The 57,671-nt window shown below is 41.7% G+C and carries 55 protein-coding genes and 1 rRNA gene (1 of these 56 running past the window's edge); 28 read left to right on the forward strand and 28 right to left on the reverse strand.

The features are described 5' to 3' along the window. The first annotated feature begins 12 nt into the window (after positions 1–12). Positions 13–127, forward strand: a 5S ribosomal RNA gene (gene rrf, locus HUS61_RS11805). Between the two features lie 462 nt (positions 128–589). Here the strand turns inward: rrf and HUS61_RS11810 are convergent. Genes HUS61_RS11810 through gpmM form a run of 4 tightly spaced genes read right to left on the reverse strand, consistent with a single transcriptional unit; the run spans position 590 to position 5,375 of the window. Then, entirely contained in the window at positions 590–1,348 is a 759-nt protein-coding gene (locus HUS61_RS11810) for a divergent polysaccharide deacetylase family protein (RefSeq protein ID WP_175082534.1), read from the reverse strand. A gap of 35 nt (positions 1,349–1,383) precedes the next feature. Then, entirely contained in the window at positions 1,384–2,652 is a 1,269-nt protein-coding gene (locus HUS61_RS11815; protein ID WP_175082535.1) for a S41 family peptidase, read from the reverse strand. Between the two features lie 35 nt (positions 2,653–2,687). Then, the gene (locus tag HUS61_RS11820) at positions 2,688–3,827 is read right to left on the reverse strand and encodes a murein hydrolase activator EnvC (RefSeq protein WP_175082536.1); all 1,140 of its coding nucleotides are present in this window, start codon (positions 3,825–3,827) and stop codon (positions 2,688–2,690) included. A gap of 3 nt (positions 3,828–3,830) precedes the next feature. After that, a complete protein-coding gene (gene gpmM / locus HUS61_RS11825) occupies positions 3,831–5,375 on the reverse strand; it encodes a 2,3-bisphosphoglycerate-independent phosphoglycerate mutase (RefSeq protein ID WP_054562803.1) in 1,545 nt (514 codons plus the stop codon). A 192-nt stretch (positions 5,376–5,567) separates the two neighbouring features. On the opposite strand from gpmM, the gene HUS61_RS11830 reads away from it, so the two are divergent. From HUS61_RS11830 to gpsA, 4 genes are read left to right on the forward strand one after another with little or no spacing between them, the layout of a single operon-like run. Continuing rightward, positions 5,568–5,999 carry a rhodanese-like domain-containing protein gene (locus HUS61_RS11830; RefSeq protein WP_054562817.1) on the forward strand — a complete coding sequence of 144 codons (432 nt, stop codon included), beginning with the start codon at positions 5,568–5,570 and terminating at the stop codon, positions 5,997–5,999. 30 nt (positions 6,000–6,029) lie between these two features. Continuing rightward, entirely contained in the window at positions 6,030–6,287 is a 258-nt protein-coding gene (gene grxC / locus HUS61_RS11835) for a glutaredoxin 3 (protein WP_054550973.1), read from the forward strand. Between the two features lie 41 nt (positions 6,288–6,328). Beyond that, positions 6,329–6,817, forward strand: coding sequence for a protein-export chaperone SecB (gene secB, locus HUS61_RS11840; RefSeq protein WP_058586639.1), 489 nt, complete (start codon positions 6,329–6,331; stop codon positions 6,815–6,817). A gap of 3 nt (positions 6,818–6,820) precedes the next feature. Next, on the forward strand, positions 6,821–7,828 hold the full coding sequence (gene gpsA, locus HUS61_RS11845; RefSeq protein WP_055022087.1) for an NAD(P)H-dependent glycerol-3-phosphate dehydrogenase: 1,008 nt from the start codon (positions 6,821–6,823) through the stop codon (positions 7,826–7,828). Positions 7,829–7,902: 74 nt separating this feature from the next. Here gpsA and HUS61_RS11850 read toward each other — a convergent pair whose 3' ends face one another. Further along, a complete protein-coding gene (locus HUS61_RS11850) occupies positions 7,903–9,786 on the reverse strand; it encodes a bifunctional diguanylate cyclase/phosphodiesterase (RefSeq protein WP_175082537.1) in 1,884 nt (627 codons plus the stop codon). A gap of 103 nt (positions 9,787–9,889) precedes the next feature. Further along, on the reverse strand, positions 9,890–10,354 hold the full coding sequence (gene trmL, locus HUS61_RS11855) for a tRNA (uridine(34)/cytosine(34)/5-carboxymethylaminomethyluridine(34)-2'-O)-methyltransferase TrmL (protein WP_058586636.1): 465 nt from the start codon (positions 10,352–10,354) through the stop codon (positions 9,890–9,892). 101 nt (positions 10,355–10,455) lie between these two features. On the opposite strand from trmL, the gene HUS61_RS11860 reads away from it, so the two are divergent. After that, positions 10,456–11,364, forward strand: a complete 909-nt coding sequence (locus tag HUS61_RS11860; RefSeq protein ID WP_082401648.1) for a cation diffusion facilitator family transporter — start codon at positions 10,456–10,458, stop codon at positions 11,362–11,364. Here HUS61_RS11860 and HUS61_RS11865 read toward each other — a convergent pair. Genes HUS61_RS11865 through HUS61_RS11875 form a run of 3 tightly spaced genes read right to left on the reverse strand, consistent with a single transcriptional unit; the run spans position 11,343 to position 14,361 of the window. Further along, the gene (locus HUS61_RS11865) at positions 11,343–12,284 is read right to left on the reverse strand and encodes an alpha/beta fold hydrolase (RefSeq protein WP_175082538.1); all 942 of its coding nucleotides are present in this window, start codon (positions 12,282–12,284) and stop codon (positions 11,343–11,345) included. The genes HUS61_RS11860 and HUS61_RS11865 overlap by 22 nt on opposite strands. Then, the gene (locus HUS61_RS11870; RefSeq protein ID WP_175082539.1) at positions 12,285–13,670 is read right to left on the reverse strand and encodes an ATP-binding protein; all 1,386 of its coding nucleotides are present in this window, start codon (positions 13,668–13,670) and stop codon (positions 12,285–12,287) included. It lies immediately after the preceding gene. Position 13,671: 1 nt separating this feature from the next. Continuing rightward, positions 13,672–14,361, reverse strand: coding sequence for a response regulator (locus HUS61_RS11875; RefSeq protein WP_175078501.1), 690 nt, complete (start codon positions 14,359–14,361; stop codon positions 13,672–13,674). 171 nt (positions 14,362–14,532) lie between these two features. Between HUS61_RS11875 and HUS61_RS11880 the strand changes: the two genes are divergently transcribed. Next, positions 14,533–15,060 (forward strand): Spy/CpxP family protein refolding chaperone, encoded by a 528-nt coding sequence (locus tag HUS61_RS11880; RefSeq protein WP_175082540.1) that lies wholly within the window; start codon positions 14,533–14,535, stop codon positions 15,058–15,060. Positions 15,061–15,117: 57 nt separating this feature from the next. Here the strand turns inward: HUS61_RS11880 and yacG are convergent, their stop codons facing one another. The 7 genes from yacG to nadC all read right to left on the reverse strand — a co-directional run bounded on the left by yacG (position 15,118) and on the right by nadC (position 21,973). Further along, positions 15,118–15,351 (reverse strand): DNA gyrase inhibitor YacG, encoded by a 234-nt coding sequence (yacG, locus tag HUS61_RS11885; RefSeq protein WP_175082541.1) that lies wholly within the window; start codon positions 15,349–15,351, stop codon positions 15,118–15,120. A 73-nt stretch (positions 15,352–15,424) separates the two neighbouring features. Continuing rightward, the gene (gene pilB / locus HUS61_RS11890) at positions 15,425–17,101 is read right to left on the reverse strand and encodes a type IV-A pilus assembly ATPase PilB (RefSeq protein WP_175082542.1); all 1,677 of its coding nucleotides are present in this window, start codon (positions 17,099–17,101) and stop codon (positions 15,425–15,427) included. 193 nt (positions 17,102–17,294) lie between these two features. Then, positions 17,295–17,894, reverse strand: a complete 600-nt coding sequence (coaE, locus tag HUS61_RS11895) for a dephospho-CoA kinase (RefSeq protein ID WP_175082543.1) — start codon at positions 17,892–17,894, stop codon at positions 17,295–17,297. A gap of 2 nt (positions 17,895–17,896) precedes the next feature. Then, positions 17,897–18,793: an A24 family peptidase gene (locus HUS61_RS11900; RefSeq protein WP_175082544.1), complete on the reverse strand. Its 897-nt coding sequence runs from the start codon at positions 18,791–18,793 to the stop codon at positions 17,897–17,899. A 134-nt stretch (positions 18,794–18,927) separates the two neighbouring features. Then, positions 18,928–20,154, reverse strand: a complete 1,227-nt coding sequence (locus HUS61_RS11905; RefSeq protein ID WP_175082545.1) for a type II secretion system F family protein — start codon at positions 20,152–20,154, stop codon at positions 18,928–18,930. Positions 20,155–20,220: 66 nt separating this feature from the next. Further along, complete coding sequence (locus tag HUS61_RS11910; protein WP_175082546.1) at positions 20,221–20,631, reverse strand: prepilin-type N-terminal cleavage/methylation domain-containing protein; 411 nt, start codon at positions 20,629–20,631, stop codon at positions 20,221–20,223. Between the two features lie 493 nt (positions 20,632–21,124). Beyond that, a complete protein-coding gene (gene nadC, locus HUS61_RS11915; RefSeq protein WP_175082547.1) occupies positions 21,125–21,973 on the reverse strand; it encodes a carboxylating nicotinate-nucleotide diphosphorylase in 849 nt (282 codons plus the stop codon). Positions 21,974–22,160: 187 nt separating this feature from the next. Between nadC and ampD the strand changes: the two genes are divergently transcribed. The 11 genes from ampD to HUS61_RS11970 all read left to right on the forward strand — a co-directional run bounded on the left by ampD (position 22,161) and on the right by HUS61_RS11970 (position 37,737). Beyond that, positions 22,161–22,703 carry a 1,6-anhydro-N-acetylmuramyl-L-alanine amidase AmpD gene (ampD, locus tag HUS61_RS11920; RefSeq protein ID WP_175082548.1) on the forward strand — a complete coding sequence of 181 codons (543 nt, stop codon included), beginning with the start codon at positions 22,161–22,163 and terminating at the stop codon, positions 22,701–22,703. 21 nt (positions 22,704–22,724) lie between these two features. Continuing rightward, positions 22,725–23,576, forward strand: a complete 852-nt coding sequence (gene ampE, locus HUS61_RS11925; protein WP_175082549.1) for a beta-lactamase regulator AmpE — start codon at positions 22,725–22,727, stop codon at positions 23,574–23,576. Positions 23,577–24,247: 671 nt separating this feature from the next. After that, positions 24,248–24,997, forward strand: coding sequence for a pyruvate dehydrogenase complex transcriptional repressor PdhR (gene pdhR, locus HUS61_RS11930; RefSeq protein ID WP_036965924.1), 750 nt, complete (start codon positions 24,248–24,250; stop codon positions 24,995–24,997). Positions 24,998–25,082: 85 nt separating this feature from the next. Next, entirely contained in the window at positions 25,083–27,749 is a 2,667-nt protein-coding gene (gene aceE / locus HUS61_RS11935; protein WP_062566172.1) for a pyruvate dehydrogenase (acetyl-transferring), homodimeric type, read from the forward strand. Between the two features lie 9 nt (positions 27,750–27,758). After that, positions 27,759–29,663 (forward strand): pyruvate dehydrogenase complex dihydrolipoyllysine-residue acetyltransferase, encoded by a 1,905-nt coding sequence (gene aceF / locus HUS61_RS11940; RefSeq protein WP_175082550.1) that lies wholly within the window; start codon positions 27,759–27,761, stop codon positions 29,661–29,663. Between the two features lie 188 nt (positions 29,664–29,851). Further along, entirely contained in the window at positions 29,852–31,276 is a 1,425-nt protein-coding gene (lpdA, locus tag HUS61_RS11945) for a dihydrolipoyl dehydrogenase (protein ID WP_054562783.1), read from the forward strand. Positions 31,277–31,574: 298 nt separating this feature from the next. Continuing rightward, positions 31,575–32,234, forward strand: a complete 660-nt coding sequence (locus HUS61_RS11950; protein ID WP_175082591.1) for a tRNA-uridine aminocarboxypropyltransferase — start codon at positions 31,575–31,577, stop codon at positions 32,232–32,234. A gap of 785 nt (positions 32,235–33,019) precedes the next feature. Then, entirely contained in the window at positions 33,020–34,024 is a 1,005-nt protein-coding gene (locus tag HUS61_RS11955) for a Fe(3+) ABC transporter substrate-binding protein (protein ID WP_055197654.1), read from the forward strand. Positions 34,025–34,101: 77 nt separating this feature from the next. Beyond that, positions 34,102–35,736 (forward strand): iron ABC transporter permease, encoded by a 1,635-nt coding sequence (locus tag HUS61_RS11960; protein ID WP_175082551.1) that lies wholly within the window; start codon positions 34,102–34,104, stop codon positions 35,734–35,736. After that, positions 35,733–36,776, forward strand: a complete 1,044-nt coding sequence (locus tag HUS61_RS11965) for an ABC transporter ATP-binding protein (RefSeq protein ID WP_175082552.1) — start codon at positions 35,733–35,735, stop codon at positions 36,774–36,776. The genes HUS61_RS11960 and HUS61_RS11965 overlap by 4 nt, the downstream gene beginning before the upstream one ends. 61 nt (positions 36,777–36,837) lie before the next feature. Next, positions 36,838–37,737, forward strand: a complete 900-nt coding sequence (locus HUS61_RS11970; RefSeq protein ID WP_054562779.1) for a Dyp-type peroxidase — start codon at positions 36,838–36,840, stop codon at positions 37,735–37,737. Here the strand turns inward: HUS61_RS11970 and argR are convergent. Next, positions 37,734–38,201, reverse strand: a complete 468-nt coding sequence (argR, locus tag HUS61_RS11975; RefSeq protein ID WP_054551012.1) for a transcriptional regulator ArgR — start codon at positions 38,199–38,201, stop codon at positions 37,734–37,736. The genes HUS61_RS11970 and argR overlap by 4 nt on opposite strands. A gap of 225 nt (positions 38,202–38,426) precedes the next feature. Between argR and mdh the strand changes: the two genes are divergently transcribed. Then, positions 38,427–39,362, forward strand: a complete 936-nt coding sequence (gene mdh, locus HUS61_RS11980; RefSeq protein WP_054562778.1) for a malate dehydrogenase — start codon at positions 38,427–38,429, stop codon at positions 39,360–39,362. An 89-nt stretch (positions 39,363–39,451) separates the two neighbouring features. Here mdh and ispB read toward each other — a convergent pair whose 3' ends face one another. Then, positions 39,452–40,423 carry an octaprenyl diphosphate synthase gene (gene ispB, locus HUS61_RS11985; RefSeq protein ID WP_054562777.1) on the reverse strand — a complete coding sequence of 324 codons (972 nt, stop codon included), beginning with the start codon at positions 40,421–40,423 and terminating at the stop codon, positions 39,452–39,454. A 410-nt stretch (positions 40,424–40,833) separates the two neighbouring features. Here ispB and rplU point away from each other — a divergent pair, with 410 nt between their 5' ends. The 5 genes from rplU (at position 40,834) to HUS61_RS12010 (ending at position 43,752) form a co-directional block, all read left to right on the forward strand. Then, on the forward strand, positions 40,834–41,145 hold the full coding sequence (gene rplU / locus HUS61_RS11990; protein WP_036965957.1) for a 50S ribosomal protein L21: 312 nt from the start codon (positions 40,834–40,836) through the stop codon (positions 41,143–41,145). A gap of 16 nt (positions 41,146–41,161) precedes the next feature. Beyond that, entirely contained in the window at positions 41,162–41,419 is a 258-nt protein-coding gene (gene rpmA, locus HUS61_RS11995) for a 50S ribosomal protein L27 (RefSeq protein ID WP_054551015.1), read from the forward strand. Between the two features lie 162 nt (positions 41,420–41,581). Further along, the gene (gene cgtA, locus HUS61_RS12000; protein ID WP_054551016.1) at positions 41,582–42,736 is read left to right on the forward strand and encodes an Obg family GTPase CgtA; all 1,155 of its coding nucleotides are present in this window, start codon (positions 41,582–41,584) and stop codon (positions 42,734–42,736) included. A gap of 79 nt (positions 42,737–42,815) precedes the next feature. Beyond that, a complete protein-coding gene (gene folA / locus HUS61_RS12005; protein ID WP_082401652.1) occupies positions 42,816–43,295 on the forward strand; it encodes a type 3 dihydrofolate reductase in 480 nt (159 codons plus the stop codon). A 79-nt stretch (positions 43,296–43,374) separates the two neighbouring features. Then, positions 43,375–43,752, forward strand: a complete 378-nt coding sequence (locus HUS61_RS12010; protein ID WP_062566166.1) for a DUF3718 domain-containing protein — start codon at positions 43,375–43,377, stop codon at positions 43,750–43,752. A gap of 335 nt (positions 43,753–44,087) precedes the next feature. Here HUS61_RS12010 and HUS61_RS12015 read toward each other — a convergent pair whose 3' ends face one another. From HUS61_RS12015 to lptD, 7 genes are all read right to left on the reverse strand, one after another. Next, entirely contained in the window at positions 44,088–46,103 is a 2,016-nt protein-coding gene (locus tag HUS61_RS12015; protein ID WP_175082553.1) for a methyl-accepting chemotaxis protein, read from the reverse strand. A gap of 140 nt (positions 46,104–46,243) precedes the next feature. Beyond that, positions 46,244–47,059 (reverse strand): symmetrical bis(5'-nucleosyl)-tetraphosphatase, encoded by an 816-nt coding sequence (locus HUS61_RS12020; protein WP_175082554.1) that lies wholly within the window; start codon positions 47,057–47,059, stop codon positions 46,244–46,246. Between the two features lie 6 nt (positions 47,060–47,065). Next, complete coding sequence (gene apaG / locus HUS61_RS12025; protein ID WP_054550996.1) at positions 47,066–47,455, reverse strand: Co2+/Mg2+ efflux protein ApaG; 390 nt, start codon at positions 47,453–47,455, stop codon at positions 47,066–47,068. Next, entirely contained in the window at positions 47,439–48,245 is an 807-nt protein-coding gene (gene rsmA, locus HUS61_RS12030) for a 16S rRNA (adenine(1518)-N(6)/adenine(1519)-N(6))-dimethyltransferase RsmA (protein ID WP_054550997.1), read from the reverse strand. Before rsmA ends, apaG begins: the two co-directional genes overlap by 17 nt. Continuing rightward, positions 48,242–49,234 carry a 4-hydroxythreonine-4-phosphate dehydrogenase PdxA gene (pdxA, locus tag HUS61_RS12035; RefSeq protein WP_175078668.1) on the reverse strand — a complete coding sequence of 331 codons (993 nt, stop codon included), beginning with the start codon at positions 49,232–49,234 and terminating at the stop codon, positions 48,242–48,244. Before pdxA ends, rsmA begins: the two co-directional genes overlap by 4 nt. Positions 49,235–49,239: 5 nt before the next feature. Continuing rightward, positions 49,240–50,532, reverse strand: a complete 1,293-nt coding sequence (gene surA / locus HUS61_RS12040) for a peptidylprolyl isomerase SurA (protein WP_054562771.1) — start codon at positions 50,530–50,532, stop codon at positions 49,240–49,242. A gap of 36 nt (positions 50,533–50,568) precedes the next feature. Continuing rightward, positions 50,569–52,815: an LPS assembly protein LptD gene (gene lptD / locus HUS61_RS12045; RefSeq protein WP_175082555.1), complete on the reverse strand. Its 2,247-nt coding sequence runs from the start codon at positions 52,813–52,815 to the stop codon at positions 50,569–50,571. Between the two features lie 103 nt (positions 52,816–52,918). Here lptD and HUS61_RS12050 point away from each other — a divergent pair, with 103 nt between their 5' ends. Genes HUS61_RS12050 through djlA form a run of 3 tightly spaced genes read left to right on the forward strand, consistent with a single transcriptional unit; the run spans position 52,919 to position 55,469 of the window. After that, the gene (locus HUS61_RS12050) at positions 52,919–53,920 is read left to right on the forward strand and encodes an aminoglycoside phosphotransferase family protein (protein ID WP_054562769.1); all 1,002 of its coding nucleotides are present in this window, start codon (positions 52,919–52,921) and stop codon (positions 53,918–53,920) included. Next, the gene (murU, locus tag HUS61_RS12055) at positions 53,917–54,573 is read left to right on the forward strand and encodes an N-acetylmuramate alpha-1-phosphate uridylyltransferase MurU (RefSeq protein ID WP_175082556.1); all 657 of its coding nucleotides are present in this window, start codon (positions 53,917–53,919) and stop codon (positions 54,571–54,573) included. Before HUS61_RS12050 ends, murU begins: the two co-directional genes overlap by 4 nt. 23 nt (positions 54,574–54,596) lie before the next feature. After that, the gene (gene djlA, locus HUS61_RS12060) at positions 54,597–55,469 is read left to right on the forward strand and encodes a co-chaperone DjlA (RefSeq protein ID WP_062566162.1); all 873 of its coding nucleotides are present in this window, start codon (positions 54,597–54,599) and stop codon (positions 55,467–55,469) included. Here djlA and HUS61_RS12065 read toward each other — a convergent pair. Then, positions 55,452–56,384, reverse strand: coding sequence for a DUF3530 family protein (locus tag HUS61_RS12065; RefSeq protein ID WP_175082557.1), 933 nt, complete (start codon positions 56,382–56,384; stop codon positions 55,452–55,454). The genes djlA and HUS61_RS12065 overlap by 18 nt on opposite strands. Positions 56,385–56,465: 81 nt before the next feature. Further along, complete coding sequence (gene rluA, locus HUS61_RS12070) at positions 56,466–57,119, reverse strand: bifunctional tRNA pseudouridine(32) synthase/23S rRNA pseudouridine(746) synthase RluA (RefSeq protein WP_175082558.1); 654 nt, start codon at positions 57,117–57,119, stop codon at positions 56,466–56,468. Between the two features lie 133 nt (positions 57,120–57,252). Here rluA and HUS61_RS12075 point away from each other — a divergent pair, with 133 nt between their 5' ends. Beyond that, a complete protein-coding gene (locus tag HUS61_RS12075) occupies positions 57,253–57,483 on the forward strand; it encodes a hypothetical protein (RefSeq protein ID WP_175082559.1) in 231 nt (76 codons plus the stop codon). Between the two features lie 55 nt (positions 57,484–57,538). Here the strand turns inward: HUS61_RS12075 and rapA are convergent, their stop codons facing one another. After that, on the reverse strand, positions 57,539–57,671 hold the final stretch of the coding sequence (rapA, locus tag HUS61_RS12080; protein WP_175082560.1) for an RNA polymerase-associated protein RapA. Its footprint extends 2,762 nt past the window's final position; 133 of the gene's 2,895 nt are visible here — the last part of the coding sequence; its start codon lies off the right edge, out of view; the stop codon is at positions 57,539–57,541.

Below are 57,671 nucleotides of genomic sequence, written 5' to 3' on the forward strand. Positions count from 1 at the left end.
AAACCAAATTTGCTTGGTGACAATAGCGTTTTGGACCCACCTGACCCCATGCCGAACTCAGTAGTGAAACGAAACAGCGCCGATGATAGTGTAGCAGCTGCTATGTGAAAGTAGGTCATCGCCAGGCTCCAAATAAGAGAAAGCCCGATTCGAAAGAGTCGGGCTTTTTTGCGTCTGGGAGCTGTCAGCTTTCAGCCGTCAGACGTCAGCTGAACTGTGGGGTTGTTTAGTGCAGAGACTCCCTCAGCATTCACCCTATTCATTCTCCAGGTAGGTTGGGTAGAGCGGAGCGAAACCCAACACGAGTTAGCAAGGGTAAAGTTTAAATTCCAAGGTCAAGTCTGGCGTAAGAATGACTTCAGCAATGAATATTTTTGTTTTATTATTTCGGCACTGAAGTGCCTCCTACAAGATTTTATTACTTAAAGAGACTCTGACCCAAACACCCACACCGCGTGGCTGATCGCTGACGGCTGAAAGCTGATAGCTCTGTGTTTATGTTGGGTTTCGCTGCGCTCTACCCAACCTACGGCAAACTTAAAAACTTTACTCTTGCAACTTTCCCCTCGCTAACTTACTTTTATAACACTCATTCCCCTTGCCTTTGCTCTGCTTTGGCAAGCTGAATGTATTTTGTTTCGACTAGTTGTGAGAGGGGAACAAGTTCGAAGCCTTGTTGTTGCAGTTCAGGGAGGGCTTGTTGTAGAAAAGCAACGGTTTCTGGGTAGGGGTGGGCGATGGCGATTGCGTAGTTGAAGTGTTTAGCTTTGCTTTTTAGTTCTTCAAGTTGATGTTGTAGCTGGCTTTGGGTGACATTGTTATCAAGAAATACATGGCGAGATACATTAGCCACACCATAGAGGTTAGCAACGTTTTGTGCTTCACTTTGACTCGTTGTTCGGCTATCTAAGAAGTACAAACCTCGTTTCTTTAATATTTCCATCGTCCATTTCATTGGCTCGGTAAGCTGTGTCAACTCAGAGCCCATGTGGTTATTGACCCCTTTTACTTGTGGTAGAGAGGCTAACGCATGACCTAGTGTTGTTTGTAACTCTGACTTACTCATAGTATCGGTGAGTGAACCCGGACCAAGTGCTTTAGTTTTATCAAGCGCTTGCATTGGTACATGTAAAAGTAGTTCTTTATGAGTTCTACTGGCGCGTTCAGCAAATATTTGCGAATAGGGTGTATGGGGCAAGATTGAGAAGGTCACTTGCCCTGGTAAGTTTAATATTTCAAGATCGCGCTGATGATTGCCTATATCATCAATTACTATGGCTATTTGCTTTGCTTGGCAGAATAGCGGTAGGCAACATACGGCGAGTAATAAGCCTGTTTTTAAGTTCACTTTTTGTAATTATTATATCCGTTGTGAGCATTTACTTACTGCATAATAAAGAGCTGCTTTGCTGTAAGTTGCTTTTTGTCTTGTCCATCTAGAAGTGAGCTAAAAAGCGCCAATTCTTGGATGTTTTTTATTATAACGCCTTGGTCAATTTCTGAAAGCATTGTTTGATTAATACTCACATCAGGGGTGATCCCCTTTCCATCGATAGATTGACCCGCTGGTGTGTAATAACGTGCTGTAGTCAGTTTTAATGCGGTATTACCGTTACCTAAAGGTATCAGCGATTGCACTGAGCCCTTACCAAAAGAAGTTTCGCCAATTAGCACCGCTCGTTGATTATCTCTTAATGCTGCTGCGAGTATTTCAGCCGCAGAGGCTGAGTTTTCGTTAATCAGTACAGCAATGGGAGCGCCACTGAGTATGTCGCCTTTATGGGCTTTATACTTCTGATTAGCTTCATTAAAGCGGCCTTTGGTTGACACTATGGTACCGTTATCTAAGAACAGATCTGCAACTTCAATGGCCCCTTGTAATGTACCGCCTGGGTTATCGCGTAAATCAATAATTAAACCTGAAAGAGGGAAGCTATTGGTGACCTGCATTTTTGCAAGCTCCCGAGCAACATCGTGTAATGTGTGGTTATTAAATGAGTTGATACTGATAAGCGCAACGCCTGTATTTGCTAAATGGCCATGAACGCTTTGTAAGTTGATTTGTTGGCGCTTGATCGAGAAATTTAGCTCAGTATCTTTCTCTCTTTTTACAGCAACATCGACAGCACTTTGACCGCTTTGGCGAATTAATTTAGCCACTTCTTCGATACTTTTGTCTAAAATAGGTTGTTGATTAATCGCAATAACTTCATCATTTACCTGAAGACCCGCAAGCGCCGCAGGTGAGTTATTAATAGTGTTAACAATATAAACCCGACCATCTTCAACTTTTACTTCTATACCGAGTCCTGTGTATCTACCATTAGTGCTACTGAAGATAGCATCGAGCTCAGTTTCGTCGAGGTATTTTGAGTATGGATCAAGGCGTTCGAATAACGCTTCGACTTGTAAGTTATCAGGCTGGGTTACAAATGTGTTTTGTAGTTTCAGATCATCAACATAATACGTATGGATATTAAATAGAATTTCGTTTAGTTGCTGATGCTCTAGTGACTGTAACGAGGGTTTTGCAACAGCCTGAAACGATTGCAGTATCAGGCATAGCAAGCTGACAAGTAATAAAAAAGACAGCTGAGTAAAAAACTTAGCTGGGGATAAATGAGCTTTGTAAGAGTAAGTTGTGTTTAGCATCAGCTGCTCCTCATAGAGTGCAGCTATTTAATCAATTAAATGCGTCTGCACCATTTTACAGGATTTACTGCGCGTCCTTTGTGGCGTATTTCAAAGTATAGACCAGGATCCGGTTGTCCGCCGCTTTGACCGACTAATGCAATTGTTTCGCCTTCTCTAACAAGGTCGCCAACATCGCGAAGTAGAGTTTGAGCGTGACCATATAAGCTCATAAAGCCATCGCCATGATCAATTGCGATAACCCAGCCAAAGCCATTTAGCCAGTCTGCGTAAACAACTTGGCCGTTCTGTACGCTTTTAACATTACTGCCTTCTTTAGCGCTGATAAGTACGCCTTTCCAATCTATGTTGCCGTGCTTGCGTTGCCCAAAGCGGTGGCGTAATGCCCCTTTAGTTGGCCAGTCGAGTTTGCCCTTACTACTTTGTAAGCCTAGTAATTCAACCTTTTCACTTCGTTCTTGTTCAAGCTCTTCAATGGCGGTGATCAGGGTTTGCTCATTTTCTTTTAAGTAATCAATAGAGCTTTTAGTTTCTTTCAACGCTGACTGGAGTTTATTTAGGTTAGTTTTACGCTCTTGTTGTGCATTGACCAGAGCTTGCTGGCGTCTTTTTTGCTCATCATATAAGGCAACTAGACGTTGTTTGGTTTTTTCAAGCTCAGCCTGGTTGTCTGCAATTTCTTGCTGTAGTGCTTTGAGCTCTTCAATTTGCTCAATACGCGCTTTGTTTAAATAATTATAATAACTTAGCGTGCGCTCAATTTTGGCTGTGTCTTGTTGGTTAAGCAACATTTTTGAGTAGTCATGGCTACCCGCCATGTAGGCGCTTTTTAGTTGTGCAGCTAATAAGGTTTGGCGCTGTGCTTGCTGGGCTTTAAGTTGCTCGGCTTTAGCTTGTTGTTCTCGCTGTTGTTGCTCATTTTCTTTAACAGATTGGGCGGCAAGGTTTAATGCTTTGGCATTTTGAGCTATGTCGAGTTCATGGGCGCGCAGATCTTTACGCATTTGGGCAATGGACTTGCGTTGACCTTTAAGCTCAGCCTCTGTTTTTTGTAAAGCTGATTGAATGTCTGATAAGTCTTTTTTGGTTTGATCTTCATTAGCAACAACCGAAGTTGCTACTAATGAAGTCAGTATTAAACCAGTTTTAAAGAAGTGGTTAATACATTTACTCATAGCTTATTTCAGCGTCATGATTGGTTTACCAGTCATTTCACTTGGCTGCTCTAAGCCGAGTAGGTGAAGCATGGTTGGAGCCACGTCACTCAATGTTTTACCATCATGTGGTGTCGCATCGCGGCCAACATAGATAAATGGCACTGGCTCACTGGTGTGTGCGGTATGTGCTTGGCCCGTTGCTGGGTTAGCCATTTGTTCAGCATTACCATGATCGGCTGTAATAAGCGCTTCACCACCATGTTCTTCAAGTGCTGCAACTACGCGACCAATACAATGATCAACAGCTTCACATGCTTTCACTGCTGCTTCGAATACGCCAGAGTGACCTACCATGTCTCCGTTAGGGTAGTTACAGATGATGGCATCGTATTTACCGCTAGCGATTGCTTCAACAAGTTTATCGGTCAGCATTTCAGAGTTCATTTCTGGTTGCAGATCGTATGTTGCTACTTGTGGTGATGGAATTAGTTCGCGAGTCTCACCAACAAATTCATCTTCACGACCACCACTAAAGAAAAAGGTCACGTGTGCGTATTTTTCTGTTTCAGAAATACGTAGCTGTGTTTTACCTTGCTTCTCTAACCATTCGCCTAATACATTTGTTAAAGGCTCTGGGGCAAACGCAATCGGCGCTTTAATGTCTGCTGCGTATTCTGTCATCATCACAAAAGCGCTTAACTGTGGTGATTTTTTCTTATCAAAACCACTGAAGTCAGCATCAACAAAGGCACGAGTCATTTCACGTGCTCGGTCTGCTCTGAAGTTAGCAAAGATAACTGTGTCGCCGTCATTGATCTCAGCAGCTGCTTGGCCTTCTGGCACAACAGTTGTTGCAGCTACGAACTCGTCGTTCTCGTCACGTGCATAAGCCGCTTCTAGTGCGGTTACACCGTCAGTGTAGCTGTATTCAGCAATACCACTAACCATAACATCATATGCAAGCTCGACACGATTCCAACGGTTATCGCGGTCCATTGCATAGTAACGACCAACAAGCGTTGCTAAGCGGCCACAGCCAAGTTCTGCAAATAGGGCTTCGATGCGCTCAATTGATGCTTTTGCGCTACGTGGTGGTGTGTCACGGCCGTCTAAGAAACCGTGGAAGTAAACTTCTTTTGCACCGCGCTTAGCTGCAAGTTCAATCGTTGCCACAATATGGTCTTCGTGACTATGAACACCACCTGGACTTAAAAGACCCATAATATGCACGGCTTTGCCTGCATTTACAGCTTTGTCGATATTATCAACAAGCGCAGGGTTGCTATCGAACTCACCATCATCAATGGCTTTAGTGATGCGAGTAAAATCTTGGTAAACGATACGGCCAGCACCTAAATTTACATGGCCTACTTCAGAGTTACCCATTTGTCCTGCAGGTAAACCAACATCAAGTCCCGAACCTGAAATTAATGTATGTGGGCGGGTTGCCCAAAGGTTGTCGAGTACTGGGGTATTAGCAGCAAGTATGGCGTTACTTTCTGTGTCTTCACGGTATCCCCAACCGTCTAAGATCATTAATACCAATGGTTTTTTATGCTCTGTCATTATAGCTCCTGAAGATTGGCACTTATATATCACTAGCATACCGTGTTTTATGGTTTTGATCAGCTATCAATATGTCATATTAAAATATTTCACGCCCTAGCATTTTCAATTGAAGCACGTATACTTGCGTGGCAAATTTTAATTAACCCATGGCTATGCGCTGTGGTACCTAAATTTCTTAGTGGAAAACGCATGGATCAATATATTGAATTTATCTCGAATCATCCGGTTTTGAGCATTATCTGGTTAGCATTAGTCGCTATGCTGATCAGCAGTTGGTTTAAAAGTAAATTTTCGGCTATCCGTCAAATCAACCCACAGCAACTTACCTTGCTAATTAACCGTGATGATGGTCAAGTGATTGATATACGTGCACAAAAAGAGTTTAACTCTGGCCGTATTGCAGGCGCAACTCACTTAAATCCGGAAAAAGCAAAGCAATCTGATTTTTCAAGCCTTGAAAAGTTTAAGACTAAACCCATTATACTAGTATGTACCACGGGCATGACTGCCTCAGGTATCGCAACTGCAATGCATAAAGCAGGTTTTGAGCGTGTTTATGTATTAGCGGGCGGTATGGGCGCTTGGCAATCAGCTAGCTTACCAACAACGACCGGTCGTTAATAAGGCTCACTGCCCGATAGAGGAATTATTATGAGTAATGTTGTTCTTTACACAAAAGCATACTGTCCATTCTGCCAACGTGCTTTGGCGTTATTAGACAGTAAAGGTGTAGACTACACGAATATCGATATTGGTGTTCACCCTGAGCGTCGTGATGAAATGATCGACAAAGCAAATGGTGGTTACACAGTTCCGCAAATTTTCATTAATGATGAACATATCGGCGGTTGTGACGACATGATGGCAATTGAAGCGCAAGGCCTTTTAGACGCAAAGCTTAACGCTTAATAAATTTTAAATATAAAAACGAATACAAGTTAGGAATTACAATGAACGAAGAAAATCAAAACGCAGCAGCAGAACAACAAGCCGGCGCTCAATTCTCAATCCAACGCATCTACACTAAAGATGTTTCTTTTGAGACGCCTAACTCACCTGCTATTTTCCAAAAAGAGTGGACTCCTGAAGTTAAGCTTGACTTAGATACTCGTTCTAACAAATTAGAAGAAGGTGTGTTTGAAGTTGTTCTTGCTTTAACAGTAACAGCTTCAATCGGTGAAGAAACTGCATTCCTATGTGAAATCCAACAAGCGGGTATTTTCACAATTGGTGAAGTTGAAGAAGTTCAACTTGCGCACATGTTAGGTGCTTTCTGCCCGAACGTACTTTTCCCTTACGCTCGTGAAGCAGTATCAAACCTAGTTAACCGTGGTACTTTCCCACAATTAAACTTAGCGCCAGTTAACTTTGACGCACTATTTGCTCAATACATGCAACAACGTGCAGCTCAAGATCAACAGGCAACTGCAGACGCATAAGCTATGAGTACAGCACAATCAGCTGTTACAGTATTAGGGGCGGGGTCTTATGGCACCGCCCTTGCTATTTGCTTTGCCAGAAATGGCCACCCAGTAACTTTGTGGGGCCGCAATAGCGATGACGTTGCTACGCTTGCAGCTGAGCGAAAGAATCAACGTTATGTTCCGGATGTTAGCTTTCCTGAAACCCTCCAACTAGAAGCAGATTTAGAAACGGCAGTTAAAGCAAGCAAGATCATTTTGGTTGTTGTACCTAGCCATGCTTTTGCTGGCACGCTGCAAAAAATCAAACCTTGGTTGTCAGAAGGTGCTGAAGTTGCATGGGCTACCAAAGGTTTAGAGCCAAATACAGGGCGTTTACTGCAAGAAGTAGCGGTACAAGAGCTAGGAGATGATGTTCCTCTGGCTGTGCTTTCAGGACCTACTTTTGCAAAAGAAATGGCAATGGGTTTACCAACCGCTATTTCGGTATCGTCTACCTCTAAAGACTTCGCTAAGCAATTAGCTGACCTTTTACACTGTGGCCGCTCATTTAGGGTTTATAACAATGATGACTTCATTGGTATACAGCTTGGTGGCGCAGTTAAAAATGTGATTGCGATTGGCGCTGGTATGTCTGATGGTTTTGGCTTTGGTGCCAACGCACGTACTGCCTTAATCACTCGCGGTTTAGCTGAGCTTTGCCGTTTAGGGTGTGCATTAGGTGCTCGTTCAGATACCTTTATGGGTATGGCTGGCCTTGGTGACTTGATCTTAACCTGTACAGATAACCAATCTCGTAACCGTCGCTTTGGCCTTGCACTTGGCAAAGGTGAAGGCGTAGAAGCTGCAATTGAATCTATTGGTCAGGTTGTTGAAGGCTATAGAAATACCAAAGAAGTGTATTTACTTGCTGAGCGTACAGGTATTGAAATGCCAATAACGGAGCAAATTTACCAAGTACTTTATGAAAATAAAGATGTAAAAGAAGCTGCGATGGCACTCCTTGGCCGTGAGCAAAAATCTGAATAATTTAGATTGTGCACTGTTAAATAAAAAACGCGATTGATTAATCGCGTTTTTTATTTGATGTACCGTTGCAACCACTAGCTAGATTGCTGCTTTTCTAGCGTATCATTAATAAATTCGCTGACTTGGTTAGCTTTTAATGGCTTGCAGTAATAATAACCTTGTTGAAAATGACAGCCCATAATATGCAGCATGTAAGCTTGTTCTTCAGTTTCTACTCCTTCAGCAACAACATTTATGTCCAAATACTTAGCTAACCGCACTATGGTGGCGGTGATGTTGCGATCTTGGTCGTTTTTATCGATATCTTTTACGAATGACTTGTCGATTTTGAGCGTATCGATTGGAAAACGCTTTAAGTAACTGAGTGATGAATGACCCGTGCCAAAGTCATCCAGCGCGATCTGCACACCAATCGATTTAATACGTTTCATTTGCTGCTCTGCAAATTCAGGGTTATCCATCATGGCGCTTTCTGTGATCTCGAGTTCTAAGCAATGTGCCGGTACGTCAAATTTAGCTAAGTTGTCGATGAGGGTTTCAATAAGGCTACTTTGCTGAAAGTGTAAGGCTGAAATATTAATAGCGACATTACCAAACGAAATGTTTTGTTTTCGCCACTGTGCCAGTTGATTAAGCAGCTGCTCCATCAGTAATTGGGTGAGCGGAATAATGGCACCATTTTGTTCGGCAAGCGGAATGAACTCATCGGGGTTAATCACACTGCCATCTTCTTGAGGCCAGCGAACTAATGCTTCAAAGCCGTATAACTGATTATGCTGGGCATCAAACTTAGGCTGAAAATAAAGCTCAAACTCATTGTTGGTAATGGCTTTAAATAAAGCGCTCTCTTTGGTTAACTCGGTTGGGTCGAGAGTATGGCGCTCTTTATCAAAAAATTGATACGTATTACGGCCCATTTTTTTTGCATGATTCAAAGCACTATTTGCGCTGCGCATTAAGTATTCACAGTTGTAGGCGTTGTCTGGGTAGATAGCAAGACCACAACAGGCCGATAGCGAGGTCTCAAAACCATCTAACATAAATGGGGTTTTAAACTGCTGAAGCACGATGTCTGCGGTTTTTTTAGCAAAGAATACGGTTTGACCTGAATAAAGATAGGGCGGCACCAGTACCGCAAATTCATCTGCACCGAGTCTTGCAATGGTAAAGCCTGAATTTAGAGAGTCAGTTAAACGACAGGCTACCTCTTTTAGTAGTACATCGCCAATTGTGTGACCGAGCGAATCGTTAATCTTTTTGAAATTGTCTATATCAATAAAGATGATCAACAGGCTAGGGTAAGTGTCGTTACAAGCATTGATTGCTTTTTCAAGGGACTCTATAAAAATGGCACGGTTTGATAAGCCTGTGACACTGTCTTTGGTCGTGAGCTTGAGCATAGTTCGCTCGTTATTCTTACGAGCAGTTACATCAGAAAACATACCAACGTAACGTACAGAGCTTTTTGCAAAGCGTGGTGTGGTTACTTTTGTTATACATAAATCAATGGCGTAGGGTTGCCCATCTTTGCGTAAATTCCAAATTTCGCCAGACCAATAACCATCATTACTCAGCTCTTGTTGGATGATTTCTTCGAGTTGTGTATCACGACCGGCTTGCGTTAATGCTTTGAATTTTTTACCAAGTACATCGGCTTTTTTATAACCCGATATTTCACTAAATGCGTTATTGATTTCTATGATCCGAAACTGTTCATCGGTGACCCAAATACCATCTTTAGACTGGGAAAGTAGAGCATCCATCAGCGTCATCTTTTGGTTTCTTTGATAATAGATAACCGCACCAATGAGGATGACAATCGCTAGAAAGATTAGTAGTAATAGGGGAGTCGTATTGGGGACTTGTGAGTTAGAGGGATTAGACACAGCAGCAGAAGCAGCACTAGAAAAGTGCTGCATCAGCAAAATGATACTGCATACTCGGGCAAAAAAGCGCATTAAATCCATCTTTAGGAACAAACTCACCTATTTAGGTTAGTCCATAAAAAATGGTCGTGCTAAACAATTAGTGAATATTTATTACAAGCGCTTTTTCAATGAGTTATTGACCGTTCACAAACCCCAGCTGACGCCAAGATTCATAAACAAATACAGCAACTGAGTTAGATAAGTTCATACTACGGCTGTCTTTTTGCATTGGAATACGTACACGTTGCTCTTTCGGCAACGACTGAATTAGATCATCAGGTAAGCCACGTGTTTCAGGGCCAAACACTAAACAATCGCCAGGCTGATATTGTGCTTGATGATGAAATTGGCTGCCCTTAGTGGTGCAAGCATAGACTTTTTTCGGTTGGCATTTTTCTAGATATGCTTCAAACGAGGCATGGCGCTGTACATGGCTAAACTCATGATAATCAAGACCTGCACGTTTTACGCGTTTATCATCCCACTCAAAACCAAGGGGTTCAATTAGGTGTAACGCATAACCTGTGTTTGCGCATAAGCGAATGATATTACCCGTGTTTGGTGGAATTTCTGGTTGGTACAACACAATATCAAGCATGTGAATCTCATTTATAAGGATTTGATCTGCTGCTGAGTATACACGAACTAGAATTAAAAGATGATATACTCAACACAGTTACTCACTAAAGGTAAGTTGTTGTGCAGCATCGTAGTTATGAGTTTTGGGTTAAAACAGCCAGTATAGTCACCATTGTTATGGTGAGTTTAATGATCGCAGCAAAAAGCTGGGCTTGGCTTGCATCTGGCTCGGCGTCAATGCTGGGTTCATTGACCGATTCGTTAATGGATATCACAGCCTCACTGATGAGTTTTTTAGTGCTAGGTTATGCACTACGCCCTGCTGATGACGACCATCGCTTTGGTCACGGAAAAGCCGAAGCATTAGCCGGGCTTGCACAGGCCGCTTTTATAGCTGGCTCAGGTTGCTTTTTAGCGTTTCATGGCATTGAGCGCTTATTTAATCCGGTAACCTTAAAGCATTCAGACCTTGGTATTTGGGTTAGTATTTTCGCTATTGTTTGTACGCTCGTGGTGGTGTTTGTACAAACTAAGGTGATTAATCACACCGAATCAATCGCCATTAAAGCAGACTCAATTCACTATAAAGGCGATTTAATCTTAAACTTGGCGGTATTACTGGCAATTGTGTTAGCTAAGTACGGCGTCGCTTATGCCGATCCATTGTTTGCTATTGGGGTGGCTGTTTATTTACTTTATAACAGCTGGGATATTGCTCGCGAAAGTGCTGATCACTTAATGGATAAAGAGCTCCCAGATGAAGAAAAACAACAAATACTGGCCATTGTGAATAGCCATCAAGACGTTTTTGGCGCCCATGATATTCGTACCCGCCAAGGTGGTAAAATTAAGTTTATTCAGATGCATTTAGAGCTGGAAGACTCATTATCATTGATAAGAGCGCATCAAGTTGCTGATGAAGTAGAAGCATTAATTCAAACGCATTTTGATTGCGAAATGGATATTTTGATGCACCTTGACCCACTTTCAGTGGTTAACAAAACACGTCAAAGCTCAGCACAAAATTGATAAAAATCGCTGAGTATTGTTTGTCTGATCTCGTCGCGTTCACACAATAGTTCGTGGCGAGCGCCCGCATAGCTTTTTAGTTGTGCTTGCTTTTGCCTATGGGTAAGTGCAAATTGCGCAGCGTTATCGACCACAGTATCTTGCTCGGCGCTTGCGATAAACAAAGGAATATCGACTTTTTTATCGACTAAAGAAGCAATAAAATCAAACGATGCATTGAGCCAGCCATAGGTTACGCCACCTAGTTGTAAATCATCTTCTGCTGCATAAAGCTCTCTGAACAGCTTATATCTAATTTCACTACTGGTTAGTTCATTAGCTGCAAAGTCGACTGGTAAATAATCGCGTTGGCCAAATGCGTAACTGCGACCAAGACCAAGTAAGGATGCAATTTTAGCAGCTAGTTTTGCAACAGGCTTTGGCGTGCCTTTGGTATAGATATCAAACATCGGCGCTGATAAAAAAGCACCCGCAAATTGATGCTGATAGCGCGATAGGTAATCATAGGCAATGGCACTGCCCATAGAGTGGCCAAGCAAAACCTGCTTTCCTTGCCAGTGTTGATGCACCACTTTTTCTATAAATACAGCAAAGTCATCTGCGTAGTCAGTAAAGCGGTTTACAAAACCCTTATGAGTGTTTTTTAAATGACGATAAGAGCGACCTTGCCCCTGGTGATCAACACTAAAAACTGCAAAGCCATTTTGATATAGCTCCCACAGCAACTCTTTGTACTTAATTAAAGACTCTATTCGGCCAGTACTTATAACGATGGCCGTTTTTGCTTGTTGGGGAATTGCATAGCCGTAATAAAGCTTGCCATGAGCGGTGCTCAGAAAGTCTTGCTGTAATTGCTCAGAAAAAAACTGATTAATATTAGGTAGGTTATTAACAAGACTTGCTTCGCTACTATAAAACATTTACTCACTCTTATAAGGTAGGCGGATGTTTACGCACAGTCCGCCATGTTCTTGGTTTTCAAGTGTTAGTGTACCATCATGTGCTGAGATAGCATTCTTTGCAATTGCAAGACCTAAACCTGTGCCGCCTGTGCTTCTATCACGAGCATGCTCCTGACGGAAGAAAGGTTCACACAGCCTTGCTAGGTTTGCTTCATCAACCCCTTTACCGTCATCACAAATAGTGATGTAGATAGCGTCTGATTCAACTAGGCCAATTGAGATTGAATGTTCTGCGTATTTAATGGCATTGCGAAGTACATTCTCAAGCGCGCTGGCTATTAAGGTTTCATCGCATTTTAAATCGGCTGTTAGTGTACCATTAACAATAAGCTCTTTATTACTTTGCTTGGCCTCAAATTGAGCATCGTTGAGTACATGATCAACAATCACCTGTAAGGATTGTGTACTCAACGCCAGAGTCTGGCTTTTGGCTTCTAAACGTGAAACTTGAAGTACATCGGCAATCATTTTATCGAGCTGATTGGCCTCTTTTTCAATGCGCTCTAAATAAGTGTGTTGAGCATCATCGGCTTGCATTTGTGCAAGGCCTGTGGCCATTTTTAAGCGCGTTAATGGTGAACGTAGTTCATGAGAAATATCTGCTAGTAGTCGTTTTTGAGCGCTAATAAGCTGCTCAAGTTGCACCGCCATGGTATTAAAGTCACGACCAAGTACACCTAACTCATCTTGACGAGTAGGAGATACATCGGCACGGGCAGTTAAATCGCCATGAGCTAGTTTTTTTGCTGTTTCTTTTAAACTATTAATAGGTGCAATTAAGTTACGGCTAAAGAAGAAACTCAGCATCAAGGATGCAACTAAAGCAATAAGCAGTTTAAGCCAAACAGGCATTAGCCATAGGCTGACAAAAAACGGTTTCTTGCGTTTTTCATCGATTTCATAAAGATAAAACTTACCTTCAGGCACATTCAAAGCTACCGGCCCATAAGCTTGGTATTCATCGGTAAAAATAATTTGCGGACGCATATATTTGGTAAAGTTCAGCAAGCTTAAATCAATGTCTTTGGATACAGGTTCGCTAAGCATTTCAACACCATGAACCTCACCATTTAAGTACAGTAATTTATGCTTTGATAAGCGCGGATGAGATAAAACCTCTTGAGTTGATTTTCCGTGTTTAGCAACAATGCGTTCAATACTTTTAGCCGTGTACTCAAGATTTTTCAGCATGGGTCCACGCAGGTCGTCATTGCCGACATTGCTCGTTAACTGGCTTAAAAACACCAGTATTGTGATAGTCGCGATAACGGTGACCCAAAACCAAGCAAATATTTTTAAAAACAAATAATGGCGGGGATGCTTTAGCCAGCTTGGAGTTTGCATATTATTCGCCTTGTATTAATACATAACCACTGCCACGCATGGTTTTGATCCGTTCATTACTAACATGCTCTGCAATTTTTTTACGGATGTTGCTGACATGCATATCGATTGAGCGGTCAAAAGGAGCAAGGCGTCTACCTAATACTTGCTCACTTATTTGCTCTTTGCTGATCACTTCTCCGGCATGTTGCACTAGCATGGCAAGGATCTCATACTCAGTGCCGGTTAGGCTAAGTACATTGTCATTAACAGAAGCTTCTCGTGTTGCGAAATTAACATTGATGCTGTTAACACTCAATGAGCTGGTCTGTTGGCTCGATAAGCTATTGATATGTTCGATGCGACGAGTAATTGCTTTAACGCGAGCTAGTAGCTCTCTGTGATTAAACGGTTTAGGAATATAATCATCTGCGCCAAGTTCTAAACCAAAGATACGATCAAAATCTTCGCCTTTCGCGGTTAACATGATCACCGGTGTGAGCTTATGTTGTCTTAATTGCTTTAGCACATCGAAGCCATCCATAGAGGGTAACATCACATCAAGCAATATTAGCTCATAGTTATGCTTAATAGCTTGCTTTAGGCCTTCAGCGCCATCATGAACACACTCTACTGTAAAACCTTGTGCTGACAAGTACTCGCTGAGTAATTCGCACAATCCTGTATCGTCGTCGATCATTAATAGTTTCATTCTGACACCTAGCTATTTATTTCTTTAAGGTTATTTTACTCAGTAAATTGTGTAAAAGTGAATCTTTACACAACCTTTACACTGGCTTGCGTTCCTTTGCATTGAATTAGTTATAGTTAACCCATCAGTCGGAAACGACAACAGAGCACAACCCAACAAAAGGTAATGATTATGACTATTTCAAATAAGCTTTCTAAATTCGTACTTGTTTGTGGTTTAGCAGCAGCCAGTGTAGGTGCTACTTCAGCAATGGCGAAAGGAGACTTTAACCGTGGTATGAACCCACAGGCTCGTTTTTTACTTTCTGAGCGTGGTATTGATAAATTACAACTTACCGAAGAGCAGCAAACGCAACTTAAAGCAATCTTTGCACAGCAGAAAACACAATTTGAAGCACTGCGTGGCGATAAAGATGCAATGAAAGCCGCTCGTGCTGCACACAAAGAGAAAATGGATGCGTTATTAGCAACAAAAGCATTTGACGAAAATGCCGCATTAGAGCTGATTAAAGCGCGCCAAGAAAAAGGTCAGCAGTTTGCAATGCTAAAAATGAAATCTGACCATGCGATTTGGCAGGTTTTAAATGCTGAACAGCGCGAAAGCTATCAAGAGATTAAAAAACACCTTCGTAAAAAAGGTCACAAAAAGGGCCACCATGGTCATCGAGGCGAACGCAAAGCTGAGCGTTCTGAAGGTTAAAAGTGATAGGTTATATTAAAAAATGCGGCAATTGCCGCATTTTTTGTATTTGACGCTTTATTCTTTAAAGAATGAATCATCGTTTTTAGCCAGCATTGCTTCGATATCTTCAATCATATCTTGGCTCAAATCATTAGCATTGCTAATTGGGCTAGAAATTTTATTGTTCTCATACGACCACTCGCCTAAATCAATTAGCTGGCAGCGTTTTGAGCAAAATGGACGATGCGGGCTTTGCTCTGACCATTCAACTTTGGCTTTGCATGTTGGGCAGTTTACAACTGTTGGCATGGAATAACTCTCAAATAAGCACTTTTGTCAGATCTTACTGAACAGTTAGCTGATAATCCAGTAACGAATTTATTTAGAAACTCGTTACTCGGTTTATTTCTGCTAAAGAGGTAACGCCATCAGCGGCTTTTTTCAGGCCAGATAAACGCAGATCATTAAAGCCTGAGCGCAGAGATACTTCAGCGATTTCGAGTGAGTTACCACCACGCATAATAATTTGCGCTATTTCAGGGGTAATTTGCATTACTTCGTAAATACCCACTCGACCTTTATACCCTTCAGTACAGCTGTCGCAGCCTTTTGGTGCGAATAACTGAACCTCATTGAGCTTGTCTTTATCAAAACCTTGGCGAATCAATTCTTCATCAGGAAGTTTTTCTGGTGTTTTACACTTAGGGCAAAGCCGTCTTGCTAGACGCTGCGCAATAATAAGGCTGATAGAGCTTGCTACGTTATAAGCAGGAACACCCATATTTAAAAGACGAGTAAGAGTTTCTGGTGCAGAGTTTGTATGCAGAGTTGATAATACCAAGTGACCTGTTTGCGCCGCTTTAATTGCTATTTCAGCGGTTTCAAGGTCACGGATCTCACCAACCATTACGACATCGGGATCTTGTCGTAAGAAAGCCTTTAATGCATTGGCAAAGGTCATATCTGCCTTTGGATTAATTTGAACTTGGTTAATCCCTTCAAGGTTGATTTCTACTGGATCCTCGGCAGTACTGATATTACGCTCTGGCTGGTTAAGAATATTCAAACCAGTATAAAGTGATACCGTTTTACCAGAGCCCGTTGGACCGGTTACTAAGATCATGCCTTGTGGTTGCTCAAGTGCGTCCATGTAGAGTTTTTTCTGCTCAGGCTCATAACCAAGCACATCGATACCTAGCATAGCACTTGATGAGTCGAGAATACGCATTACGATTTTCTCGCCCCAAAGAGTAGGCAATGTACTGACACGGAAGTCGATACTTTTACGTTCAGTAATTTTAAGCTTAATACGGCCGTCTTGAGGTTTACGTTTTTCAGCTATGTCTAGTCGTGACATAACCTTGATACGCGCAGATAAACGGCTCGCTAAGCTATTTGGCGGACTTGCCATTTCATGCAAAATACCATCGATACGAAAACGCACGCGGTAGCGGTGTTCGTAAGGCTCAAAGTGTAGATCCGAGGCCCCTTTTTTAATCGCATCCATCAAAATCTTATTGATGTAAACGATAATAGGGGCATCGTCTTTATCTTCATCTTTGCTAGCTAAGTCGCGAGGGGCTTCTGTTTCAAGCTCACCAAGTTCTTTAAACTCATCTTCACTTAAATTTAGGCCACCTGCGGCATCAAGTAATTGCTCGATTTTGTTTTCAAGTTGCGCGTAATCAACAACGACCACTTCGCATGAAAGGCCCGTACTAAATTCAAAGTTTTCAAAGGCACCGTAGTCGGTTGGATCTGAGGCTGCAATGTAGAGCTTACGACCTTTTTTAACTAGAGGTAGAATGTGGTGCTCTCGAATGAGTTTGTCTTTAACTAGTTCTTCGCTAATGTTCGCAACGTCAAAGTCTTTGATGTCAAAATAAGGCACACGAAAAAGGTCTGTACATTGCTCTGCGAGCTCATGGCCAGCCATTCCACATGTTTTAGAAATAAGCTCTGCAGTAGAGTTATATTCGCGCTGCTTTGATTTTACGGTCTCTGCATCAATGCGACCGAGTGTAATAAATTTTCGAAGTAGCGGTGAGTTTATATTCATTGCGCACCTAGATTGATCCTTTATTGCCACAATCTAACAGAAAAAGTAAGGCTATTACATCAGTCTTGTCTGATTTTAGAAAAATTGCAAAAAAAATTAACCTAAAACTCAGTTGTTTAGAGTGTGAGTTGGTACTTTTGTATTGGTTTTGGGGGCTTCTATTGAATGAGAATCTATAAATAAAATCAATAGCCTAGTGAGAGTGTATTAGATACTTTTCATGTAGTTTTTGCACATCCGTTTTTACTTCTTCAAGAGGGCGGTTATTATCTAAAATATCTCCCGCTTTTTGTTGTTTATCAGCTCTGCTCATTTGAGAAGCGATAATTTGCTTAGCTAATTCTACAGAGACATTATCACGGGCTGTAGTTCTTGTTATTTGTACATCAACCGGAACATCAATTAGCAAGGTATGGTTGCAGTATTTTTCTAAGCCATTTTCAAAAAGTAAGGGAGCAACTAAGATGACATAATTGCTGGTGGCTTGCTTTAATTGGCTCAGCATTGATTCTCGAATAAGTGGATGCAATAAGTTATTTAGCCATTGCTTTTGTGATTCATCAGCAAAGATAATTGCTCTTAGTTTTGCGCGATCAAGTGTGCCGTTACTCGTGAGTATCTCATCACCAAAATGTTCAGTAATTTTTTTAAGGCCAAGTGAACCAGGCTCGACGACCTCTCTGGCGACAATATCGGCATCAACCACCTGAATGCCAAGCTCTTCAAACATGGCGCTTACCGCACTTTTACCTGAACCAATACCGCCGGTTAGCCCTAAAACCCAGTTTGCCATAATTAGTAACCTAAATAGTTAAAGTAATAGCTTTGAATTTGCTCACCCCAAAGTAAAGTTAGCCATCCAGCGATGGCAAGGTAGGGCCCAAATGGGATTGGCGTGGTTTTGTCTTTACCTTGAATGATGATTTGCGCAATGCCGATGATGGCACCGACGACACTTGATAGTAGCACGATAGTTAAAATATCTTGCCAGCCAAGTAGCGCACCAAACACGGCTAATAGTTTAAAGTCGCCATAACCCATGCCTTCTTTACCAGTAGCAAGCTTGAATAACCAATAGACACTCCATAAGCTCAGGTAGCCAACTGCTGCGCCGATAATGGCATCGCTCGGTGCAATGGTAATATCCATAGTGGCAGCAATCAGCGCTAACCAAACGAGTGGCAGGGTGAGCTGGTCGGGTAGTAACATATGATCTATATCGATAAAAGTTAATGCAACTAAAAACCAAGTAATCAATATATAAAGAAGAGCAAGCTTTGTCGGGCCAAAAACAGCAGCAACAATTAAACTTAAAACCGCTGTAAGCATTTCAACAATAGGGTAGCGCACAGAAATCGGTGTTTGACAATTTGCACAGCGACCTTTTAGCAATAGCCAACTTAAAACAGGGATATTTTGCCAAGCTTTAACCGGTGCTTTGCATTTAGGGCAGGTCGAATTAGGTTTTACGAGGTTAAATGGCGCTTGTTCTGTTTGCTGTTTTGAATTGAGCTCATCGGCCAATACAATACGGCATTCAGTCTGCCATTCTCTTTTCATCATCAGTGGTAAACGATAAATCACCACATTTAAAAAGCTACCAATACATAAGCTTACTAAGCCCACCGTCAAAAAATAAAACCACTGCTGACTTTGCATCGCAGTGGTTATATCAAGAAAAAAGTTTTCCATTAAAATACCTAACTTCAGGCCATTTCAAGGCCGATATTATTTCGCTGTTTTGAAGCGTTTTTTATTATTTTATAATGCAAGCAATCAACCAGCATTTAGAGTTTTGCTTACAGCTTACAGCTTACAGCTATATTTTAAATCACCGAACCTAATTGGAATATAGGCAGGTACATAGCAACAATTAAACCACCGACAAGCACACCTAAAACCGCCATGATAAGGGGCTCAAGTAAGCTTGATAAACCATCAACGGCATCATCAACTTCTTGTTCATATATCGTTGCTACTTTAGCAAGCATACCATCAAGTGAACCCGACTCTTCACCAATAGCAACCATTTGAACGACCATATCAGGGAAGATTTTAGCGTTTTTCATCGCCCAGTTCATTAAGTTACCTGAACTTACCTCGGCTTTGATTTCTAAAATCGCATAACGATACACCGCATTACCGGAGGCACCTGCAGCAGAATCAAGCGCATCAACTAAGGGGACACCAGCAGCAAAGGTAGTTGAAAGCGTGCGAGCATAACGTGCAACCGCAGCTTTATTCAAAATCATACCAATAACAGGCAGTTTTAATATCGCTCTATCATTTGCATCTCTGAGTTTTTTACTTTTAAGTAGTGCTTCTTTATAAGCGTATCCTGCAGCAACAATAGCAATAAGCATCATCCACCAGTATTCCTGCATAAACTCAGAGACACCAATCACAAACAAAGTAAATGCGGGTAATTCAGCACCAAAGCCATTAAAAATATCTTGGAATTGCGGTACCACAAATATAAGTAGTATAGATGTAACTATTAGAGCAACCACCAACACCGCAATAGGGTAAAACATAGCTTTTTTAATTTTTGATTTTAAAGCCTCTGCTTTTTCTTTATAAAGGGCAACACGGTCGTATATTTTATCAAGAGCACCTGACTGCTCACCTGAGGCAACTAGGTCGCAATAAAGGTCATCAAAATAGCGAGGGTGCTTTCTTAGGCTTTGTGACAATGGCATACCTGATTTAACATCATCGCCAATATTTTCCATTAGCTTAGCGACGCTTTTATTTTTTGCGCCTGAGCCGATCATTTCAATTGATTGGATTAATGGTACACCTGCCATCAGCATTGTAGCTATTTGTCGAGTAATTAGAGCAATATCTTTAGCAGTTATCTTTTGAATTCGCGCACCAAACAAAGGTTTTGCTTTGCGCTTAACTTTAGAAGGGGTTATGCCTTGTTTTCGAAGTTGTGCTTTTACTAGAGCTACGCTCGCTCCAGTTAATTCACCTTCTAGTTTTTTGCCTCTAGAATTTACTCCTTCCCACTCGAATGAATCAAGACTTTGCTCTTCAATTTTCTTTTTCATAAGTAACTTATTTTCGGGAGGAGAAATTACAGGCTGAATGTTCAGCCTGTAATTATTAGTATTAGATTAACAATATAATCCATTTCCACATGTTTCTGTCCAGCTTGTGATTTGATCACCAGCACTTGTGGCACCTACCGGAGTAAGTGTATATGTGTCCGTTGCTACGATACCATTTGTAGCCTTTGGTGTAACTAAAATTTCTCCGTCAGTAACAGAAACTGAGGCCACAACATTAGTTGCAGTAGTAGCTGGTACACCATTTACGCCAGTATCACATTCCTCAAGGTCGTGTGTAAGGATACAAGTTTGTACACCTGCTTTATAAGGTGCAGTGGCGAGAATAACTTCTGAGAAGTATGCTTTTTTTGTATAGTTTTGGTATGCAGGCAGTGCTACTGCAGCAAGAATACCGATGATTGCAACTACAATCATTAATTCAATTAGGGTGAAACCCTGTTGGTTTTGTTGTGTCATTTGTTCCTCTCCTAAAGGATATGATGATTTAGTAAGTTTAGCTGTAACTTCAGCGTTGTAAAACCAGTGCTCAATTTACAGGATAAATCTTACAGTTTTACTTAAAACTACTTTTATTAACCTTTAAATGTTAACAAAGCAGCAAAAACTTTACTTGTTAAGCGTGTATAAATTTACTTTAGCATCAATAAATGTTTTTGGAAGCTATTTTCCTGTTCAGTAAGCAGTTTTTCAGAACTTTCCTACCTTTGTTTGATGTAAAATAAGCTTAGTTACACATATTTGTACTATTTATAGACACCGCATCCTTGCAGGAACTTATTGAATTGATTGCAATCTTGTGTAGGTTCAGGACGTGCGTATACAAAATAGTCAAAAGCGCTAAAAAGATATTGATTTTTTGTTATCTGCTCAGGCTTTTTACGTATTTAATGCTTTTTTTATTTTCTTGTCAACGAATTAGGTAAAACATTAAATACGTATAAGAGAAATTTTAGCCGTTAAATCTCATTGAAAGATCGATTGATTGTAAATTTTTTGTAAGTGCGCCACTTGAAATAAAGTCAACACCGGCCTGTGAATAAGCTTTTAAAGTTTCAAGTGTCATGTTGCCAGATACCTCAAGCTTTGCTCGCTTGTCTGTTAGCACAACTGCTTGTTGAATTTGCTCTACAGTAAAGTTATCAAGCATGATGATGTCAGCTCCCGCAGTGATCGCTTGTTCAAGCTCAGCAAGTGATTCTACTTCTACTTCAACTGGTTTAGTTGGGTGGTTTAATTTAGCTTGAGCGACTGCTTTATCAATACCACCACAGGCAGCAATGTGGTTTTCTTTAATTAGGAACGCATCAAAAAGGCCTATACGATGATTCGCACCACCACCACATTTTACAGCGTATTTTTGTAGCGCACGTAAACCTGGAATTGTTTTACGCGTGTCGAGTAGTTGCGTAGTCGTGCCCTCAAGCTCTTTTACATAATGAGCAGTTGTTGTTGCTGTACCTGATAGTGTTTGTACAAAGTTAAGGGCAGTGCGCTCTGCAGTTAAAATAGCACGCGCTGAGCCAGATGCTGTAAAAAGTGTGCTATTTGCGGCTACTTTGTCGCCGTCATTTACGAGTACGTCAACTTCAACAGAAGGGTCAACTTGCTTAAATACTTCTAAAATAATGTCTTTACCACAAAATACACAGTCTTCACGAGTAATTACTTTAGCATTGGCTAGCTCGTTTTCTGGAATTAGTTGCGCGGTAATATCACCGTCATTTGCGCTTTGGTAATCTAAATCTTCATCAAGGGCGAGTTTTACCAGTTGGCTAATTAAAGTGTGAGGGACTGACATGTCGAAAGCTCATTGTTTATTAATAAATTGGCGAAATTTTACTATGTTTACCCCCTTAATAGAAGACAAAGATTGGCCACAGTAAAGTATCCTTACTCTTACTTTAAGTGATTGAATCAAAGCAACTAGACCCTGAGATTTTAACCCTTTACACTATTTAACTTTATTGTCATCGTTAGTTTTTAATATGCATATAAATGAATTGGGCCAATTAAACAATGTGTTACAAAGGCCATGTACACATTACGATGAGCGCCCTGAGGGCGAGGTGTCATTACTTGTTATTCATAATATTTCATTGCCAGCAGGGCAGTTCGCTACGCCTTATGTTGATGATTTATTTATGGGGGCAATTGATTGTACGGCACACGAAAGCTTTGCAGATTTAAAAGGTTTAAGAGTGTCTGCGCATTGCTTTATTCGTCGTACCGGTGAAATTATTCAGTACGTGCCTTTTGAAAAACGAGCTTGGCATGCTGGTATCTCAACGTTTGAAGGTAGAGAGCGCTGTAATGATTTTAGTGTGGGCATTGAGCTTGAAGGTACAGATACGCAAGCGTATACCCAAGCCCAGTATAATGCATTACACTTAGTGACTAAGGCGTTGATTGCAAAGTACCCTGAGATAAACCGTTCGCGCATTGTTGGCCATTGTGATATTGCACCGGGCAGAAAAACTGACCCTGGTGCGAGTTTTGATTGGCAATACTATTTTGATTTAGTGTTTTAGTTAAAGGATATAGGTAAAAGCATGATCTTAATTTCAATAATTATTGCTTTGGTAATTGAGCGTTTAGGGGCTCGTGCTGATTATTGGCAAATCGATTTTTATGCCAATACCTATCTAAAGCATTCGCAAAAACAACTCTCAGAAAAAGGCTTATTTAATTCACCAATTGGTTTTTTGATTTGGTTAATGCTGCCTGTCGTTGCCGCAGGTTTAGTTTATCAACTCTCTGATTTTATTATTTGGCAACTAGCTGTGAATGTTGCTGTTCTGCTGGTTTGTTTTGGCTGTGCTAAGCAACGTGCTCTATATAAGTCTTACTTAAATGCGTTAACCCGCAACGATCAAGAAGCGGCTACCTTATTTGCATTACAGATGGGTCAAAAGAAGACAGAAGATGATCCTCAAGGTGAAACTTTTGGCCAAACTTTAGCTTGGTTAAATTTTCGCTTTTATTGTGCAGTTATTTTTTGGTTTGTGGTTTTAGGTTTACCTGGCGCGGTTCTTTATGCGCTAGTTCGTACTTTTGCTGACAAAGTAAGGGATGATCACAGTGTTGCCTATGCTAAGCGCTTCAAACTGATCCATAGCTTACTGTTTTGGCTCGATTGGTTACCAGCACGGGTTGCAAGCTTTGGTTATTTAGTGATTGGTAACTTTAATAAAGGTACCGGTTGTTGGCTGAAGTATGTGCTCGACTTTTCAGTGAGCAACCGCAAAGTAGTTACGCAAACCGCACTTGCCGCTGAGCAAATTGAGCAGCAACATTTTGGCTGTACTTATGAAGCCACTTGCATGATGAAGCTTGTAAAAAGAAATGTATTGTTCTTTTTAGTGATCATAGCAGCATTAACCCTGTTTGGTGGTTTGGCGTAGTGTGTAAAGTTAGCGAGTTGAAAGAGTAAAGTTAGCAAGTTTCAAGAGTAAAGTTAGCAAGTTACGAGAGTAAAGTTAGCAAGTTACAAGAGTAAAGTTAGCAAGTTACAAGAGTAAGGCTTGTTGTATAACTTTATTCATTAATCGCTCTACTAATGCACTTCGATTGAGTTTTAATTTTTCAGCACTGAAGTGCATCCTACTTCGAATATTTTTCAGCATTCAATTCAACTAACATCTAAAATCTGATCTCTAAAAGCTTTTGTCGCGGGGTAAACCCGCTGCTACAAAGCTACTCAATTCAACTAACATCTAAAACCTGACCTCTAAAAGCTTTTGTCGCGGGGGGAAACCCGTTGCTACAAAGCTACTCAATTCATCTAACATCTTAAATCTGGCCTCTAGTAGCTTTATCTATTAATCTGGTCTGACCATTTATTTTTTATTGTTTTTTCCTTCAGAAAAAGCCACTTTAATCCATACTGTTTAATCTTTAGACGAATTACGTTAGGGTGTAACTAGGCGCTGAACGTAGTGAAATTGACAGAAATACGGGTTTTTGATAACGTATGCGACAAATTTGGTATGACCAATTTACCTTTTTGGTCAAAGCACAAGGCTAAATACCCGATATTTATGGGGTTAGCGCATAACAATGCGGACGTTAATAAATGTCTTTAAAGATTAAAGCAGCAAAATTATCTGATGTAATTTTACAACAACTTGAGAATATGATTCTTGAGGGGTCGTTAGCGCCAGGCGAAAAGCTGCCTCCTGAACGTGAATTAGCGAAACAATTTGAAGTATCGCGACCTTCACTGCGTGAGGCGATTCAAAAGCTAGAAGCTAAGGGGTTAGTAACGCGTCGCCAAGGTGGCGGAACGTTCGTAAAAAATCAGCTTGAAGAGGGGCTCACTGATCCGCTTTTTGATTTGATTAGTAAGCATCCAGAGTCACAATTTGATTTACTCGAATTTCGTCATGCCCTTGAAGGAATTGCAGCATATTATGCAGCTATGCGCGGCACAACGAATGACTTCAAAAAAGTAAAACAAAGCTTTGACAACATTGCGCTCGTTAATGACGACATTGTGCAAAAAGCAAAAGCAATTAATGCATTTCATTTTAGTGTGGCAGAAGCGTCTCATAACGTTGTACTGCTACATTTAGTACGTGGTATGCAGGCCTTGCTAGAGCAAAATGTATTACAGAATTTAACTGTACTGTTAAAAAAACCACAGATCAGCCAGCAGCTCGCAGAACATAGACGACTGTTGATGGATGCGGTTATTGAAGGAAACCCTGAGCAAGCACGTCTTGCTAGTAATGCTCACTTAGCCTTTATCGAAGAAGCCTTACTTGAGGCTGGCAAAGAGCATTCGCGGATTGAACGTAGTTTAAGACGCACCAAACAACATTAAGCAAGTGATTAGCTAAGTTTAGTTAACTACTTAATTTTAAGATTTATTAAAATAATTAGTATTTTAAACATAAGGAAACCTCCATATGTCTGAAGTCAATAAAATTGACGTAGACGCGCTAGAAACACAAGAGTGGTTACAAGCCCTTGAGTCTGTTGTGCGTGAAGAAGGTGTTGAACGTGCTCAATTCTTACTTGAGCAAGTGTTAGAGCAAGCCCGTTTAGACGGTGTTGATATGCCTACTGGCACAACCACTAACTACGTTAATACCATTCCGGTAGATCAAGAACCTGCTTACCCAGGTGACGTAAACATTGAACGTCGTATTCGTTCAATCATTCGTTGGAATGCGATCATGATCGTATTACGCGCGTCGAAAAAAGATCTAGACTTAGGCGGCCATATGGCGTCTTACCAGTCTTCAGCTGCATTCTATGAAGTATGTTTTAACCACTTCTTCAAAGCACCAAACGATGTTGATGGCGGTGATTTAGTTTATTACCAAGGTCACATTTCTCCAGGTATCTATGCACGTGCATTTGTTGAAGGTCGTTTAACAGCTGAGCAGCTTGATAACTTCCGTCAAGAAGTTGATGGTAAAGGTCTTCCTTCATACCCACACCCTAAGTTAATGCCTGAATTCTGGCAGTTCCCTACGGTATCTATGGGTCTTGGTCCAATTGCTTCAATCTACCAAGCTCGTTTCTTAAAATACCTAGACGGTCGTGGCTTAAAAGACACTAAAAACCAACGTGTATACGCTTTCTTAGGCGATGGTGAGATGGATGAGCCAGAATCACGTGGTGCAATCTCATTCGCTGCGCGTGAGAAGCTAGATAACCTATGTTACCTAATCAACTGTAACTTACAGCGTTTAGATGGCCCAGTAATGGGTAACGGTAAGATCATTCAAGAGCTTGAAGGTCTATTCAAAGGTGCAGGCTGGAACGTGATTAAAGTTGTATGGGGTAGTGGTTGGGATATCCTACTTGCTAAAGATACATCAGGTAAATTACTGCAGTTAATGAACGAAACTATTGACGGTGATTACCAAACATATAAAGCAAAAGACGGTGCATATGTTCGTGAGCACTTCTTCGGTCGTTACCCAGAAACAGCAGCACTTGTTGCTGATATGACTGATGAAGAAATCTTCGCACTTAAGCGTGGTGGTCATGAGCCATCAAAACTTTACGCTGCATTCAAAAAAGCGGAAGAAACCAAAGACCGTCCAACTGTGATCCTAGCTAAAACTGTAAAAGGTTACGGCATGGGTGAAGCGGCTGAAGGTAAAAACATCGCACACCAAGTTAAGAAAATGGACATGACCCACGTTGAGCACTTACGTTCACGTTTAGGTCTACAAGATTTAGTTTCTGATGAAGAAATTAAAGACTTACCATATCTTACTCTTGAAGAAGGCTCTGAAGAGTACAAGTATCTTCACGCACGTCGTGAAGCGCTACAAGGTTACACACCTAAGCGTATTCCTAAGTTTTCTGAAAGCTTAACATTGCCAGAAGTTGACGCGTTCAAGCCACTACTTGAAGAGCAAAAACGTGACATCTCTACAACAATGGGCTTTGTACGTGCACTTAACGTATTACTAAAAGACAAAGGCATTGGTAAAAACATCGTTCCTATCATCGCTGATGAAGCGCGTACATTTGGTATGGAAGGTTTATTCCGTCAAATCGGTATTTATAACCCGCATGGCCAAAACTACACGCCACAAGACCGTGACATCGTTTCTTACTATAAAGAAGCAACATCAGGTCAGGTACTACAAGAAGGTATCAACGAGTTAGGTGCAATGTCATCATGGGTTGCTGCTGCAACATCATACAGCACTAACGATTTACCAATGATCCCATTCTACATCTACTACTCAATGTTTGGTTTCCAACGTGTAGGTGATATGGCGTGGATGGCCGGTGACCAACAAGCACGTGGTTTCTTACTAGGTGCTACGGCAGGTCGTACTACACTAAACGGTGAAGGTTTACAGCACGAAGATGGTCACAGCCACATTCTTGCTAACACGGTTCCTAACTGTATTTCTTATGATCCGACATTTGCATACGAAGTAGCGGTAATCATGCAAGACGGTATCCGTCGCATGTACGGTGAAGACCAAGAAAACGTGTTCTATTACCTAACGCTAATGAACGAAAACTACCATCAACCAGCAATGCCAGAAGGCGCTGAAGAAGGTATTCGTAAAGGTATCTACAAGCTTGAAACTGTGGCTGGCGATAAAGCGAAAGTACAGTTACTAGGTTCAGGTACTATTATGATTGAAGTGCGTAAAGCGGCACAAATCCTGAGCGAAGAGTATGGTATTGGTTCAGATGTATTCTCTGTAACATCATTCAACGAGTTAACTCGTGACGGTCAAGACGCTGAGCGTTTCAACATGCTTAACCCTGAAGCAGAGCAAAAAACTGCTTACATCACGAACGCATTAACAGATGCCGTGACTGTTGCAGCAACAGACTACATGAAGAACTACGCAGAACAAGTTCGTTCATTCGTACCAAGCAGTAACTACAAAGTGTTAGGTACTGATGGTTACGGTCGTTCTGATAGCCGTGAAAACTTACGTCGTCACTTCGAAGTGAATGCTGGTTATGTTGTGGTTGCAACACTATCTGAGCTTGCTAAACGTGGTGAAGTTGAGAAGTCAGTAGTTGTTGAAGCAATCAAGAAATTCGACATCGACACAAACAAAGTTAACCCGCTATACGCATAAGAGGTTCCAATGAGTATTGAAATTAATGTACCAGATATCGGTGGCGATGAAGTTGAAGTAACCGAAATCCTTGTTAGCGTTGGTGATAAGGTTGAGGTTGACCAATCGTTATTAACGGTTGAAGGCGACAAAGCATCAATGGAAGTACCTGCTGCACAAGCAGGTACGGTTAAAGAAATTAAAGTAGCTGAAGGTGATACGGTAACGACGGGTTCACTTATCATGATCTTCGAAGGTGAAGAACAAGCTGCGGCTCCTGCTGAGGTTAAAGAAGAAGCGCCAGCTCCAGCAGCTGCGCCTGCAGCTTCTGCTGTGCAGGAAGTAACTGTGCCAGATATCGGCGATGATGAAGTTGAAGTAACTGAAATCATGGTTGCGGTAGGTGACACGGTTGAAGAAGAGCAATCTTTATTAAGCGTTGAAGGCGATAAAGCATCAATGGAAGTACCTGCTCCAATGGCGGGTACGGTTAAAGAGATCAAAATCGCGACTGGCGATAAAGTGAAAACTGGCTCTTTAATCTTCGTTTTTGAAACAGCTTCAAGCGGTTCAGAAGCGCCAGCTGCAGAATCAGCACCAGCTGAAGCAGCGCCGGCAGCAGCGGCATCAAGCACTAAAGAAGTAAACGTGCCTGATATCGGTGGTGATGAAGTTGAAGTAACCGAAGTGATGGTTGCTGTTGGCGATAAGGTTGAAGAAGATCAATCAATCTTAAACGTTGAAGGCGATAAAGCATCAATGGAGGTACCAGCACCATTTGCCGGTACTGTTAAAGAAATCAAAGTAGCAGCTGGGGATAAAGTATCAACTGGCTCACTTATCTTTGTATTTGAAGTAGCGGGTAGTGCACCAGCTGCAGCTGCAGCGGCACCTGCTCCTGCAAAAGCTGAAGCAGCGCCTGCACCTGCAGCAAAAGCGCCTGCGGCTGAAAAGCCTGCATCAGCACCTGCAAGCAACGAAGGTTTTGCAGATAACAAAGCGTATGCACATGCATCGCCTGTTGTTCGTCGTTTAGCGCGTGAGTTTGGTATTAACCTAGCAAACGTAAAAGGCACGGGTCGTAAGAATCGTGTTGTGAAAGAAGACGTACAAAACTACGTGAAAGATCTTGTGAAGAAAGTTGAGTCAGGTCAGCTATCTGCAGGTAAAGGTAATGCCGGTGGCGGTGAGTTAGGTCTTATCCCTTGGCCTAAGGTTGATTTTGCTAAGTTTGGTGAAATCGAAGAGAAGAAACTTTCTCGTATCCAGAAGCTATCAGGTGCTAACTTACATCGTAACTGGGTGCAAATCCCGCATGTTACACAGTTTGACGAAGCTGATATCACAAGCCTTGAAGCATTCCGTAAAGAGCAAAATGCCCTTGCTGAGAAGAAAAAGCTGGGTGTTAAAATCACACCACTTGTATTTGTGATGAAAGCAGCTGCGAAAGCATTGGCTGAATTCCCAACGTTTAACTCTTCACTGTCTGAAGACGGCGAAAGCTTAATCTTGAAGAAATACATCAATATCGGTGTTGCAGTTGATACGCCAAATGGTCTAGTTGTTCCAGTGTTCAAAGATGTTGATAAGAAAGGCATCATTGAACTTTCTCGTGAGTTAATGGATATTTCGAAGAAAGCACGTGACGGCAAGCTAACTTCATCTGATATGCAAGGCGGTTGTTTTACAATCTCAAGCCTTGGAGGTATCGGTGGTACAGCGTTCACGCCAATTGTGAATGCGCCAGAAGTTGCTATCTTGGGTGTATCTAAGTCAGAAATGAAACCTAAGTGGAATGGCAAAGAGTTTGAACCTAAATTAATGGTTCCATTATCAATGTCATACGACCATAGGGTTATTGACGGTGCACTAGCAGCACGCTTTACTGTGACGCTAGCAAGCTACATGAGCGATATTCGTCAACTAGTGATGTAATCGTCTCGTAAATTATAAGAATCAAATCCCAGCAAGTTGTTTTTTGCTGGGATTTTTACCATTGGCAATGATACAATCTTTGCCATAGAACAATCTTGGTATAGATATCTGCTCTCCCTTTCTGCCTTGCAGAAACATGGCAGTTAAACTTAGGGGCAGTGTCCCGTTCAAACATTTAAGGTAATAGCATGAGCAACGAATTAAAAACTCAAGTTGTTGTACTAGGCGGTGGTCCTGGTGGTTATTCTGCGGCTTTCCGTGCTGCTGACTTGGGCTTAGAAGTTACACTGGTAGAATCTCGCAACACATTAGGCGGTGTATGTCTAAATGTGGGTTGTATTCCTTCAAAAGCACTTTTACACGTAGCTAAAGTGATTGATGACGCAGCTGAAATGTCATCTCACGGCGTTACTTTTGGCAAGCCTGAAATCGACCTAGACAAAATCCGTGATTGGAAAGAGTCTGTAATCGGTCAACTAACTGGCGGCCTAGACGGCATGGCTAAAATGCGTAAAGTGAAAGTAGTTAGCGGCTACGGTAAATTCACTGGCAGCAACACACTTGCTGTTGAAGGTGAAGACGGTACAACAACAATCACTTTTGACAATGCTATTATTGCAGCGGGTTCTCAACCTGTTAACTTACCTTTCATCCCTGAAGATGACCGTGTAATTGACTCAACTGGTGCGCTAGAGCTTAAAGACGTTCCTGAGAAACTACTAGTTTTAGGTGGTGGTATCATTGGTCTTGAAATGGGTACTGTATACCGTGCACTAGGTTCTGAAATCGACGTAGTTGAGTTTGCTGATCAATTAGTACCAGCAGCTGATAAAGACGTTATCAAGATCTACCAAAAATACGTTAAGAACAAGTTCAACGTAATGCTTTCTACTAAAGTTGTTGGCGTTGAAGCGAAAGAAGACGGTCTATACGTTTCATTCGAAGGTAAAAACGCACCAGCTGACGCAGTACGTTACGACAAAGTACTTGTTGCTGTTGGTCGTACACCTAACGGTAAATTACTTGACGCTGATAAAGCAGGCGTTAACGTTGATGAGCGTGGTTTCATCAATGTTGATAAGCAACTTAAAACAAACGTTGATCACATCTTCGCTATCGGTGATATCGTTGGTCAACCAATGCTTGCGCACAAAGCGGTTCACGAAGCTCACGTTGCTGCAGAAGTTATCTCTGGTCAGAAACACTTCTTCGATCCTAAGTGCATTCCTTCAATCGCATACACAGATCCAGAAATCGCATGGGTTGGTGTAACTGAGAAAGAAGCTAAAGAGCAAGGTTTAAGCATCGAAACTGCTGTATTCCCTTGGGCTGCTTCTGGTCGTGCAATCGCTTCAGCACGTACTGAAGGTCAAACTAAGCTAATCTTCGATAAAGACTCAGGTCGTGTTATCGGTGGTGCTATGGTTGGTATCAACGCAGGTGAAATGCTTGGTGAAATCGGCTTAGCTGTTGAAATGGGCGCAGACGGTGAAGACCTAGCGTTAACTATTCACGCTCACCCAACGTTAAACGAATCAATCGGTCTAGCTGCTGAAATCTTCGAAGGTTCAATCACTGACCTTCCAAACAAAAAAGCAGTTAAAAAGAAGTAAGTTCTTTTGACTAATCGTTTTAAAAACCCAGCTCCGGCTGGGTTTTTTGTTTTCTTAGAGGTTAGATATCAGATGTCAGTCGTTAGTTGATCGAGAGAGTTGTTTTATTTTTTGTAATTGAATAAAAGCTTGTTATACATGAAATGAATTATACTTGTTTAACCACTAACCACTAACCACTAACCACTAACCACTAACCACTTAGATCAATATCTATTCCCCATATTTTTAGCTACAATACGCGCCGTTTAATTATCTGGTAAATACAGTGGCTACTATCTCAAATAATTCAGTGTTAATGCTTCGTGCTCAGCAAATGACTGAGTCTCGTCGTGAATTTAAAGCGCGAGGAGCAAAGCTAACGCGTTGTGAGCGTTGTTTATTAGCCGAACACTATTGTATTTGTGAAGGCGTTGAGCAGGCTCAGTGTGATGCCGCGGTCTGTTTACTTATGTACCATAATGAGAGTTTTAAGCCGTCAAATACTGGTCGTTTAATTGCTGAAATTGTGCCAGATAACCATGCCTTTAAGTGGGATAGAACAAATCCGGATGAAGCCTTATTAAGCTTGTTGGCAAATCCTCAGTATCAGCCAATGGTTATTTTTCCTGCCAGCGATGTTGACGACGAAGAGCGCGTAATCACCGAAGTAACTCCTGTTGAAGGTAAGCGTCCTTTGTTTATCTTTTTAGATGGGACTTGGCGCGAAGCAAAGAAAATGATCCGTAAAAGCCCTTATCTAGATAATTTTCCTGTGCTTTCAATTACGCCTGAAAAGCTATCTGATTATCGATTACGTGTTGCTCCGCATGAGCATCAGTTAGGCACCGCTGAAGTAGCCATTATGGTACTTGCCCTTGCGGGTGAAGACGATGCTACACAAAAGCTTGAGCAACATTTTATTAAGTTTAGAGATGCTTATCTGCTAGGTAAGCGTAATAAGGGACGACCGGAGTAATAATTTATTGTAGGCAAAAGAAAAGCGCGTACTATCTCTAGTCGCGCTTGCGGAATCTTCTTAATTTTTTGCATCCTGCAATTGAATCTAATCAACTCCCTAAACTTTGCCAATCCATGCGATTACACTTTACTTATTGGTTCTGTGTAATATAAGGCAATCCCGCCTTGTTTCCTTGTTAGTCCTTTACATCCTTGCTGGTAAATACTTTACCACTCCCTTACGTGCCATCCTGACACTATCCCTTTGTTTGCAAATCCGTTGCGATGCCCTAACGGCCTGTCCTTTATTCCACTTTTTGAACTTCCTGTATAACAACGTCCTGTTGTTATGCCATTCCACATCATCCTGATGTTGTCCGTAGGTTGTCACTCCATTGCGTTACTCTTCCTGAGCCTGTCCTTGATTCCTTATTCTCCTAATGAACCTTATTCCGCGGTTTTATGAGTAATGCTTCCTTATCCATCTACTCATTAAGCTTCTTGCTTAGTTGATGTATGTAATTATAGAGAAATGGGCAAAGCTGAGTAGGTCAAAATCTTACTTAATCTGCTGGTTATTTTATTGTCATTTAAAGTATGTTGTTATATTTCAAGTGTTTACCTTGTTTTGTGCAGTGTTTGCTGGTGGTTTTTACTCAATAACTGCCATGTGGGTGAGATATGTCTTACATGCAAATTCCTAAATGGCAGTTAGGTTGATTGAAATATAAGTTTAAACGGGTGCACTTTGCCCTAACTCTAGGTAAAATATTTTGATAATTGTTACTATTTAGGTGCTATAAAATGAAGAAAACAGCCTTAGTATTACTTAGCGCATTATTAAGCGCGCCTACATTTGCTGCAGATGTAGTAAATATTTACTCGTTTCGTCAACCATTCTTAATTCAGCCTATTTTGGATGATTTCACTAAGCAAACAGGTATTAAAACTAACGTGGTTTTTGCCAAAAAAGGGTTAATTGAACGTGTAAAGCGTGAAGGTAAGCACAGTAAGGCTGATTTAGTATTAACCTCTAATTTTAGTGCGCTGATTCAATTAGAGGACTTAGGCTTAACGCAATCAATTAATAGTGATGTGGTTAATGCGAATGTGCCAAGCACTTTTCGCGATGCCGACGGTCAATGGATAGCACTTACTAAACGTGTACGTAATGTTTACTCTGCAAAAGAGCGTGTTGGTGCACTTGCTGAATTAACTTACGAGGATTTAGCCGATCCAAAATACAAAGGTAAGATCTGCACTCGATCTGGTAAACACCCTTACAATTTAGGTTTAGTTGCTTCTATGGTTGCTCACCATGGCGAAGCAAAAACTAAGCAATGGCTTGAGGGCGTAAAAGCCAATTTAGCACGTAAGCCGCAAGGTAATGACAGAGCGCAAGTCAAAGCCGTAAAAGAAGGTTTATGCGATCTGGCGTTAGGCAACAGCTATTATTTTGGCAAAATGATGCAAGATGAGCAGCAAAAATCATGGGCTGAAGCGGTTTATATTAACTTCCCTAACCAAACAAACCGTGGTTCTCATATCAATGTATCGGGCGTTGTTATGACCCGTTATGCTAAAAACCCTGAAAATGCCTTGAAACTGGTTGAGTATATGACCGACAATAAGGCGCAAAATATGTATGCTTCAGTTAATATGGAATACCCTGTAAAGCAAGGGGTTGCATTATCTGAGATGGTTGCATCATGGGGTGAGTTTAAAGAAGATAGTCTTCCTCTTGATGAGATCAGCAAATATCGCCCTGTGGCACTGAAGCTGATTGACGAAGTAAAGTTTGATTTATAACGAGGATATTTCTCGTAACACATTTTTATAAAAGCTGTTTTTTAACAGCTTTTATTTTATCTGGTATTAATCCACTTATGCATGTGAAGTTTTCGCTGTCGCGTTGGCAGCTTATAGCCTGGCTTATTGGCCTGTTGCTTGTTACGCCATTAGGCTTTTTGTTATTTGAGTCTCTGCAAGGGGATTCAGATGTATTTCAGCACCTTTTCGATACCGTGCTGTGGGATTATACCCGTAATACACTCATGCTCATTGCAGGGGTAGGGCTGTTAAGCTGTATAATTGCATTGCCGCTAGCTTGGTTAACTGCATATTGCGAGTTTCCTGGGCGAAAGCAATTTGAATGGGCGTTAATGCTGCCATTAGCAATGCCAACTTATCTCATCGCCTATGTGTATACCGACTTGCTTGATTACGCAGGGCCAGTACAAATCGCCCTTCGAGACTGGTTTGGCTGGCAATCACCAGACGATTACTGGTTTTTTGATATTCGTACATTAGCTGGGGCTATTATTATGATTGCCTTGGTACTCTATCCTTACTTATTCCTTATTTTTAAAACGGCACTCAGAGAGCAGTCTTTTAAACTAGTACAAGCTAGTCAGCTGATGGGGTTATCGCCATTACAGAGTTTTTTGCGCGTTAGCCTACCTCTTGGTCGTGGGGCGATTGTTGCAGGGGTTACATTAATCAGTATGGAAGCTATGGCTGATTTTGCCACTGTTAATTACTTTGCTGTGAGCACACTAACGACCGCTGTTTACGATACATGGCTTGGCTATTACTCATTAACGGCAGCGGCGAAAATTTCAGGCATTATGTTACTGATTTTGTTTTTAACCATCATGGTTGAACGCTTTAGTCGTCGTAATCAAGCTGTGTATGAGCGTCAGTCAAGCGTTAACAGTGCAACCTTGTATCGCTTAAAAGGTAGTGCCGCATGGGCTGCAAGCTTGGCTTGTACCGTTGTGCTAGTACTGGCTTTTATTTTGCCGGTTGGGGTGTTAGTTAAATACGCTATTGTCTATGCAGATGAAGCATGGAATGGGGCATTCTTTAATTACGCTTGGCAAAGCTTTAAAGTGGCTGTTGTGGTGAGTATTGCAACTATTCTGTTGAGCTTATTGGTATTGTTTTATCAACGTATTGCGAAACAAGCTTACCCTTTGATCCCAGGGCGTTTAGCAAGTACTGGCTACGCCTTACCTGGTACTGTGTTAGCCATTGCCGTATTGCTACCATTAACTCAGTTAGATGATGCATTAAATAATTGGCTTGAACCTTTTGGTTTATCACCAGGATTACTTTTGAGCGGCACTTTATTTGCGATGATTTTTGCTTATGTTGTACGTTTTTATGCGATTGCGCATGGCGCGCTTGAAAGCAGTTTTTTACGTATTAGCCCATCGCTAGATATGGCCAGCCAATCAATGGGAAAAGGGCCCTTACAAACCTTATGGCGAGTACATTTACCACTGTTAAAGCGCGGTATTCTAACAGCTGGCTTGTTAGTGTTTATTGAGTGCATGAAAGAGTTACCAGCAGCTCTATTACTCAGACCTTTTAATTTTGAAACCCTGGCAACTCATGTTTTTCAATATGTTAGTGATGAGCAATTGGAGCTTGCGTCAATTTCAGCCTTGTTTATCGTGTTAGTTGGGTTAATCCCTTTGTATTTCGTTAATCGTTCGATGGAGCAAAATCACTCATGAGTCATTTGATAATTAAAGACTTAGCTTATCAGTACAATGCGACTCAGGTGTTGAGTGAACTAAACCTCAATGTTGAACAAGATGAAATCGTCTGTTTGCTTGGCGCAAGTGGCTGCGGCAAAACTACCACCCTAAAGGCAATTGCCGGAATTTTACAGCCTGAGCAAGGCTATATGAGTATTGATTCAAAAGTGGTCAACGATAGTGGGCTGTTTGTTGCACCGGAAAAACGTAATATTGGCATGATGTTCCAAGACTATGCGTTGTTTCCTCATTTAACGGTAAGCGACAACATTGCGTTTGGCCTAAGCAACATGAGTAAAGCGCAAAAGCGAGAGCGTGTCGATGAAATGCTTAGCCTTGTTAAACTCGATGGTTGTGCAAAGCGATATCCGCATCAACTTTCTGGTGGACAGCAGCAACGAGTGGCAATAGCCCGTGCACTTGCTTACAAACCAAGTTTATTATTACTTGATGAGCCATTTTCGAATATTGATACACAAGTGCGTTTTGAGCTTATTGCCGATATACGTCGCATTATTAAAGCTCAGCAGGTTTCTGCGGTATTTGTTACCCACTCGAAGGAAGAAGCTTTCGCATTTGCCGACACGCTTGCGGTTATGCATGGCGGAAAAATCGCCCAACAGGGCTCTCCGGAGCAGTTATTTAGTCAACCTAACTCAAAGGTGGTTGCAGAGTTTCTTGGTACGGGCATATACTTAACGGCAAAAGTATTAACGCCAACTGAATATGAGACGGCGTTTGGTGTGGTTCACTCATTGACGGCAAGCAATACTAATTGTCAGCAAGGTCAAGTGTATATAAGACCGCATCATATTCAGTTGTGTGAAGCTGCGCACAGTGACGCAAACAGTTTAACTATCTTGCACAGGCGTTTTATCGGTACGCGTTATGTATATCGTATCAATATTGCAGGGCAAGAGTGTGAAGTTGCTGCAGAGCAAGACCGCGTGTTAGCTGTTGAGCAGCCTGTAAAAATAAAAATAATGCCGCACACAGTCAATTTTTTTCATGATTAGTAATAAATAACAATCTTGAATCCTTGGCTTTGTGCAAATAACGAGAAGCTAAGGATTCACTATGGCGCAAGCGCAATCTGGGATTTGTGCTGAAGCAAACTTACATGGTTTGCACCTGTTTTTTAATGTTTACGATGGCCATGATGAGTCATTACGTAAAAAACTAAAACGCGTTAGCGTCATTCAAGATGAGTTTGCTGATCAGTTCTCAGAAGCCATGCTATCGTGTGTGGTTGCCCTTGGTGCTCAGTATTGGCCGCATATTCTGCCCGAGTTTATCCCTAGCCAATTGCAAAGCTTTCCGAATGTGACTCATAGTGAGCATGTGATTAGTGCGCAGCCATTTGACTTGTTTGTGCAAATTCGCTCAGACCGCGAAGATGTAAATCATCTATTTGCTCTGCAAATTCTAAAATTATTAACACCGGATGTTGAGCTGGTGGAGCAGGTCCGTAATTTTCGGTTTTTAGATGGACGTGATTTTAACGGCTTCATTTATGCAGGCGATACACCTCATGGCCGTCAAAAACGTAGTACAGCACTTATCGACAAACCGGGGCACTTTGAAGATCAAGGCAGCTATATTCATGTTCAGCGCTTTGTGCATGATTTGAGTGTCTGGCAGCATTTATCGCTGTCTGAGCAAGAGCAAATCATGGGGCGCACGCGTCTAGATAATACCTTGATTGTGCCTGCTGTAGAAACCAGTCATGCGGTTCGTAGTGAATTAAAAGATGAGCATGGCCAGCCACTTTTGCTAAACCAAAGCATGCCATTTGGTGATGTGCATAAGCAGGGGATTTTAATGGTTTCGTGTGCTGCGCAAGGGGATGCGTTTGAGCAGGTATTAAAGAGTCGTTTGGGGCAGGGCGATTGCTATGATCATTGGCTCGATTTTACTCAAGCCGATATGGGATCTGCGTTTTTCGCCCCGTCAGTAAACTTCTTAAAGCAACTTTAAACGGTATCAAATAAAGTGCGCACGCGATCGAGCGTCACATCGATTTCAGAAATCTTCGCAGGGGCGATAAAAATAGTGTCGTCGCCTGCAATGGTACCGAGTACACCATCCGCCTTACCGAGTGAATCAAGTAAACGAGCAATTAATTGTGCTGCGCCTGGACTGGTGCGAATAATAATCATCATTTCGTTATGCATAATATCAATAACAAGCTGACGCAGTGGGCTTTTCGCTGTTGGCACACCCATTTCAGCCGGTAAGCAATAGACCATTTCTTGTTTTGCATTACGAGTACGTACTGCACCGAACTTGCTTAACATGCGAGAGACTTTACTTTGACTAATATTATCAAAGCCTTGTTCTTTTAATGCTTCGACAATCTCACCTTGTGAGCCGAAGTTTTCTTCTTTTAATAGCGCTTTAAACGCTTTGATCAGTGCTTCTTGTTTGTCTTGTGGTTGCATGTTGCCGTTTCTTTATTCATAAAATGTAGGGTAATTCTACACAACTCTGCATATTTATGCAGTATTAGTTTACAAAGTCGTCCAAAATGCTGTGTCTTTACAGCCAAGTTTACAACTATGGTCGAAATTATACGCGAAATAAGCAGGATAAATTTGTTTTTAGTCGCTAATTTCATTATCTTTAGGGCCACAAATATTTCCTACCTCAAATTACGGAGAATTCCAATGAAAGTTGCTGTTTTAGGCGCAGCTGGCGGTATCGGCCAAGCATTGTCTTTATTATTAAAAACAAGTTTACCTGCAGGTTCTGAATTATCGTTATACGATGTTGCCCCTGTTGTTCCTGGTGTAGCGGTTGATCTTTCTCACATCCCAACAGACGTTAAAGTTGAAGGCTTTGGTGCTGACAGCCTAGACGCAGCATTAGCTGGTTGTGATATCGTTCTTATCCCAGCGGGTATGCCACGTAAGCCAGGCATGGACCGTGCGGACCTTTTCAACGTAAACGCAGGTATCATCAAAACATTAGCTGAAGGCATCGTTAAAAACTGTCCTAAAGCGTTAGTAGGTATCATCACTAACCCAGTAAACGGCACTGTGCCAATCGTTGCTGAAGTATTCAAAAAAGCGGGTACTTACGATGCTAACCGTGTATTCGGTATCACAACGCTTGACGTGATCCGTTCAGAAGCATTTGTTGCTGAACTTAAAGGTTTAAGCGCAACTGACGTTAAAGTTCCAGTGATCGGCGGTCACTCAGGTACTACAATTCTTCCTCTTCTATCTCAAGTTGAAGGTGTTACTTTCACTGACGAAGAAGTTGCAGCATTAACTCCACGTATCCAAAACGCAGGTACTGAAGTTGTTAACGCTAAAGCGGGTGGCGGTTCAGCGACTCTTTCTATGGGTGCAGCTGCAGCACGCTTCTGTATGTCTTTAGTTAAAGGCTTACAAGGTGAAGAAGTAGTTGATTACGCATACGTTGCAGTTGAAAACGGTGACGCAGCATACTTCGCACACCCAGTTCGTCTAGGTAAGAACGGCGTTGAAGAAATCCTTTCTTACGGTGAGTTAAGTGCATTCGAAGAGCAAGCTAAAAACGACATGCTAGCTACACTTAACAAAGACATCCAAGAAGGTGTTGATTTCATCAACGGTTAATTCCGACAGATGATAGGCGATTTTTTAAATCGCCGAAAACAAAAAAGCCTGCAAATGCAGGCTTTTTTAATGGCTCGAATAAATAGCGTTTAGTGATCGCGGGCAACGGCGATACGGGCCAAACTCTCTAAGGCTTGTTTGTACGGTGTATCTGGTAAGAACGCAATACAAGCAATTGCTTTGTCAGCTTCTTGCTCAGCTTTTTGCATTGCAAACTCAAGGGCCTTAGTGTCAGCTAATGCCGCTAGAATGCTCTCTAAGTGGTCCATACCATTACCAAGCTCAATTGCTTCGCGTACTAGCTTAACTTGCTCTGGTGTGCCTTTTTGCATTGCGTAGATAAGCGGTAGGGTAGGTTTACCTTCAGCTAAATCATCGCCAATGTTTTTACCAAGTTGCTCGGCATCAGCGTTGTAATCAAGAACATCATCCACTAATTGGAATGCAGTGCCAAGATGCATACCGTATAAGTTTAATGCTTCAAGGGTTTGTTCGTCTTGCTCGGTAATAATTGCAGCAAGGCCGGTTGCAGCTTCGAACAATTTTGCCGTTTTGCTGTAAATAACCTGCATATAGCTTTGTTCTGTCGTGTCAGGGTCATTACAATTCATTAGCTGTAATACTTCACCTTCAGCGATGACATTGGTTGCATCAGCTAAAATTTGCATGATTGGCATTTTACCTAGGCCAACCATAAGTTGAAATGAACGTGTATAGATAAAGTCACCCACCAAAACGCTCGCTGCATTACCAAACTCTGCGTTGGCTGTAGGCGTACCACGGCGCAAATGTGACTCGTCGACAACGTCGTCATGCAATAAAGTTGCGGTATGAATAAATTCGATGATAGTGGCAAGCGTAATATGGTCTTTGCCCTCATAACCAAGTGCTTTTGCCGCTAAAATGGCCAACATAGGACGAACGCGTTTACCGCCACTGTTTACTATGTATAAACCGAGTTGGTTAACCAATGCGACATCTGAGCGCATTTGGGCATGTATAAGTTGATTGACGTCATCCATTTCATTTTCGATTAACGTCTGGATAGCTTTTATATCCATTGATCTCCGAGCCAATATTTATGGGTATACGGGGCTGATTGTACAACAAAAAAAGCGCTTGCTCGATATTTTGTGATGATTCAGTAAAAAAACACTGTAAAGTTTTTTATTTGAGATCAATTTTGCCAAGATAAATTTATAGCCTTGATTAATAAGTGTTCAGCTTTTTGAATTTTCAAGGTGCGTATTATTAGCGTAATTTAATTGTCATGAGATCGTAAAAACCGCTTGGCATGTGGTGTTTTTAGGATAGAATAGGGGAAAATATTGAATTGCTCTCAATGCAGCTATTTTTTATTCATTTTATCGAAAAAGAGGCTTGCTAGTTTTTGCACATTAGCGTAAACTTCGCGCCCTATTGAAGAATATTTTAGTTGCGTCGATTTGAGGGCGCACAGACGGAGTTAATTATGTACGCGGTTTTCCAAAGTGGTGGTAAACAGCACCGTGTGACTGAAGGTCAAACAATTCGTCTTGAGAAATTAGACGTTGAAACTGGTGCAGCAGTTGAATTTGATTCAGTACTTTTAGTTGCTGATGGTGAGAAAATCGAGATCGGTGTACCGTTCGTAAACGGTGGTAAAGTAACAGCTGAGGTTGTTTCACACGGTCGCGGTGAGAAAGTTAAGATTGTTAAATTTAGACGTCGTAAGCATTCTCGTAAGCAAATGGGCCATCGTCAATGGTTCACTGAAGTTAAAATCACTGGCATTAGCGCTTAATTAGAGGTACTGAGAAATGGCACATAAAAAAGCAGCTGGTAGTACTCGTAACGGTCGCGATTCAGAAAGCAAACGCCTAGGTGTTAAGCGTTTTGGTGGCGAATCAGTTCTAGCGGGTAGCATCATTGTTCGTCAACGTGGTACTCGTTTCCACGCTGGCGCAAACGTAGGTATCGGTAAAGACCACACTATCTTCGCAAAAGCAGATGGTAAAGTTCAATTCGAACAGAAAGGTCCTTTAAACCGTAAATACGTAAATATCGTAGCTGAGTAATCATCTCGATATTTGAAAAACCCCGCCTTTGCGGGGTTTTTTGTTTTAAGGCACATAATAGTGCGTATAAATATATACCTAAGCGCCTTGGCATTGGGTGCTGAATAGGGCACTTAGGTATATAATAGAGTTATTAACAAGCCAATCTTAAAGTGAGTAATCATGAAGTTTGTAGATGAAGTAGAAATTCGTTGTGACGCGGGTGATGGCGGCAGCGGTGTCGTATCTTTCCGACGTGAAAAATATGTACCAGATGGCGGTCCTGATGGTGGCGACGGCGGCGATGGCGGCAGCGTTTATCTACAAGCCGATGAAAACTTAAATACGTTAATTGATTACCAATTTGAGCGTTTTCATAAAGCAGAGCGCGGCACAAATGGTCAAAGCCGTAACATGACTGGTAAAAAAGGCGCTGATTTAACGCTTAAGGTGCCTGTTGGTACACGTATCATTGATGTTGATACTGAAGAGTCATTAGGTGATCTGACTAAGCATGGTCAAAAGGTTGTTGTTGCAAAAGGTGGTTTCCATGGCTTGGGGAATGCACGTTTTAAATCAAGTACAAACCGTGCGCCACGTCAAAAAACACTAGGTACACCTGGTGAAGTTCGCAGCTTACGCCTAGAGCTAATGCTACTTGCTGATGTTGGCTTACTTGGTTTACCAAATGCTGGTAAATCAACGTTTATCCGCAGTGTTTCTGCAGCTAAACCAAAAGTGGCAGATTACCCGTTTACGACACTTATTCCTAATCTTGGTGTAGTACGCCCAGATGCGAATAAGTCATTTGTAATTGCTGATATCCCTGGTCTAATCGAAGGCGCTTCGGATGGCGCAGGCCTTGGTATTCGCTTCTTAAAGCACTTAGAGCGTTGTCGTGTATTACTGCATATCATTGATGTTATGCCTGTTGATGGCACAAATCCAGTTGATAATGCCTTTGCGATTATTAATGAGCTACACCAATATAGTCCTAAGCTTGCTGAAAAGCCGCGCTGGTTAGTATTTAACAAAATTGACCTATTACCAGAAGATGAAGCTGAAGCACTGTGTAATGAAATTGCCGAAGAGCTAGGTGAAGAGGTTAATGTTTACCGTATCTCTGCTGCTAATAAGCAAAATACCCAAGCACTATGTCATGATATTATGGCGCTACTTGATAGTATGCCGAAAGAGAAATTCGCTGAAGAAGAGAAAGAAGAAGTTGAATTTAAGTGGGATACTTATCATCAGAAAGCAACATCTCAAGACGATGATGATTGGGATGACGACTGGGATGATGATGACTACGATGTAGAAGTTATCTACCAACGATAAAATTTAAAACTGAAAAGGAGCCATGCGCTCCTTTTTTATTAATAAGAAAAAAGTATTAAGGTTTAGTGTGAAAATTTCAATGATTGCTGCTATGGCAAATAACCGAGTAATTGGCCAAGACAACCAAATGCCATGGCATTTACCCGCCGATCTGCAACACTTTAAAAAAGTAACCATGGCAAAGCCTGTGATCATGGGCCGTAAAACATTTGAATCAATAGGTCGGCCTTTACCGGGTCGTCAAAATATTATTATCACGCGTAATGCTGATTACACAGCTGAAGGTATTGAGGTGGTTACTTCACCAGAGGCTGCGCTGGAATTGGTTGCTGATGTTGAAGAAGTAATGATTATAGGTGGCGGAAATATATACGAACAATTTCTATCTCAAGCAGATCGTCTATACTTAACATTCATCGACCTCGAAGTGGCCGGTGATACGCAGTTCCCAGATTACGAAAGTGTTGCTAATTGGACAGTTGCCGAGCAAGAAAAGCATCAGCCTGATAACAAAAACCCTTACTCGTATACTTTTGTAACCCTGTACAAAAACTCGTAACATTATTGCGGTAAAATTAATTAGTTGGTACAATATTACACAATCTTGGTAAGAAGAAAGTATTACATAAGGGCAAAATATGATGAAGTTACCAAATATGTTACTTGCAGCGGCTGTTGTTTCAGCGTCAGTTGCGTATACAGCACCAGCAAAAGCTGATGATCAATTAGCGGTTTCTATCTGTGAGTACATCGCAGCTGATGATAAAAACCGTTTACGTAGTAAGCTTAAAAGCTCACGTGTGAAAATTCGTAACATCTTTGATGCTGTAAAATGTAACGGCAACAATATGCTTCGTCATGCAATTGAAAGCGGCGCTGCGGATGCTGGTGAATACATCGTTAAGAACTTATCTAAAAGCTCTTTAGAAGACGGTGCAGATATCGCATGGGCAGAATCAAACGGCCACGGTGGTTCTCCACTAATCGCTGTTATTAAAGACCGCGCAGGCCTTTAATTGAAACGCCAATAGAATTTAAGAAACCGCACTCGTTGCGGTTTTTTTATGCCTGAAAAACGCTTCGTTAACTTCATACCTACTCGCAATAATTCGTTATTATTTTGTATTAAATAATGCGCCTGCATGGGGGATGCAGGAAAATATTAAGAGTAATCACCTCAAAAGATCATTTAATTAAGCGAGTTGCTATAAATAGATACAAAAAAACCGTGTTTGCATTCACAAACACGGCTTCTATATTTGTTAGCTCGTAGCTCGTAGCTCGTAGCTCGTAGCTCGTAGCTCGTAGCTCGTAGCTCGTAGCTCGTAGCTCGTAGCTCGTTTACAGCTTCTTAAACTTTAAACGCATCTACCGATAAACGTAGTTCTTCCGCTAATTTAGCAACTTCTGAACTTGAAATATTGGTTTGGTTTGCGCCTTCAGCTGTTTGTTCAGCAATTGCTACAATCGACTCTAAGCGCTCGCTAATCTCTTGTGAAACTTGCTGTTGCTCATGAGCAGCTGTTGAGATCTCTTCACTTACGTTGTGAGCTTGCGCAACGGCTGCAGTGATTGAATCAAGGGCGGTATTTGCAAGGTCTGATTGCTCAACACACGACTCAGCTTGTTGCTTACCTTTCGACATCGCCGATACAGCAGCCTCAGCGCCAACCTGAAGCGATTCAATCATAGCTTGGATCTCTTGGGTCGATTCTTGAGTCTTGCTCGCTAGAGAGCGTACTTCGTCAGCAACTACGGCGAAGCCTCGGCCTTGTTCACCGGCACGGGCTGCTTCAATGGCTGCATTAAGTGCAAGTAGGTTTGTTTGCTCTGCAATGCCACGAATAACATCTAAGATGCCACCAATTGATGCGCTATCTTTGTGTAACTTATTGATAACTTGTGAAGCATCATCAACTTCACGGGCAAGTTGTTCAATAGTCGCTTTGTTTTGTGAAGAAATACCTTTAACACGATCAGCTTCTTTATCAGCGTTCTTGATTTCGCTAAGTGCCTGTTGAGCACTGCTGCTTACCGCTTGTGATGTACTGCTCATTTCCGTGGTTGCTGTAGCAGCTTGCTCAACTTGCGCTTGTTGGTTACGAATAGCTTGGCTTGATTCTTCAGTGATTGCTGAAGTTTCTTCAGAGGCCGCTGCAAGCTGTGTAGAGCGAGAGATAATGCCTTGAATAAGCGTACGTAAACTTTCGATTAGCGTATTACAACTACGTGATAGTTCACCGAACTCGTCTTTAGCTGAGTCGTCTAAGCGTTGAGTCATGTCGCCGCTAGCAACAATATCAAGAATACGGTTTACTTCAGAAAGTGGTTTAGTAATACGGCTAACAGTAATTGCTGCAACAGCAATAGCAATTAAAGTGGCGATAACCATGGCAATCCAAGTCCAGATGGTTGCCGTAGATACGTTACCACTTACATCTTGCTGTAAGTCAAAAGCAAGTACCGTTGCTTGGTCAACAAGCTCTTTAAGTTGTTTTAGGGCCTCAGTGGTTGATTTTTCCGCATTGGCTAGCTCAGCTTGAGTTTGTGCAATTGCATCAATTAAACGCTTTTTATTTGCTGATAGGCTGTTGTTGCCACGTACGTTATTTACAAGGTTTTCAACATAACTGTTTAGGTCATTATATAAATCAGCATTACTTTCAATGATAGCAGGGCGAATAAGACCTAGGCTGCGCTCAACTTCTTCTAAGTAATAAACTTGTTCGTTTTTCACGATATCTAACGTGTTAAGAGTTTTAACTGTTAGCATATCGGTACTGTTAGTCACTACCGACTGGAAGTTGTTTTCCATGTTGTTAGCAGCTTGGTAGGCACGTGAATTGTTTTCTTCAAGGCCATCAATATCAATGATATCAAGCACAACAGAGTTAGCATCTTCGGCGCTGATCTCGATATTTTCAAGCTGGGTGCGCAGCGTATTGTTAAGTTCAAGTTGCGTTTGTTTATCTTTAAAAAGGTTATCGACAGACTTGGCAAAGCGCTTATAAGTTTGCTCAACTTCTTGACTGCTTTGTTTTAATTTAGGGTCGTTACTCACTATTTGTTGTAGGTCTTGATAAGAGCTATCGTAACGCTTTTTCTGCTCGGTAAAGTTCTTGCGAATAGTTGCTAATTCATCTTGTGATGTGGTGTAAAAGCTAGCTTGCGCTGATTTACTCATCAGGATGAATTCAACCTGCAACTCATAACTTTTGTCGAGGGCCGGTAATGACAGCTGATTAACTCGCTGTGTCGATTGATCAATGTTGGTAATTCTGATCAACGAGTTACCACCAATAAATAGCAGGAGTAACGTAATAACAATAAAGCCACCCCAAATACGCTGTCTAACGGTCAAGTTCATATGTAATTCCAGAAAATAGTACTAATCAAACTTATCGGCAAGCTTGCCAATTAGTTAAGTATTTAAATTTAATTAGCTTTAAATTAAATTAACTTTAATTGTTATAAATCTAACAGATGTTCAGCTATTTTTCAGTTTATTTAGATAAAAGAGTGGGATTTTTCGACAAAACAGCCTTTTTGACTGAGTTCCAAGAGGGTCATCGCGCCTCCCCATACGCAGCCAGTGTCGAGGGCATGAATATTTTCGGCTTTAACTTTACCTTCTAAAGCAGCCCAATGACCAAATGTGATCTGTTGCTTGAGCTTACTTATACTCGGATGCTCAAACCAAGGGATTATTGAACTATCTTCACTAATGCTGGTTTTATTGCTGAAATCGAGTTCACCAAGCAAATTAACGAAGCGCATGCGCGTGAAGTAATTAACGATATAACGAAATTTAGCCTCGTTAGGTAGCGTTGATTGCCATTCTAATGGGTGGGGGTCATACATATTGGCAAAGTAATGATGGGCATCATTACCTTGGTAGCAACTTTCGGCAAAGCGAGCGCGTTTTAATGCTTTTTTTATTGACCAATTTGGGTTTAAGCCAGCATGGCTTATCAGCATGTCATAGCGTTCAAGCCAAATAGCTAATGGCTGTTGTTGCAAAAAGTGAATATATTCAGGGAGCTTTGGGCTGTCAAAAACATCTGCAAGCTTATCTTTTGGATTTGCTGGTTTATTTAGATAATGACAAGCAATTAGGTGTAAATCATGATTACCAAGAGTAATAGTTACACTGCCTTGCATAGTATGAAGGCGCTCGAGGCAAGCGAGTGAATCAGGGCCTCGAGCAACAATATCGCCAACTAAGTAAAGGTGATCTTGGCTTGGGTTGAAGTTGACACGTTTTAGTAACGCATCAAATTCACTGTAACAACCTTGTAAGTCACCAATTGCGTAGTCAGCCATTATTACCTAGTGCAAAATGTTTGGGCGGGCTAAACGAAACACCTCGATTGGCGCTTCAAACTCAGTGCCAAATTCGTTACGCATGGTGTAATGACCTTGCATCGTCCCAACAGGGGTATCAAGCACTGCACCACTGGTGTATTTGTAGCTTTCACCAGGGGCAATGGTAGGCGTTTCACCCACAACCCCTTCACCTTGCACTTCCACTTCTTTGCCGTTGGCATCGGTAATTAACCAGTAACGACTCAATAGCTTAGCACTACATAAACTGTGGTTTTTAATGGTGATTGAGTAAGCAAAAACGTATTTATCTTGTTCAGGCTCTGATTGGCCTTCTACATAGAAGGTTTCAACCGACACCTTAATTGGAGAACCTAAATTACTGCTTGTTGTCATAAATCCAATTAGCTATATCAATAAATTGTTGTAAAGACAGGCTTTCAGCACGCAGAGTGATATCAATGCCTATGCTTGTTAGTTCTTCAGCTGTCAGTAAGTTAGATAAACTATTACGCAGAGTCTTACGGCGTTGATTAAAGGCTTCTAAACATACCGTGTTTAATAGCTTAGTGCTTTTAGCTGAACGTTGCTCAGGCTTTTTAGGGATCAAGCGAATAACCGCTGAATCTACTTTAGGTGCTGGCTTAAAGCACTCTGGCGGCACATCAATCACTGGCATTGCGTGACAGTAATATTGCGTCATTACACTTAAGCGACCAAATGCTTTACTGCCCGGGCCTGCGACCATACGTTTGACCACTTCTTTTTGCAGCATAAAATGCATGTGCTCTACGTTATCTGCGAACTCAAATAAATGGAAGAGCAGTGGGGTCGAAACGTTGTATGGTAAGTTACCAAAAATCTTTAACTTTTCGTCAGACTTGATCAAAGAGCTAAAATCGAATTTCATTGCATCGCCTTGATGCACTGTTAACTTTGGCCCTAAGAATGGGTGGCTCGTTAAACGTTCTGCTAAGTCTTTATCTAGCTCAACAACCGTTAGGTGGCCACTTAAATCAGCGACTGGCTCAGTGATTGCACCAAGACCCGGGCCGATTTCTACTAAATTGTCTTCAGGTTTAGGATCGATAGCCGTGACGATTTTGTCGATGATCATGTCATCGTTTAAAAAGTTTTGACCAAAACGCTTACGAGCGCGGTGTCCTAAATGTACTTTATCTGTCATTGATTCTGTGCTTTTTCATGGGCGAGCTTAATTGCTTCGCGGATCGCTAATTCAAAACTACCTACATCAGCAGTACCTGTGCCGGCTAAATCGAGAGCCGTACCGTGATCTACTGAGGTGCGAATAAATGGCAGGCCAAGGGTGATGTTGACCGAATTGCCGAAACCTTTGTATTTTAGCACAGGTAATCCCTGATCGTGATACATTGCAAGCACGGCATCTGCTTGCGAGAGGTATTTATCTTGGAACAGGGTGTCAGCAGGCAATGGTCCAATTAAGTTCATACCTTGATTGTTTAACAGCTCTAAGGTTGGCGCTATGGTATCAATTTCTTCAGTGCCTAAATGACCATCTTCGCCAGCATGTGGGTTTAGACCACAGACGAGGATACGCGGATTTTCAATACCAAACTTAGTTTGTAAGTCATGGTTTAAAATAGTGGCAACTTTACTTAAACGTTCAACGGTGATTGCGCGCGATACATAAGCAAGGGGTATATGCGTTGTAACAAGCGCCACGCGTAAGCCTTCTGTAGCTAACAACATCACGACATCGGCAGTATTCGATTGCTGGGCAAAATACTCAGTGTGACCGCTGAATGAGATACCTGCTTTGTTGATAATCCCCTTATGCACAGGGCCTGTAACAACAGCGGCAAAGGTACCATCCATATTTTTTTCACTGGCAATGCGCAGTGTATCCAGCACATATTGACCATTGGCGTCATTAAGTACGCCCACTTCAACATCAGAGCCTAAATCTACTTGGTGTAAGTAAACGCTGCCTGCAGGGGCAATGCTTGGTGCTTGGCTGTCATCGAAGTCAATTAAATTAATATCTAAACCAAGCAACTTAGCGCGCTGTTTTAACAGCGCGCCATCAGCAATCACCACCAGTTGGGCATCCCACTGGTGCTGGGCTAACTTGATAAGTAAATCAGGGCCAATACCGGCTGGCTCACCTGGGGTAATTGCAATTCTAATGGTCATAATTTTTATTCTGTTGGGAAAATATCAACGTGCGCTTGTTCACGCATTTCTTGCTGCCAGTTGAAACTTTCTTCTTTAAATTTACGATTAAACAGTAGTTGGTGAGCGCGGTTACGCTTAGCTTGCTCTGTTTTATCAGCTACACGCTTATCAAGTAGCTGTACAATGTGCCAACCAAACTGTGTTCTGAATGGCTCACTGATTTCATTTTTATCTAGAGAAAGCAGGGTATTTTTAAATTCTGGTACATAGGTGCTTGGATCAGTCCAATCGTACTCACCCCCTTTTAATGCAGAACCCGGGTCTTCAGAGTATTCTTTAGCAAGTTCACCAAAGTCAGCTTTACCTTCACGTAGCTCTTTAGCAAAACCTTTTAGCATGTCACGCGCTTTTTCTTCGCTTAAGATGATAGAAGGCTTAATTAAGATGTGACGTGAACGAACCTCTGTTGTTTCAACAACTTGGCGACCACGAACATCTTGCACTTTAATAATGTGGAAACCAGCACCTGAACGAAGCGGGCCAACGATATCGTCTTTTTTGTGGCCTTTTACTGCTTCAGCAAAAAGTGATGGCATTTCGTTGATGCTCATCCAACCTAGCTGACCACCTTCAAGGGCTTTTGAACCGCTAGAAGATGAAATAGCGATACGCTTGAACTCTTTGCCTTCTTTTAAAAACTCGATAACTTTATCTGCACGTGTTTTAGCACTGGTGATTTCATCAGCTGTTGCATCACTTGGGATATCAATCAAGATATGACCAATATCATACTCTTCGGCATTCTTGCCTTGAGTTTCCATGATTTTAAGAAGGTTATCGATTTCTTGTGGGCTAATGTAAATACGGCGGTCAACGTTCGCACGCATTACTTGTTGCGTGGTGATTTCTTTACGAATTTCTTCACGGTATGCAGGGTAGCTCTCGCCTGCAGCCTCGATAGTGCGACGTAAATCAGCGATTGTACCGCCTTGCTCACGAGCCATATTTTCAAGTGTTTGGTCTAACTGAGAGTCAGAGATTTCTAAACCCATGCGCTCAGCAAGTTGCATCATCAGAGTTTGGTTTACTAAACGCTCGATTGCTTGAATGCGAAGCGTATCATCAGAAGGTAATTGCTGACCTTGCTCTTGCGCTTGAGTTTTTACGCGATTGATAATGGTGTCTACTTCACTTTGTAAAATAACACCTTGGTTAACTACACCAACGACTTTGTCGATTTCGACAGGTTTTGCGAAAACGCTTTGGCAAAGGCCAACTGTTAATAATGCAGATGCAAATAATTTTTTTAAATTCATACTTTTTCTAATACTCTTGCTAATAGTACTGCGGTACTAGTTATTAAGAAAATACGGTCTACGATAGCCAAAAATACCTTGTTGTAATAATTTTTGTGCATCATAACGGCTTTTACTTCCAAGCCCTTTTAATACGATATTGAAGCCAATACTGGTATCAAAGGTTGCTTGCTCTTGACCAATCGCCTGGTTCAAATCTGTTTCGATTTGACGACGGCCTGTGATTTGAAACGCCCAACAGCACGATTCATACTGAAGACCGCTGAAAACCTCAATGCTACGACCACTTTCTAAATCGCGGTGATAGCTGCCAACAAACTGCCAATCTTGCGATAGCGGAATGCTGGTAAATAGACCAACTTGCTCGATTGTATTGCCTGAGACATCATTTGCATAGCGATGGTTCAATTGCACGAGCTGTTTATCGTCACCTTTATAATCTAAGGTGATATTTGATTGAATAATTTCTTTACCATCAGTGTCGTATTGAATACCGCCTGAAAGATACCAGCGACGGTGCCAATGTAACATGGTTTGCGCTGCGAACAAGGCATTGTAGTTAGTATCAACATTAATACCTTGTGATGTAGGCTTTGCATCATCACTTAAATAGAAGATTTGGCCTGCGCTGAAATTAAATACTTCTTCGTTTTCATTGCTAAATAAGCGAGTAGTCGCACCTAACGTAAATTGGTTCGCAGTGGCAATACGGTCGATACTTGAGAAACGACGGTCTCTAAATAAACCAAAAAAGTCATCTTGTAATTTTGCCGTATCGTAAAGGCCAATATTTGATTGGTCTTTATTTGGCGTATACAAGTACTGAATTTGTGGCTCTAGAGTTTGAATACCATCTTTAAAGAAAAACGCGGTATCACGCTCAAAATTTAATTGGCTGTATAAACGCACTTTTGGCAGGGTGCGGGTGACTTTTTCGTCGTAGTCGGTCCCTGCTAAATCGCCATGCTGGTTATATTCAGTATGCAATACGCTGAACTCAGATAAAAATGACCATGCGTATTCTTGATAACCAAAGCTTGCTTTAGGTTCTATGTGAACACGGCTTGCTTCATCAATGACGGCATCATCATTCGTGAAATAACTAAGCTCACCATCAAGGGTTAAATCAACGCCATAAAAATCATACGCATCAGTTTGCGAAAAACTAATTTGTGGCAGTGCCGCATATGATTCGCGGTGATCACCAAGTACTTCAAAACTCTGTAGCTTAATATTGGTGCGCCAAGTGTCACCTAAGTGGGTGAGTGAACCTGTACGGTATAACTGAGTGTCTGTGCGAGTCGCATAGCCAGAATTTAAATCGGTTAAGTAGTTATCATCACTAACGTTAGTAATATCGATATTACCGCGCCAGTTTTCACCAAAGTAACTTTGTTGTTGCCAATGGAATAGATAACGCGAGTCAATATTTGGCTCTTCATCATCTTTATCTAGATACTCAACGGCAATGAGACCGTTGTTTTGTTCAGTTAAATAACGAAACTCACCAATCATTTGCAAGCCGCGCTTCGACATGTAGCGAGGCGTAATGGTGGCGTCGTAATTTGGAGCAATATTCCAGTAGTACGGAGTGATAGTTTCAATACCGTAGCGGCCTGAACTTGAGAAGTTAGGTGTTAATAAACCTGATTTACGGCGGTCATCTAGCGGAAACGTAAAATAAGGGACATAAAGAACTGGCGTATCAAATACCCGTAATACGGTATTGTGAGTTTCGCCCCAGCCATCTTCACTTGATAAGTCAATTTCGTCAGCTTCAATCGCCCACACCGGTGTTTCGCCCGGACAGGTAGTAAAGCTTGCGTTCATCAGGTTTAGGCCAGACTCGTTGACTGTTAGTTTTTCTGCGCCACCATGACCAAGTTGGTCGGTGAGCTTATAATCAGCACCAAGCAAGCTTAATTCAGAATTATTTAAATCCGCATTGAGCCCAGAACTATTAATTTGGCTTACTTTATCGCGATAAACGATAGGGCCGGTTGCATTAAGTAACCCACGTTGTTTGTCAATCAGTGCACTTTGTGCGGACAAATTCATCGTTAGGGTGTTAATATCTACATTACCGGTAAATTCTGCGCTTTGGGTACCCAATAGTTCAATATCATCGGATTTGATATCGATCATATTAAGTTCAAGGCCAGGGAGCGGTTGCCAAGCTCTGGTTTGCATTGAAGTGCCACAAAAATTGTGTGTCAGTTCAGTTTCGGCGAACGATGGTGCGCTAAGTACGCTTAGCATCATTATGCCCCAGGTTTTGCTCATTTAATGACCTTAATGCTCTTTGGTTGGATATAAGCTAGACATAATAAAGGAAAACAATGGCAAATACAGTAATTGACTTAGTGAAAAATAGATATCTTACTAAATGAATCGTTATAAAAGTTTACAGCAGTTTTTGAATCCTCATTTTAAAGAGGATGAATATCAATTAGCCGCCATCACAGGGGATGCGAGTTTTCGCCGTTATTTCCGCGTAAATACAAGTGATCAGAGCTATATTGTCATGGACTCAGATCCAGATAAATTAGATAACACGCCTTATATAGAACTCAATAAAGTGTTTTCTCAGCATGGCTTTAAATTACCAAAAATTCTTCAGGCTGATGAAAAACAAGGCTTCTTCTTGCTGAGTGATTTAGGCAATACTCATTTGGCTGATTTACTGGGCGACGAAGACCGCACTTTACACTACAAACATCTAATAAAGTTAAGTGCACAGTGGGCGCAAATCCCGCCAGCCCAATACATGAAAGTATTTGATGGCGAGTTTTTACAGTTTGAACTGAGCATTTTTAGAGATTGGTTAGTCGATAACTTTATTGGTGAGCAACTTTCAGCTGATGAGCAGCAAATGTGGCAACAGGCTTGTGAGTTATTAGTTAACAATGCCCTTGAACAACCAATTGTTACGGTGCACCGAGACTTCCATAGCCGTAATATTATGCGCACGGGGCAGCAATGGGCAATCATCGATTATCAAGATGCGGTGCAAGGGCCTGTATGTTATGACCTTGTGTCGTTATTAAGGGATTGCTATTTCAAGTTACCAGAGCAAGAGCTAGATTACCTTTTACATTACGCTTATGACGAATTCAGCGAGCAACAGCTATTGCAAGACACTTCGTTTGCAATGTTTAAGCGTTGGTTTGACTTAACCGGCGTGCAGCGTCATTTAAAAGCTGCGGGCATATTTTGCCGCTTAAAATTACGTGACGGAAAGTCAGGTTATTTGAATAATGTGCTGCCAACCCTTACATACATTAGTAATGTCAGTAAAGAATACCCAGAGTTAACAGCCCTTGGCCAGTGGATAGAGCAGACTATTATTCCACAGACTAAGCAGCGTTTAACGAAAGAGTCCAAATGAAAGCAATGATCCTAGCGGCGGGGCGTGGTAAACGCATGATGCCGCTAACAGAAACGCAACCAAAGCCGATGCTAAAGATTAACGGCAAGCCATTATTAGAGCATCATATTAATAACTTACGCCAAGCAGGCATTACCGATATTGTCATTAACCTTGCCTGGCAAGGTGACAAAATAACTGAGTATTTCGGTAATGGTTCGCAGTTTGGTGTATCGATCACTTACAGCCAAGAGCAGGCTGGGGGGCTTGAAACCGCCGGGGGCATCATTCAAGCATTGCCGTTATTGGGTGAGCAATTTATTGTCATCAATGGTGATGTGTTTACTGATTATGATGTGACTTCGTTGATGCAGCTTCATCTGCAAGCAGGGGAGGCGCATATTGTCCTTGTTGAAAATCCCGCGCATAACCCTGATGGTGATTTTGCACTGAGTCATCTAAGCCCAGATAGTCAAAAGTATACTTTTTCCGGTATAAGTCGCTATCATGCTGACTTCTTTAAAGGTCTCAGCGCAGGTGTTTGTCCACTTGGGCCTATTTTGCGAGAAAAGCTCAGTGAGCATCACGTTTCGACTGAGCTTTATTTGGGGCAATGGGATGACATTGGCACACCTGCCAGACTCGACGAAATCAATCAGCGTTTCGCTTTGTAATAACAACAGAGGTTTGCCAAATTATGTGGGGAAAAGTACTGGGTTTTTGTTTTGGCTTTATGTTTGGCAAATTTATAGGAGCCTTACTGGGCCTATACCTAGGCCATATGTTCGATCGCAGCTTAAAACAAGACTTTGATAAAGCAGGTGGTTTTTCTGGTTTGTTTAAAGGCGATGATATTAACGAGCGCCAAGCACTTTTCTTTTCTAGCTGTTTTGCAGTGATGGGGCATATCGCCAAATCGAATGGTCGCGTTAGTGAAACGCATATTCGTGCTGCAAGTTTGTTTATGGACGAAATGGGCTTATCGGGTGATGAGCGCAGAGAAGCACAAGATGCCTTTCGTAGTGGTAAAGAAAGCGATTTTTCATTAAAAGAAACCGTTCATGACTTTAAAGAGCGCTTTGCTCGACGCCATGATTTATTGCAACTGTTTCTCGAAATACAAATTCAAATGGCCTTTTCTGATGGCCACCTTGCAGAGCAAGAAAAGCAGCTATTGCAAGAGGTGAGCAAGCAGTTAGGTATTTCACGTACTCAGTTCGCATTTTTATTAAAACGCTACCAAGCCGAATTTGCATTTCGTCAGCAACAACAGCGTTTTTATGAACAACAACGTCAACAAAGCCAGCAAAATCGCAGCAGTCATAGTGAACAAAGAGGGCACAGTGTGCCACCGAATAATGGTATGAATCGCGCCCAAGCGTTGGCTCTATTAGGCTTAAACAGTGATGCTTCTGCGAGAGATATTAAAGTAGCCTATCGAAAGCTCATGGCTCAGCATCACCCCGATAAGCTGGTATCGCAAGGTTTACCAAAACATATGATGGAAGTTGCGGTAAAGAAAAGCCAAGATATTCAAGCGGCTTATGAGTATTTAAAAAAGGCGGCGTAAAAAGCCGTCTACTTCTTTGAGCAGTCGCTGGTGCTGCTCAGGCTCTGAAGGCACACCAAATAACTCTCTTTGTCGGTAGTCATATTTAGCGTGTTTTCTTACCCAGCGTTTTCTGTCTTTAACACTTTGCAGGGTGTCAGGATTACCCTCGCTGTAAAAAATATCCAGTAAGGGTGGGCTGATAGTCGAAAGCGTGGCATTAAGATGCTGGTTACGAACACTGTTAGGTAAATAACTACCTAGGCTAATAAAAGCGTTTAGTTCGTTATTTGGAAAGCTAGCATAATGCTCAATCAATAGCCCCGCACTGGCACCTTGTGCCACCACAATAATATTGCCGCCTTCATCCATTGCACTGTTATACAAGGCATTGAATCTGGCAATTAGCTTTAATTTGTAATCATCAAGCACGGCTTCACTGATATTGGGCTCACCCGTAACAAAATGCGGCGCTTGTTGCGTTTGGGCTGGTGGAGCAGAAGCTGCTTGCTCATCGCTTTGTTCAACAGTTTGTGTTGACTCAGGTTCAGAGCTTTCTGGTGGCTCGGGCGTTGTCATATCGACAGGGTGCCAATCAATGTCAGGCATGGTCATGGCAAGGGTTGCATAGCCAATTTCGTTTAACTGCTTGCGCAAAAAGTTAATACCAGCATTATTAGTGGGTAAGTGCTGCCAATCAGGAATGATTAGCACAATTCCGCGTTGACTGGCTGCCATCGATTGACGATATAAGCTAATGAACTCATCTTCACCGGCAAGCAGAGTGCGTACTTCATCGCTTGGTAAAAAGCGTTGAATATCGTTAGTGACCAAACTTGACCAAGGGGTGGGTTTAATAAAATCGGCAGCATTCACAATGCCCATGAACGCAAAACAGGCTGCGTAAAGTAAGCGATGTGCGGGTTTCAAATTCATGCCGATATTACCTGAGTCTTTAATTAAATCAGTGATTAAATTAACTATCGGCAGTATTTATTAAATATTTAGCGAATTGTCTTAAAACTCAGGTGCTGCTTCAAAAATCAATGTTTCACCGCTGGCTGGGTGAGCTAAGGTTAGCATTTCAGCATGCAGTTGTAAGCGAGGAGCCATGGCGAATGCCTCGGGGTGAGCATACAGCTTATCGCCTAAAATAGGGTGACCCAATGACAGCATATGCACACGTAGTTGGTGAGAACGCCCAGTAATTGGGGTCAGCTCAACACGAGTCGCATTCTGTTCATACTCAAGCACTTTAAAGTGGGTTAATGACGGTTTGCCATTATCGTGATCAACCATTTGCTTTGGTCGGTTCGGCCAATCACAAATAAGTGGCAAATCTACCGATCCAGTTTCTTGCTCAAGCTTACCAAATACACGAGCAATGTAGCGTTTTGCAGTTTTTCTATCTTGAAACTGAATGCTTAAATTACGATGCGCTTCTTTGTGCATAGCTAAACAAATAATGCCAGAGGTAGCCATATCAAGGCGATGAACAATTTTTGCCGTTGGAAAAACGCGATTAATGCGAGCAATAAGGCAGTCAGCGTGTTTTGGGTCTTTTCCCGGCACAGTAAGTAAACCACTTGGTTTATTCACAATAAGCAAGTCATTGTCTTGATAAACAATACTTAAATAAGGTGTCATTGGGGGATTATAATTGAGTAACACAGCCAGCCTCGATGATATGCAAGGGCGCTATTTTAAAGGAGTATGAGCGCATACACAATGCCAGAGCTGGTTTTCGAGTAGCAGCTAAGATACAGTAAATTCAGCTATGGAGTTTAAATAAAAGGACATGTGAATGTTTCGCCTTGGTTTAATTCGCAGTAAACCTTGTACACGTTGTGGCTTAGAAGTTAATGACCTTGAGCCAGAGTGCCCGCACTGTAAAGGTTTTTCAGACCTACAAGCAGTGTATTTAAAGCAGGCTTACAAAGACGATTTAATACAAAGAAATAAAAGCTTAGCTAAGTTATTTTGCAAGCTAGCGGTATTGGCCGTAATTATTACCCTTGTGGTGTTTTTTGTATAAAAAACGCGATGTGAAAGCACATCGCGTTTGTGGTTTTGAGTTTAGCGCTTCAACGTTAGTGCGAAACGACAATTAAACGAATTGCATCCAGTTTAACTTGGGCTTTTTCGATGTAAGTAGTGAGTTCACTACGTTGCTTATCAAAGAAGCTCAGTTCTTCATCACGAATATTCGGGTTGATCTGCTTA

Source organism: Pseudoalteromonas sp. 0802 (assembly GCF_013350085.1).
Taxonomy (GTDB): Bacteria; Pseudomonadota; Gammaproteobacteria; order Enterobacterales; family Alteromonadaceae; genus Pseudoalteromonas.

Bases quoted from the DNA above. Each gene is read 5' to 3' on its own strand.
- HUS61_RS11815 (WP_175082535.1), bottom strand. From the start codon at position 2,652: ATGCTAAACACAACTTACTCTTACAAAGCTCATTTATCCCCAGCTAAG.
- HUS61_RS11820 (WP_175082536.1), bottom strand. From the start codon at position 3,827: ATGAGTAAATGTATTAACCACTTCTTTAAAACTGGTTTAATACTGACT.
- gpmM (WP_054562803.1), bottom strand. From the start codon at position 5,375: ATGACAGAGCATAAAAAACCATTGGTATTAATGATCTTAGACGGTTGG.
- HUS61_RS11830 (WP_054562817.1), top strand. From the start codon at position 5,568: ATGGATCAATATATTGAATTTATCTCGAATCATCCGGTTTTGAGCATT.
- grxC (WP_054550973.1), top strand. From the start codon at position 6,030: ATGAGTAATGTTGTTCTTTACACAAAAGCATACTGTCCATTCTGCCAA.
- secB (WP_058586639.1), top strand. From the start codon at position 6,329: ATGAACGAAGAAAATCAAAACGCAGCAGCAGAACAACAAGCCGGCGCT.
- gpsA (WP_055022087.1), top strand. From the start codon at position 6,821: ATGAGTACAGCACAATCAGCTGTTACAGTATTAGGGGCGGGGTCTTAT.
- HUS61_RS11850 (WP_175082537.1), bottom strand. From the start codon at position 9,786: ATGCGCTTTTTTGCCCGAGTATGCAGTATCATTTTGCTGATGCAGCAC.
- trmL (WP_058586636.1), bottom strand. From the start codon at position 10,354: ATGCTTGATATTGTGTTGTACCAACCAGAAATTCCACCAAACACGGGT.
- HUS61_RS11865 (WP_175082538.1), bottom strand. From the start codon at position 12,284: ATGTTTTATAGTAGCGAAGCAAGTCTTGTTAATAACCTACCTAATATT.
- HUS61_RS11870 (WP_175082539.1), bottom strand. From the start codon at position 13,670: ATGCAAACTCCAAGCTGGCTAAAGCATCCCCGCCATTATTTGTTTTTA.
- HUS61_RS11875 (WP_175078501.1), bottom strand. From the start codon at position 14,361: ATGAAACTATTAATGATCGACGACGATACAGGATTGTGCGAATTACTC.
- HUS61_RS11880 (WP_175082540.1), top strand. From the start codon at position 14,533: ATGACTATTTCAAATAAGCTTTCTAAATTCGTACTTGTTTGTGGTTTA.
- yacG (WP_175082541.1), bottom strand. From the start codon at position 15,351: ATGCCAACAGTTGTAAACTGCCCAACATGCAAAGCCAAAGTTGAATGG.
- pilB (WP_175082542.1), bottom strand. From the start codon at position 17,101: ATGAATATAAACTCACCGCTACTTCGAAAATTTATTACACTCGGTCGC.
- coaE (WP_175082543.1), bottom strand. From the start codon at position 17,894: ATGGCAAACTGGGTTTTAGGGCTAACCGGCGGTATTGGTTCAGGTAAA.
- HUS61_RS11900 (WP_175082544.1), bottom strand. From the start codon at position 18,793: ATGGAAAACTTTTTTCTTGATATAACCACTGCGATGCAAAGTCAGCAG.
- HUS61_RS11905 (WP_175082545.1), bottom strand. From the start codon at position 20,154: ATGAAAAAGAAAATTGAAGAGCAAAGTCTTGATTCATTCGAGTGGGAA.
- HUS61_RS11910 (WP_175082546.1), bottom strand. From the start codon at position 20,631: ATGACACAACAAAACCAACAGGGTTTCACCCTAATTGAATTAATGATT.
- nadC (WP_175082547.1), bottom strand. From the start codon at position 21,973: ATGTCAGTCCCTCACACTTTAATTAGCCAACTGGTAAAACTCGCCCTT.
- ampD (WP_175082548.1), top strand. From the start codon at position 22,161: ATGCATATAAATGAATTGGGCCAATTAAACAATGTGTTACAAAGGCCA.
- ampE (WP_175082549.1), top strand. From the start codon at position 22,725: ATGATCTTAATTTCAATAATTATTGCTTTGGTAATTGAGCGTTTAGGG.
- pdhR (WP_036965924.1), top strand. From the start codon at position 24,248: ATGTCTTTAAAGATTAAAGCAGCAAAATTATCTGATGTAATTTTACAA.
- aceE (WP_062566172.1), top strand. From the start codon at position 25,083: ATGTCTGAAGTCAATAAAATTGACGTAGACGCGCTAGAAACACAAGAG.
- aceF (WP_175082550.1), top strand. From the start codon at position 27,759: ATGAGTATTGAAATTAATGTACCAGATATCGGTGGCGATGAAGTTGAA.
- lpdA (WP_054562783.1), top strand. From the start codon at position 29,852: ATGAGCAACGAATTAAAAACTCAAGTTGTTGTACTAGGCGGTGGTCCT.
- HUS61_RS11950 (WP_175082591.1), top strand. From the start codon at position 31,575: ATGCTTCGTGCTCAGCAAATGACTGAGTCTCGTCGTGAATTTAAAGCG.
- HUS61_RS11955 (WP_055197654.1), top strand. From the start codon at position 33,020: ATGAAGAAAACAGCCTTAGTATTACTTAGCGCATTATTAAGCGCGCCT.
- HUS61_RS11960 (WP_175082551.1), top strand. From the start codon at position 34,102: ATGCATGTGAAGTTTTCGCTGTCGCGTTGGCAGCTTATAGCCTGGCTT.
- HUS61_RS11965 (WP_175082552.1), top strand. From the start codon at position 35,733: ATGAGTCATTTGATAATTAAAGACTTAGCTTATCAGTACAATGCGACT.
- HUS61_RS11970 (WP_054562779.1), top strand. From the start codon at position 36,838: ATGGCGCAAGCGCAATCTGGGATTTGTGCTGAAGCAAACTTACATGGT.
- argR (WP_054551012.1), bottom strand. From the start codon at position 38,201: ATGCAACCACAAGACAAACAAGAAGCACTGATCAAAGCGTTTAAAGCG.
- mdh (WP_054562778.1), top strand. From the start codon at position 38,427: ATGAAAGTTGCTGTTTTAGGCGCAGCTGGCGGTATCGGCCAAGCATTG.
- ispB (WP_054562777.1), bottom strand. From the start codon at position 40,423: ATGGATATAAAAGCTATCCAGACGTTAATCGAAAATGAAATGGATGAC.
- rplU (WP_036965957.1), top strand. From the start codon at position 40,834: ATGTACGCGGTTTTCCAAAGTGGTGGTAAACAGCACCGTGTGACTGAA.
- rpmA (WP_054551015.1), top strand. From the start codon at position 41,162: ATGGCACATAAAAAAGCAGCTGGTAGTACTCGTAACGGTCGCGATTCA.
- cgtA (WP_054551016.1), top strand. From the start codon at position 41,582: ATGAAGTTTGTAGATGAAGTAGAAATTCGTTGTGACGCGGGTGATGGC.
- folA (WP_082401652.1), top strand. From the start codon at position 42,816: ATGATTGCTGCTATGGCAAATAACCGAGTAATTGGCCAAGACAACCAA.
- HUS61_RS12010 (WP_062566166.1), top strand. From the start codon at position 43,375: ATGATGAAGTTACCAAATATGTTACTTGCAGCGGCTGTTGTTTCAGCG.
- HUS61_RS12015 (WP_175082553.1), bottom strand. From the start codon at position 46,103: ATGAACTTGACCGTTAGACAGCGTATTTGGGGTGGCTTTATTGTTATT.
- HUS61_RS12020 (WP_175082554.1), bottom strand. From the start codon at position 47,059: ATGGCTGACTACGCAATTGGTGACTTACAAGGTTGTTACAGTGAATTT.
- apaG (WP_054550996.1), bottom strand. From the start codon at position 47,455: ATGACAACAAGCAGTAATTTAGGTTCTCCAATTAAGGTGTCGGTTGAA.
- rsmA (WP_054550997.1), bottom strand. From the start codon at position 48,245: ATGACAGATAAAGTACATTTAGGACACCGCGCTCGTAAGCGTTTTGGT.
- pdxA (WP_175078668.1), bottom strand. From the start codon at position 49,234: ATGACCATTAGAATTGCAATTACCCCAGGTGAGCCAGCCGGTATTGGC.
- surA (WP_054562771.1), bottom strand. From the start codon at position 50,532: ATGAATTTAAAAAAATTATTTGCATCTGCATTATTAACAGTTGGCCTT.
- lptD (WP_175082555.1), bottom strand. From the start codon at position 52,815: ATGAGCAAAACCTGGGGCATAATGATGCTAAGCGTACTTAGCGCACCA.
- HUS61_RS12050 (WP_054562769.1), top strand. From the start codon at position 52,919: ATGAATCGTTATAAAAGTTTACAGCAGTTTTTGAATCCTCATTTTAAA.
- murU (WP_175082556.1), top strand. From the start codon at position 53,917: ATGAAAGCAATGATCCTAGCGGCGGGGCGTGGTAAACGCATGATGCCG.
- djlA (WP_062566162.1), top strand. From the start codon at position 54,597: ATGTGGGGAAAAGTACTGGGTTTTTGTTTTGGCTTTATGTTTGGCAAA.
- HUS61_RS12065 (WP_175082557.1), bottom strand. From the start codon at position 56,384: ATGAATTTGAAACCCGCACATCGCTTACTTTACGCAGCCTGTTTTGCG.
- HUS61_RS12075 (WP_175082559.1), top strand. From the start codon at position 57,253: ATGTTTCGCCTTGGTTTAATTCGCAGTAAACCTTGTACACGTTGTGGC.